Origin of the sequence: Acidiphilium multivorum AIU301 (genome assembly GCF_000202835.1) — a bacterium.
In the GTDB taxonomy this organism is placed as follows: Bacteria; Pseudomonadota; Alphaproteobacteria; order Acetobacterales; family Acetobacteraceae; genus Acidiphilium; species Acidiphilium multivorum.
This window is the reverse complement of the sequence record NC_015186.1, coordinates 2,858,558-2,915,428: the sequence shown is the minus strand read 5'-3', so window position 1 is coordinate 2,915,428 and position 56,871 is coordinate 2,858,558. Positions and strand designations below refer to the sequence as shown.

Here is a 56,871-nt window from a genome sequence, read left to right as displayed (position 1 = left end):
CTGCTGACGTATCGGCTCGACCCGGTCTGGCACCGTGGCAAAGAGGCGGTGCGGATCGGTCGATATGCCGTGCCCATCCACAGTGCCATATTGGTGCCTGGGGATAACCCGGGGTTTTTGTTCCCAAACCGGGGGGACCCAGTGTGAACGACCACGGCCTATCACCCGACGGTCCACGGCCGATCAAACGTAATTGCGCGGCCTATCAAACGGACGCCAGAAAAAATCGGCAAAGTAAATCAACCAGTTGCCGGCGATTTTCACGCCCCTACTTTCTTACTGAATCTAGTACTGAGTCTTACCTTGTTATAGTAGGCGGCCGAGGGCCAAAAATCGGCGTTCGGATCGTCCCAGATGACCGGGATTGGTCGACCCGCTCAGCTCCACCATCGCGCCGCCGAGCGCGCTTCAAGCAAGCGGCATTGAGGAGCAGGCTGTGGGGAGGGCAGCGCCACCTTGACCGCGTCTGTGCCGCGTTGTTGGACGAGTTCAGATCCCACCTTCCACCGGACGATGGGAGGCAACGGCGATGAGCCAGCACGAACCTCTGAACAGCGTGATGCTGGTGTTAATCCGTCGTTGTGTTGAGCACTGGCTGCGCTTTGGTCATGATGTGCGTGAGCAGATTCTTGATCGGCGCCGACGTCTGAACTGGTTCGCCCTCGGTGCGGAGTTTGCTTCGTTCCGCTGGTGGCTAAATGACTTCGGAACGGTTGTGTCGCTTGTCGATATCCTCCGCGCCTGCACGCCTGCCGAGCCATGCTCGACCGTCTCTGGCGTCGATTCCGGCGGCGAGATTTTGCTCCGCCAGTCGGGTTGGTCGCGCGTTCAGCATGTGTTCGCCACGATCGGGGTGATCGAGACCGTCGGCTTCGATCCGGCGGACATCGCGCCGCATTATTGGCGGCATGCCCACAACCGACCGACCTGCGACGCGGCGCCGCGGCCGTATCAGGACGATCAACACCGAGCCTGGCAGCGCTGCCGCCGGATGGGCGTATCATGACGCGCCGCTTAAATTCGATGCCCAGACTCTTGTTCGTTATCATTACCGGCCTGAGCTTGATGGCAGCATCCTCGCTGCACGGGCGACCGCTGATCGTCTGGAATGCCACAGCCAGCACACCGATCGGTCTGTGGCATGTGCTGCCCAGATCGAGCCGCGATCACTTGCGGGTCGGTGACTATGTGTTGTTCTGGCCGGACCGGCGAAGCGCGATTCTGTTCGCGAAGCGCGATTATCTGCCGCTTGGCGTGCCGCTGCTCAAGCGCGTCGCCGCCATCGCTGGGCAAATCGTTTGTGAGCGCGGCGGACAGGTCTCGATCGACGGCCGCCACGTCGCCGAGGCGCTCAAACGCGACGGGCGTGGGCGCAAACTTGTTGCCTGGAGCGGCTGCGGACCGCTCCGCTCCGATTCCATCTTCGTGCTGATCCCCAACGTGCCGACATCGCTCGACGGACGCTATTTCGGGCCGACGCCGATCAGCAGCATCATTGGCCGGGTGATCCCGCTCTGGACGCCCGGAAGCCATCTGCCATGACCGGCAAGCATCCTTTCCCAACCATCCTGTTGTTTGGCCAAGGGACGGTCATCCTGCCGTCCCGGCTGATTTCCGCATCGCCGGCACGCACAGCGAAGGTCAAGGGCGGCGCGGTTCAGGCGGCGCGCCCGGGCGCGCTTTACCCTTGACCGCGGCGAGCACGCTGGCAGCGCTTTTCCCTGCGGCGTCATCGGACATTTTCATCACCTGGAGATGCGAACCATGGGCCTCGTAACCTTGGTCGCGACGTGCGGTCTTGCTGCCAAAGCAGCGCTGTTCATCCCGCTCCATGGATCGCCCCATTGCCAGATCCCGAGGGCAAGCGTGGTCGGCCATAGCCGCGCCAGTAGCGCCGTTTGGCAGCCCGACATCGCGGCTGCATCGCGTCGATTTGGTGTGCCGGAACGTTGGATCACAGCCGTGATGCGCGTCGAAAGTGGCGGTCATTTGATGCTGGACGGCCAGCCAATCCGATCATCTGCGGGCGCCATGGGCCTGATGCAGGTGATGCCACAGACCTACGCCGCACTGCGCGCCCGCTACGATCTCGGCGCCAATCCCTATGCGCCGCGCAACAACATCATGGCCGGCACGGCGTATCTCCGCGAGATGTTCGATCGATTTGGCGCGCCGTGGTTCCTGGCGGCCTATAACGCTGGTCCGGCTCGGCTTGAGCGAGCGCTGCTCACCGATCGCGCACTACCGGCGCAAACGCAGCGCTATCTTGCGGCAGTCGCGCAGGAGATCAATGCATCGATGGAGACGCCGCAGATCAGCGAAAGTCGCGCGCCGGTTTCGATATTCAGCTACCAATCCGCGACTGATTTGCGGACGATCCTACATCCTGCACCAAGCGCCGATAGTGGTCTGTTCGTGGCAAGAGTTGACTCGGTCAGACAGCAAGAATCGTTTGCTGCGACACCATGAAAGCGGCAAAATTGCCCGCATTTGCGCCGGCAGACTGCGTGTTCTTTGCATCGACTTTGCGCACCGACTATTGTTTAAGCGGGGCCAGCAATATGGCGCGCTCTGACGGCTGAAATAGTGACCGAGCGCATCAGAAACGTCATTTGGCAAGAATCGGCGACTGACAAAGTTCCCGGGATTCAGAAGAGATTTTGCAGTTTAACGGAGGGCAAGATAAAGGTGCATGGCACCACACGGCCCTGACCGCTGCGATTTTCGTGTCTGCACATTGGGTTATCGAGACTACGCACCGTGCCAAATGTTCGCGGGAGAGTACGGCCATCTTGGCGATTCGGGTGTTCTCGCCTCAGATTCTGCCGTGCTATCGAGGCACCTTCTCGATTTCCGAGGTCATCGGCATGATCAGGCAATGGCTCACAATGAAGATGATTTACCCCTTCGCCCCCGGTTTGGACGGAAGCGTAGCCGAGATGACCGCCGGGCTCTGGCATCGGCGCAAATCAAACGCGCGATCTCCCGCGCGGGATCGCTCACCCGATCAACTGCAGCTCCATCAACGGACGCCGGTCGTCATATTGCCAGCCTTCCCGCGAAGCGCGGCCGTGGCGCCACTTTCACGCGCGGACGGGCAGCATCCCCCCATGGTTGGTCGAACATCAGACCAGGTGCCCGCAGGGTCGTGGTCAAGGCGCGCTACGTCCCGATGCGCGCCGGCAGCCGCGCCGCCGCGGTGCATCTTCGCTATCTCCAGCGCGATGGCGTGACCCGCGATGGTGCTTGGGGCCGCCTCTACTCGGCGACGTCCGATCGCGCCGATGGTTCTGCCTTTCTGGATCGGGCAGAGGGAGATCCGCGCCAGTTCCGGCTGATCGTGGCGCCCGAGGATGGACCGCAGCTATCGGATCTCCGATCCTTCACGCGCGACCTGATGCATCAGGTTGAGCAGGATCTTGCGACAAAGCTCGACTGGGTTGCCGTCGATCACTTCAACACTGGCCATCCACATACGCACATCGTAATCCGCGGCGTCGATGAACTGGGCGAGAACCTGATAATCGCCGGAGCCTATCTCGCGCACGGCATCCGCGAACGCGCGTCGGAACTTGCGACAATCGAACTTGGTCCAGAAACCATGCTCGAGCGGCAGCAGAAACTCTCTCGCGAAATCGATCGGGAAAAACTGACCCGGATCGACCGTGCCCTGCTGCGGGAAGCCGGCCAGATGGCGGACGGTATCGTCGACACGCGAGCCACCGGAAATAATCGTCATGCCGATTCTGATCGACACCTCCGGATAGCGCGATTGCAAGTGCTGCAACGGCTTGGTCTTGCCCAGGAGATCGATACTGGCCGCTGGTTGCTGAAGCCTCAGATGGAGCAGACCCTCCGCCAGCTCAATGAGCAGGGCGACATTATCAAAACCATGCATCGCGCGATGGCGAGCCAAAAGGTTCAGCGCGGTGCGGAACAGATCGTCATTCATGGCAAGGATGAGGCGATCGAAACCCCGATCACCGGCCGCCTTCTTGGTCGTGGGCTTGGTGCCGACGAATTGGGTGATCGCGTTCATCTGATCATCGACGGTATCGACGGCCGCACCCATTATATCGAGCTTCCGACTGGAGTGATGATCATCGAGACCACACCGATCGGCGCCATCCTCGAGGTTGGCGCCGCAGGTCGCGAACCGCGCGCGGCCGATCAAAATATCGCGCACCTCGCGAGAGAGAACGACGGCATATATCGGACCGCAGATCACTTCGCAGTAGTGCGCGCGGATCGGGGGATCGTCGATCCAGACGCCTATGTTGAGGCGCATATCCGCCGGCTGGAAGCGCTGCGGCGCGCGGGACTTGTCGAGCGGGTGGATGCCGATCATTGGCGCATTCCAACCGGGTTCGAACAAAGTGCCACTCTCCATGATGCCGGACGATCGCCAGGCGGCAGCCTGCGCGTGTTATCGACGCTTGACCTTGAGGCGCAGATCGCCAGCGACGGTGCCGTCTGGCTGGATCGCCAACTCATCGGCAGGGACCGCCTGCCGGTTACCATGGCCGGCTTCGGCGCGGAAATTGAAACGGCGCTGGAGCAACGCCGGCAACATCACATTGCGCACGGCGATGCGCGCCGGGACGGGAAGGGAAGGGTGTTCTACCGGCGAGATTTGTTGGCAACGCTCGAAGGCCGAGAGTTGGCGCGAGTTGGCGCGGAGATTGCCACAACGCGGGACCAGCCGTTCCGGTTGGCGACGCGAGGCGAGACGATCCGCGGCATCTATCGCGAGACGGTGCAGCTTGCTTCGGGCCGCTATGCGCTGATCGAAAACGCCAAGGAGTTCCTCCTCGTGCCTTGGCGGCCGGTCATCGAGCGTAGTCTTGGCCGAGACGTTGTCGGACTCGTCACCGAGGGCGGGATTTCCTGGCAGCTCGGTCGGGACCGTGGATTGGGCCTTTGATGGCGATCAGCCCTCTCCGACCCGAAGCTGCCCAGTCTGGGTCATCTGGCTCATCGTCAAGGTGCCCAGCATGCGGTCGGGTAGATCAGTCAAATCGATTAATTTCAGGGCTCGGTTGCATCTATGCATAGAAAGCGCGACCGGCTTTACGCCATCAGGTTCGCTGACGTAATAGGGCTTCGAGGAGCGCACAATCGGTTCCGTCGCCGGCGTCGCATTGCGTGACCAAAGTGGTCAGCGCCTTTTGCATGGCGCGCAGATCGGTGATTTTGATCCGCACTTCCGCGAGATGAGCCTCGGCGACCAATTTTACCTCGCCGCAGGGGCGATCGCGCTCGTCTGCCAGGCGCAGCAAAGCGCGCACCTCGTCGAGCGTGAAGCCGAGTTCACGCGCGCGGCGGATGAAGCTGAGGCGCTTGACGTGGGCGGGGCCATACATTCGATGGCCGCCCTCGGTGCGCGCCGGTTTTGGCAACACGCCAATCTTCTCGTAGAACCGGATCGTCTCGATATTGCACCGCGTTTGCGTGGCTAGCGCGCCAATCAGGATCATCGGTTCCAACGCGTCTCGCACCTTTGTGAGCGCGCGGGCATTTTTTTCGCTTGCACCTGAACCTACTACAGATCCCATACATCGTCGCCTAGGCCCATCCAGATCTCACCACAAGGACCAACGGCATGGACGCTGTGACGACACATGATTGCTGCGCATCCTCCCGCGCCACGACCCCCGATCTGGTGGTGATCGGTGCTGGATCGGCGGGGTTTTCCGCCGCGATCCGGGCGAGCGAACTCGGCGCGAACGTGGCCTTGATCGGTCATGGCACGATCGGTGGCACCTGCGTGAATATCGGTTGCGTGCCGTCGAAAACCCTGATCCGCGCGGCCGAGGCGTTGCATCATGCCAAATCTTCCAGCCGCTTCGCCGGCATCGCGGGTGCTGCGCGGATCAATGATTGGTCGGCCCTGATGGCACAGAAGGACCAGCTCGTCGCCGATCTGCGCGGGGCCAAATACCAGGCGCTGCTCCCGGAATACGAGACCATCCGCTATGTTCAGGGCCGCGCGCGGTTTACCGATGCGGGGATTGAGGCGGGCGGTGCAATTTTCCCAGCCGATCGTGTGGTGATCGCCACCGGCGCCTCGGCCGCCGTGCCCGCGATTCCCGGAATGGACGAGGTTCCCTATCTCACCAGCACCACAGCGCTCGCGCTGGACCGTTTGCCCAAATCCCTCCTGATCATCGGCGGCGGGGTGATCGGCTGTGAACTGGGTCAGATGTTCGCACGGTTTGGCGTTGCCGTCACCATCGTCTGCCGCTCGCGCTTGTTGCCGGGATTTGAGCCGGAGATCAGTGATGCACTTGCCGGCTATTTGCGTGACGAGGGCGTCACGATCGAATGCGGCGTAACATATCGGCAAATCAGACAGACGGAAGCAGGTGTCGCACTCGACCTCTTGGCGGGTGAAACCGCCCAGACCATCGAAGCTGAACAAGTTCTGATCGCCACCGGGCGGCGCGCGAACACAAGCGGTATGGGTCTAGGCACCGCCGGAATCGCGCTCGATCGGAACGGCGCGATCACGACCGATGAGCATCTCGCCACCAACCGGCCCGGAATCTATGCGGCGGGCGATGTTACCGGGCGGGACCAGTATGTCTACATGGCAGCCTATGGCGCGAAGCTCGCGACCGAGAATGCCCTGAATGGTGACATCCTCCGGTACGACTCGCGGGCGATGCCCGAGGTGGTGTTCACCGATCCGCAGGTTGCCAGCGTCGGCCTTACCGAGACCGAAGCACGCCGTCAGGGCCAGGATATCCGCACCGTCAGGCTTGATCTTGTCCAGGTACCACGCGCGCTCGCGGCACGTGATACACGTGGGCTGATCAAACTCGTCGCCGAGGCGGGCAGCCTGCGGCTGCTCGGCGCGCATATTCTGGCACCCGAGAGCGCCGACAGCATCCAGACCGCCGTGCTCGCGATCAAGCATGACCTCACGGTCACCGATCTGGCGGATACATTGTTCCCGTATCTGACCACGGTCGAGGGGCTGAAGCTCGCGTCGCTGGGATTCCAGAAGGATGTCGCCAAACTCTCCTGCTGCGCCGGATGACCACCATCAACCCGAAGGCAACCAACGCCATGAAACGCTTACGTCATCTCACCCCGAAATCTACAATTTTTGTCCTGGCGTTTGCCGCCGCCGCTCTGGTTCCGGCCTACGCACATGCGACGCCTTCCCCGATGATGGCACCTGAGAATCCGCCGGTCACATCGGCCAAGACAGCTCCGGACGCGTCGTTCCGGTCGGGGGGGCATCTGGTGAGACTGGCGACCTATCACGGTCAGAAGCTGATCATTTGGGAAGTCGCGACCTGGTGCGGCAGTTGCAAAGCAGGTCTGAAAGCATTCGCGCATCATCAAGCACTGATCGACCGGTCGAACCTGAAGATCATTGTGCTGCGCGACTACAAGAACGGCGGTTATCCGGGGATCACGATCGAAAAATTTGCCGCACAGGTCGCGCCCACGTTGCTCAAAGACCCGCATTTCGTGTTCGGCGATGCGACAAAAGAACTGGCAGCCGCGTATGATCCACACCATTACGTGGACATCTATCAGCTGATCGACGCCCAGAACCAGATCGTCGCCACGTCCTCGGCACCTTCGGTGACATTCGGAAAGATCGAGCATTTCATTGCGTCGGATTCAAAATGAGTGCGACTGCGGTTATCCGCGCCCGATCGATGGTCATACCCCGGGCGTTGCGGCTGGTGTTTGGGCACCCCGGCTATCGCATGTGGGCGGCGATCAGTTTTATCGTCCTGCTCACTTTCTACCTCATGCTGCTGCCGGCAAGCGAAACCGGGGGCGCCGTCGGTCTGGTTGCGCTGCCGTTTCTGACCGTCCAGGACGTGTTCCTGGCGATCGTGATGGCTGGCCTGCTGGCGCTGACCCTACCGCTCGGCGTCTATGGCTGGCGCATGGGCTCAGGCGGCGGTGTCGTCGGCAGTGCGTCGGGCTCGATCGTCGCCCTGATTGCGCCGTTGCTGTGCTGCTCGCCGATTCTGCCGATCACGATCGCCGCGATCGCGGCAAGCCTGCCGGCGGTCGGCGCTGCCGCCACGCCGTTGCAAGGCTTCATTGCCACGCATGAGCTCGAATTTTATGCAGCAGCCATCGTGCTGATGGCCTGGGGGCTTCAGGGCAACGCGAGGCGCGTTCTCTATTGCGAGTGCAGGCCAGTAAAATGAACCGCCGATGGGCTCCGATGCTGAGCCGCACGGGCGTGCAGCGTGTTGCCGCCCTTGCTGGCAGGCACCGGTTTATGCATCATCGATACATGCGCCACCTCGTCCACCTCCCTGGGTCCGCCGTCGGAGTGGCGGATCAGATTATCGGAACTGATGCTCGACCTTGACATAGCAACGAAGACCATGGCCCACGCGGCTGCATGAGTGGTGGTCTTAAGCGTGACGCGGGTGTCCTTGGTCTGATCCTCGCCAGTCTGGGCGGCATCGTGGGCTCAGGCTGGTTGTTCGGCCCGTTGAATGCCGCGAAATCGGCCGGGCCGGCATCGCTGATCGCCTGGGCGATCGGCGGGTTCGCCATCCTGCTGCTCGCGTTCGTTTATGCCGAACTCACCACCGCATTTCCGCGTGCGGGCGCGGTGATCGCGCTGCCCAAGCTCAGTCACGGCAAGCTGCTCGCCACCGTGATGAGTTGGGTGGTGCTGTTGGGCTACCTGACCTCGGCGCCGGCCGAAGCCACGGCCGTGGTCACCTATGCGAACAATTATTATCACGGCTTGGTGTCGCCGGGCGGCGTGCTGAGCCAGTCGGGTTTTCTGGCCGCGGTCGCTCTGCTGGCGATGTTCGCCCTGATCAACACGCTGGCGATAAGGCTGGTTCTGCGGATCAACGGGATCGTCACGATTTGGAAACTGGCAATTCCGGCGCTGACCGCCATCGCCCTTCTGCTCGCACGCTTTCACCCCAGAAATTTCACCGCGCACGGTTTTGCCCCGCACGGGGTCGCGGGCATTTTTTCGGCCGTCGCCACCTCTGGCGTGATCTACGCCTATACTGGGTTTCGTCAGGCGGTCGAGCTCGCGGGCGAATCCCGCCATCCGAAGCGCGATCTGCCGATCGCGATCATCGGCTCGGTGGTGATCGGCTGTCTGCTCTACGCGGCGTTGCAGACCGTCTTCATCGGCGCCTTGTCGCCGCACGCGCTGGCGCAGGGCTGGGGCAAACTGCATTTCACCGGCCTGTCCGGCCCGTTCGCGGGCCTCGCGACCTTGATGGGCATGAGCTGGCTGGCAGTTCTGCTGTATATCGACTCCGCCGTGTCACCGGCCGGCACCGGCATCATCGCTTATACCTCGACACCGCGCCTGTTCTACGCCGCCGGCCGCGAGGGCCTGGTTCGCGGACCATTCGCCCGGCTTTCGGGCGCCGGTGTGCCGATCGTCGGTGTGCTTGCCGCTTTTGCGATCGGGGTGATTTTTCTGCTGCCTTTGCCGTCCTGGCGGGCGATCATCAAGGTGGTATCGGCGGCAGCCCTGCTGTCCTACGGCATGGCCTCGGTTTCGTTGATCACGCTGCGCCGCACCATGCCGGTCGCGCGCTATCCGCGCCCGTTCCAACTGCCGCTCGCAATACCGGTCGCGGGATTAGCGTTCATCGTGGCCAATTTCATCATCGTGTGGACCGGCGCGCACACTGCCAACGTGATCATGCTGTACGTGCTGATCGTCGCGGCGCTTTACGCGATTACACAGCGCGTGATGTATGGCGGGTTCGGGCATCTGGAAATCGCGGGCGCGTGGTGGATCGCGCCATATTTCGCGGGGCTATGGGCGCTGGCTAATTTGGGGCCGAAGAACCTAACCGCAGGAACCGGCGCGCTGTCGGATGCTGCCCTGTCGGTGGTGCTGGTGCTGTTCAGTGTCGCGATTTTAATTATTGCCGCGCGCGCCGGCCTTCCCGATCCGGCGGAAGCGAAGGCGTCGATCGCCACATCGCAAGTACAAATCCCGACAGCCACCAAAATCTGAAACATTTCTCTCGATCTGGTATAATCCGTGAAATGGCACCCAACGGTCATCCGACTCAAACCAAACCGAGGTACATTCTCTATTGCAATTACGGGTTTCCCGAATGACGCGCCGATGGTCCCCGACGCTGAGCCTCACGGGTCTGGTCTCATCGTTCGGCTGTGCGGCGTGCTGCGCGCTGCCGATCATGCTGGCCGGCACCGGCCTTGCCGGCGCGTGGACGCTGCACCTGCAATTGCTCGTCGGTCCCTATGAGCGTTGGTGGTTGTGGGGATCGATAATTCTGCTGGCCTTTGGGGCGGTTTCTTGGGGATGCGAGATGCGACGGCTCGCCGCGCGCGGCCATTTTCAGTTTTCGGTCAAGACCTATGCCGTTACACCGCTGATCCTGATGCTCGGCGTGATCCTACTTGCCGGCACCTTGATGGTCGAACACGCAAATTTCACCGATTTCCTGTGATCGTGAGGTGTCGTGGTTCTACCTGCAGGTCACGCCGCCAAGTTCTCCCCCTTGCCAGACTGTCGCGCGAGACATATGCATAATCCGTGTTCCGAACCATGACACACTTCCTGATCGCCCTTGCTCTCGTGCTCGCCACGAGCGTGCCGGCGTTCGCGCGCGCGATGCCGATGACACAGGCGGTCGCGACGGCACCTGTCTGCATTGGTCATGATTGCTCGGGTCATCACAGTCCGGGCCAGGCGCACCATCGTCCCATGGGCGCGCGCTGCATCGCCCCGACCTGCACCAGTGCGGTGGCATTACCGATAAGCGGGGCAAGCGCTGTCGCGCTCATCGACACTGTGTTGACGACGTATCACCCGCTAGCCGCGTCATCCCATCTCGGTCTGCGTCCCATACCGGACGCGCCGCCACCTCGATCCCTCGCGCTGAGCTGACCGCCTTCCGGTTTTCCCGGACCGGCGGCTAGCATTGGTTGTGTGCGCAAATCTCCGGTGGTTTGCGTAGCCGCTTTGTTCGGGCGCTGACGCGCCCAACCTGACCGTGATCCGGCCTGCCAAATGCCCGATCCACGGTCTGCGTGGGATCAGATTTTATGACGATCGAATATCCGTCCGTCGTGCGACGACGGACTCTGCTGAAGCTGGGCGGCGCTGCCGCCTCGGCTGCCGTGCTACCCTGGGCGGCGCCTGCCGACGCGGCAACCAGCCGTGCCATCACCGCCGATCTGCGGCCAGCTCCTGCCAAGGCCGCGATCCTGGGTGCAAACCGCCCCAAAACCGATGTTCTCGCCTATAACGGAACGGTGTCCGGCCCGGTGGTGACCATGCACCAGGCCGTCCCATTCCAATCCACAGTGACCAACGGCCTCGACCAGGGCACCACGGTGCACTGGCACGGCATCCGGCTGCCGAACGATATGGACGGCGTGCCGTTCCTGACCCAGAAGCCAATCCGGCCGGGTGCCGATTTCCACTACGCGTTTACCCCACCCGATGCCGGCACCTTCTGGTATCACCCGCACGAACATACGGCGCACCAGATGGGTCGCGGCATGGCCGGGGCCTTGATCGTCAAAGAGCCGGAACCGCCACCGTTCGACCGCGAATTGCTCTGGGTGCTCCAGGACTGGGCGTTCGAGCCGAACGATCAGTTCGTGCCGGGTTTCGACACGCCGATGGAAGCGGCGATGAGTGGGCGGATCGGCAGCGTAGTGACCATCAACGGTGTCGTCCCCGGACCGATCAAGCTGCGTGCCGGGGAACGGCTCCGCATCCGAATGGTCAATGCCTGCCTCGCCCGGTTCATGGCACTGCGGTTCACGGGGCATCGGGTCACGGTGATCGCGCTCGACGGTCAGCCTTGTCATCCTTTCCAGCCCGCCAACGGACAGGTCATCATTGCACCGGCCCAGCGGGTCGATCTGCAGCTCGATACGACCGGCCAGCCCGGCCGCGATTATCCCGTCATCGACGATTTCTACGGCCGGCATGCGACCTATCGGCTGGTGACGCTGGCTTACACGAAGCAGCAACCGCGCCGGCGCTCCTTGCCGGCACAGCCGATCATCCTGCCGCCAAATCCAGTGCCCAAGCCCGATCTCAGCAACCCGATCCGCCACCATCTGGATATCGTTGGCGGCATGATGGGCGGCATGGGCATGACAGCCGACGGCAAGCCCGCTCCCATCTGGGGTATCAAGGACGGCAGCCGGACGAGTGACGGCATGGCGCCGATCTTCACGATTCCGCTCGGCCGGACCGCGCTGCTGACGCTGGTGAACCACACCGCGTTCTGGCACCCGATGCATCTGCACGGCTACAGTTTCTCGGTGCTGTCGCGCAACGGTGTGAAAGAGCCTTATCCGCACCTGCGCGACACCGTGATCCTGCGCCCGAAGGATACGGTCGAAATCGCCTTCGCCGCCACCAATCCGGGCGACTGGATGTTCCATTGTCACGTCATCGAGCACCAGGCGAACGGGCTGATGACGGTGATCCGCGTGGCATGACCCTCAAACCAAAGATGAAAGTCAAACCGATGAACCGACGCACCCTGCTCAATGCCACCGTAGCCTTGGCCGCCTTGGCGCCGGTCTCGGCGCTTGCCGCCGCGCCGATCAAGGCAACGCTCTACAAGGATCCGTCCTGCTCGTGCTGCGAAGCCTATGCCAAATATCTCGACAAGAACGGCTTCAAGGTGACGGTGATTCCAACACCCAATCTCGAGCAGGTCACTTTGGCAGCCGGCGTTCCTAAGTCGCTGGTCGGTTGTCATTTGACCAAGCTCGCCGGCCATGTCTTCGAAGGCCACATTCCGGCCCCGCTCATCAAGAAATTCCTGGCCGAACCGTCCTCGGCCAAAGGGCTGGCGATTCCGGGAATGCCGGTCGGTCTGCCGGGAATGCCGGCGATGGCAGGCATGAAAGCCGAGCCGATCGCGGTCTATCTGGTCGGCACGCCGAAACCGGTCGTGTTCGCAACCGTCAATTGAGCATTGTGCTCGGCAATCACAGAAAGAACTCACAAATGCTGAAATTCAGGACTTCACTCATCGCGGCCACAATGTCCGTCGCGGTCTTCGCCGCGCCGATGATCGCCAATGCCGCGACCACACCCGCGCCACAGGCCAAAACCACGAACAGCGGCGGCATGATGTCGGGGGGCAAGATGACCGGTAAGGGCAAGACCGGTGCCGGCATGGCGGGCGGTGGTATGGCTGGCATGATGGGCATGATGGCGATGATGAACGCCTGCACCCGCGTGATGAACAAGATGGCCGACAACATGGGTCATGGCACGATGGGCGCTCATCATGGCACCATGATGGGCAAAGCCGCCCCGAAAAAGTCGTAACGGATCGGCGCCCGGGGACGCGCTGCTCTCCGCGTCACCGGGCCGTCTACCTTCTGGACAAACGACATGCGCATCAATTGCCGTCTCGCGATGTTAGGGTTGCCAACGCAGTTGACCACCGTGGCTGGCCGCACCGTGCTGCGCCGGTATTTCGTCACCATGGCGATCGGCAATCTTGTCTGGGAAACGATGCAACTGCCGTTTTACACGATCTGGCGGACGGCACGCTTCGCCTATCTTGCTTTTGCCGTGCTGCATTGCTGGATCGGCGATCTGCTGATCGGCTCCGTCACGATGCTGTTCGGGATCATTGCGGCCGGGCGGCAATGGCCGTTTGCAAATGGCGGGCGTGCCGTTCTCGTCACGCTCACGAGCGGTGTCGCCTATACAATGTTCAGCGAGTGGCTCAACGTCGTGGTGCGCGGCGCGTGGGCCTATAGCCCGGCGATGCCGGTTCTGCCGGTGCTCGGCACCGGTCTATCGCCTTTCCTGCAATGGGTCGTCGTGCCGGGAGTGGCGCTTTGGTTCGCGTATCGCCGCCCTTGCGCATTGTCCGTCGAGACCTGCCGATGATCATCCGGTCGCAGCCGCGTCTTGCCGCCATTCTGATACTCATCCTGACATTCATGCTGGGGGTGTTTTCGATAACATCTGCTTTAGCCGCAAGCACCCAATGGGTCGGCAACCGGCACGCGGCGGCGCGGTTGATCACCGCGACCGAGGCTGTGGGCAACGCACCGCAGATCGACGCAGGTTTGCAGATCAGGCTCGAGCGTGGCTGGCACGCCTATTGGCGCAATCCGGGTGCCGCGGGCATTCCGCCCTCGATCGACTGGGCGGGATCGACCAACGTCAAATCGACCAAAATGTACTGGCCTGCACCGCACCGCTATCTGCTCTATGGCCTGGTTACCCAGGGCTACGAGCACGGCGTTGTCCTGCCGCTATCGATCGTGCCGAAACACCCCGGCGCGCCGATGGTTCTGCACGCGCTCGTGCATTATTCGGCGTGCAAGACGATCTGCATCCCCTACACCGCCAAGCTTGTGCTTCCCCTGCCTGCGGGCCTCGCGAGCCCCGGACCGCAAGCGCCCCTGATCGCCAAGGCCTGGACACGCGTGCCAGGCACGCTGGCTCAAGCGGGGTTGAGCCTGTTGCAAGTGGTGGTGTCCAAATCGCCTGGACACAAGAATACGACGATATTGTCCCTTGTTGTCGATGCGCATGGCGCCCGCCTGTCGCGCCCCGATCTGTTCATCCAGAACCATTTTTCGACCGCAACGCCGGGTGCCCCAAAAATCTGGCTCGATACCGGACATCGGCGCGGCGTGCTGAGTGTGACCCTCAAGGGCGAAAAAGCGGCCGCCATCGCCGGAAGAAAACTGCGATTCACGCTGGAAAACGGATTGGGTGCGGCGGCGTTTTCGGCAACCCCGGTGTTCGGCCCCGTGCCCGCACATGGCACCGGTGTGAGCATCATGCTGATCCTCGCGATCGCGCTGCTCGGCGGTCTGATCCTGAACGTGATGCCTTGCACGCTCCCGGTCCTGTCGCTCAAACTCATGAGCTTCGCCGGAGCATCGGGCGGCGCGCGGCGGGATTTACGGATCACGCTACTGGCAACCGCGCTGGGGATCATTGTTTCCTACGCGGCTCTCGCCTTCATTATCATCGTGTTGAAGGCGGTGGGTGCCACAATCGGCTGGGGCATCCAGTTCCAGCAACCCTGGTTTCTCGGCGCGATGGCGGCGATCACCACGCTGTTCGCCGCAAGCCTGTGGGAGTGGCTGCCGATCCCGCTCCCCGGGCTTGCGGCACGAACCGCGACCATGGGCAGCGAAGCCAGTGCCAGAACCGCAGCGTTTCTGACCGGCGTCTTTGCGACGCTTCTTGCCACATCCTGCACCGCACCTTTTATCGGCGTCGCGGTCGGTTTCGCGCTCGCTCGCGCGCCACTGGTCATTCTGGGCATTTTCGCAGCCCTCGGGATCGGCATGGCGCTGCCCTACCTGCTGGTCGCGGCTTTCCCCGGCCTGGTGCGCTGGATGCCAAAGCCCGGGCGCTGGATGGTTGTGCTCCGCGTTCTTCTCGGTTTTGCCCTGCTGGGCACGGCGATCTGGCTGGTCTGGATCATCGAAGCGGTCGTCTCGCCCATGGCCGCACTGGTCATCGGCGCTACAATTCTCGTCATGCTTGCGCTGCTGTTCTGGCGTCATCGTCTCGGGAATAGCCAGGGCCGATTGCGCCGCATCGGAGCCTTCGCGGTGATTGCTGCCGTCGCCCTTGCCATTATCGAACCGTCGGTCACCCCGGCCAGCTTGGCACCCACCAGACAACGCGCCGACAACACGATCTGGCAGACATTCGACCAGGCCCGCATCGTCACGTTGATTGGCGAAAACAAGATTGTCTTCGTTGATGTCACCGCCGCATGGTGCCTGATCTGCAAGGTCAATGCGCTCACGGTGTTGGACCGTAACCCGGTGGCGCGGCAGTTGCGCGCGCCCGGCGTGGTCGCGATGCGCGCCGACTGGACCCGCCCCAGTGCGCCGATCACCGCCTATTTGCGCAGCTTCGGACGGTATGGAGTGCCGCTCGACGTGGTCTACGGCCCCGGCGCACCATCCGGCATCATGCTGCCGTCTCTGCTGACACCGGGCGTCGTCATGCAGGCATTCCGGCGCGCGGCCGGACCACCACCCCGTACGGAGGCCGCACGATGAATTTCTACGACCGAAGGATTCTTCCTCATGTTCTGAATTTTATGATGCGGCAGCAGGCGCTGGTGCCATTCCGCACGCGCGTCATCGGCGCGGCACAGGGACGCGTGTTGGAATTCGGCGTCGGCTCCGGCCTCAACCTGCCGCTTTATGGCGCCGGTGTGACATCGGTCACCGGCGTCGATCCTTCGTCCGCCTTGTTGGGCATGGCGCAGGATCGTGTCACGAGCGCCATCGTGCCAGTCGAACTGATCGAGGCTTCGGCGGAGACTTTGCCGATCGACACTGCAAGCATTGATAGTGTCGTCACCACCTGGACGCTCTGCACCATCCCGAACGCGGTGCAGGCGCTGCGCGAGGCGCGGCGGGTGCTCAAGCCTGGCGGCACGCTTCTGTTCATCGAGCATGGCCGCGCGCCGGAACCCGGCATTGCGCGCTGGCAGGATCGGCTCGATCGCCCCTGGGGACTGATCGCCGGCGGCTGCCATATCAACCGCAAGATCGACGCGTTGATTATGGAGGCCGGGTTTCACATGGAGCGCCTGTCGCATGACCGGATGCCGGGTCCGCGGACGCATAATTATCTCTATGAAGGCAAGGCCCATCCCGTATGACCGACCGGAGCGAATATTCAGATTATCAGCCCCGGCGTGGTCACCGGATCGGGCGGCGGATCGCGATCGGCGGGGCGATTGGCCTCGGTGCGGCACTGACCGCCATCGCCATCGATCCCGGCATTATCGGGGTGACGGAACACAATACGCTCGAGACTCTGGCGCATCTGCTCGGCTGGAGCAGGCCGCATGGCCGGCTGGCAACCACCACCGACTCGGCGATCTCTCCCGGCGCGCCGATCGGCGGCCCGTTCACCCTGACAAACCAGTTCGGCCAGGCGATGACACCGGCAAGTTTTCGCGGGCGCTGGATGCTGGTCTATTTTGGTTACTCGCGCTGCCCGGACGACTGCCCTCTGACACTCGAAAAAATGGCGATCATGATGAACGCGCTGGGGAAGCTCGCCAAACATGTTGCTCCCGTCTTTATCACCGTCGATCCCACCCATGATACGCCGGCGGTGCTTAGGACATATCTGCCCAAGTTCAGCAACAAGATCATCGGTCTCACCGGGCCGGTACCGGAGATCGCCAAGGTCGCCCGCGAATACGACGCCTATTTCAACACGACCGATCACGAAGCCTCCGGCCAGAGCCTGATCAGTCATTCAACCTTCATTTATTTGATGGCGCCGAACGGAAAGTTCGAGAATCTGTTCCCGGTGTCCATCACGGTACCGCAACTCGTCCACATCATGAAAAAGGCGATCGCCCAATGACCCTGTCGCCATCCTCACGGCGTGATTTTCTTGCCCTCGCAGCTTCCGGCGCGGCGCTTGGCCTGCCGCGATCCGGGGCAGCCGCCATCCCGAACGCCCCGCCGCTTTATATCACCACACCAAAGCCGTTGCCGACATTCAAATTCTCCGACGCATCCGGTCATCCCCTCACGCTCGCCGATTTCCACGGCAAACTTTTACTCCTCAACATCTGGGCGACCTGGTGCATCCCCTGCCGCAAGGAAATGCCGACTTTGGACCGGCTCCAAGCCCGACTTGGCGGTCCGCATTTCGAAGTGGTGCCGGTCTCGATCGATTCCGGTGGGCTGAAAGCGGTCAGGAAATTCTATGCCGAGATCAAGATCAAACATCTCGGCATCTTTCTCGACCCGAGCGGCAGCGCCATGCAGGTCCTCAATCTAGAGGGTGTCCCGACCAGTTTTCTGATCGACCCGAACGGCAGGCAGATCGGCCGCGAAACCGGCGCCGTGGTCTGGGACAGTCCTTCGGTGGTCAGATTTATGACCCATCAGATAGCCGGGCTTTCCCATGAATAACCAAAGACGGAACACCAGGACTGCGTGTCGGCCAGAAGACGGGATTTGGTCTCGATTGCCCGCCTCGCGGCGTGAATTGCTCGGACTGTCCCTTCTGGTGACCGGCGATGCGATCGTGACGTCTGGCTCGGCATCCGCCGCGGTCCCCGCACATCCGCCACTCCAGCTTTTTGCACCAAAAACATTTCCGGCACTCAGGTTCCTGGATGAAGCCGGTCAGCACATCTCGCTGGCATCCTTTCACGGCAAGTTCGTGCTGCTCAGCATCTGGGCGACCTGGTACATCCCCTGCCAAAAGGAGATGGCCACGCTGGATCGGCTACAGGCCAAACTCGGCGGTCCGCACTTCCAGATCGTTCCCGTGTCGATCGATACCGGCGGATTGGCTCCGGTCAAGGAATTCTACACCCGATTCAAGATCCAGCATCTTGGCATTTTTCTCGATCCGAGCGGCAGCGCCATGGAAATCCTCAATCTTCAGGAAATTCCGGTCAGCTTTCTGATCAACTCGGATGGCGAGGCGATCGGTCTCCGATCCGGCACCGCCGTCTGGGACAGCCCGCGCATGGTCAGATTCCTGACCCATGTGATCTCGTCGAAATCACCCACCTGAACCAAGGAGTTTTCAACCATGAATGCATGTTGCGATAACACCGGCACTACGCGCCGATCCGGCTGGCGGCGCTTCTTGACCGGACGGATTGCGATCGTCGTCGGCCTTGTTGTCATCGCCGGCGGTGGTCTTGCCGTTGGCGGCTGGGGCTGGCTGGTTGCCGCCGGTTTGGCGCCGATCATCCTGTCGCTGCTGCCCTGTCTTGTCATGTGCGGCCTCGGGCTCTGCATGATGGGCATGAACAAATCGAAATCGAACGCCGCACCAGCCATCGACGCAGCGATCCAGAATGGTGATGGCACAGTCCGCCGGGGTGACTCGATGCCGTCGTCCGCTGTCCCGTCGATCGCCCACCGTCAAAGTCAGAATGTCACTTGAAATCAGCTTCATTCAGTCAAATCAAAATGAAAGGAATACGCGCATGAGTATCCAACTTGGTCAGATCGCACCCGACTTCGAGCAAGTCAGCACCCAAGGCACGATCAAATTCCACCAATGGCTCGGCGACTCCTGGGGTGTGCTGTTCAGCCACCCGAAGGATTATACACCGGTCTGCACCACCGAACTTGCCGAAGTCGCGCGGTTGAAGCCCGAATGGGACAAACGACACGCCAAGCCGATCGGGCTTTCGGTCGATCCTGCCGACAGCCATAAGGGCTGGGAAGACGACATCAAGGAAACCCAAGGTCAATCACTCAATTTTCCGCTTCTGGCCGATGCCGATCGCAAGGTCTCCCATCTCTACGGCATGATCCACCCGGAAGCCGACCCCACGGTCACGGTGCGCAGCGTGTTCATCATCGATCCCAACAAAAAGGTTCGGCTCATCATCACCTATCCGCCCAGCACCGGCCGAAACTTCGACGAAATCATCCGGGTCATCGACAGCCTGCAACTCACCGATGCGCACAAGGTGGCGACGCCGGTGAACTGGAATGATGGCGATGAGGTCATCATCCTCCCAAGCCTCTCCGACGATGACGCAAAGACCCGCTTCCCGGAGGGCTGGAGAACCCTGCGGCCCTATCTTCGCATGGTCGCCCAACCCAGACTACCGCATCGGCAGTGATCGCGCCGACATGACGCCAAACCGGCCCCACATATGCCTAATTTTTGTGGGGCCGTATAGCTCTTCACACAATCCATCGAGGATCCCCGATGGTAGGGACCCGGATCATAGCGATGAGTACAGTGACGAAGCGCATGATAGGTTGGATAGGCGGATTTATCTCGATTGCTTTGATGCTGTCCTTCCGGGACGCCGCGGCGGCGGAATTCGTAAAAAATGCTGCCGGGTTTCCGATCCATGCGCCGCGCCCGTGGGAGTGGTGGTTCCAGCCGCCTTCAAGTCCGAACGCGAAGGCGATCGACTGGATGATGCAGTTCGTGCTGTGGATCATGTTCGCCGTGGTCGCGCTGGTCGGCGTGCTGCTCGGCATCGTGATGGTGCGGTTCCACGCGTCCCGGCACCCGGTGCCGACCACCACCACGCACAATACGGTGATCGAGGTGCTGTGGACGGTGGTGCCCGCGCTGCTGCTGATCGTGATTTTCGTGCCCTCGCTCAACATGATCTATCAGCAATCCAACTATAAGCACCGCTACATGACGGTGCGGGTGATCGGCCATCAATGGTTCTGGGAATACGACTATCTCGGTGCCAAGGGAGTCGATTTCACCTCCTATGTGATTCCGCCGAACCAGTTGAAACCGGGCGAGATCCGCCAGCTTTCCGTCAACCATCCGCTGGTGCTGCCGGCCGGCAAGAAAGTGGTGTTCCAGATCACCAGCAAGGACGTAATACACAGTTTCTTCGTCCCCTCGCTCGGCGTGCAGCGCTATGCGATTCCCGGTCAGTACTGGCGCCAATGGACGCAAATCGACGCGCCGGGGGTTTATTATGGCGAATGCAACCAGATTTGCGGCTTGAACCATGATAACATGCCGATCGAGATCGTCGCCCTGCCGATGAAGCAGTTCCAGGCCTGGCTCGTCGAGGCCAAGAAGGACGCGGCGCAAGGCAACGTGCCGAAGGTGCATAAATATGAAGTGCTGGCGGAAGCAGCCGCCAAGGCCGCCTCGCTCTCGCATCCGGGTGTCGCGCTCGCCAGCGCGGCGCCGATAGCCGCATCGCAATGACGGTGCCGGCGATCATCAGGAGACCATGACCATGTCCACCGCCGCCTCGGACGATCACGCCCACGCCGCCCATGCGCATGACGCCCATTATCCGGGGTTCGTCCGCCGCTGGCTGATGAGCACGAACCACAAGGATATCGGCACGCTCTACATCACCTGGGCGATCATCGCCGGGATCGAAGGCGGGGTGCTGTCGGAAATCATGCGGATGCAGTTGATGCATCCGAACAACACGCTGATCACCTCGGGCCAGACCTGGAACGCGATCGTCACCGCGCACGGGCTGCTGATGATCTTCTTCATGGTGATGCCGGCGCTGATCGGCGGGTTCGGCAACTGGTTCGTGCCCATGATGATCGGCGCGCCGGACATGGCGTTCCCGCGGCTCAACAACATGAGCTTCTGGTTCCTGTTCATGGGCTTCATTTTCGTCAATCTCGGCCTGATGGTGGGCGCGGGTTCGGGGATCGGCTGGACGCTGTATCCGCCGCTGTCCGACATCACCTACCAGCCTGGGCCGGCGGTCGATTTCACCCTGTTCTCGCTGCATCTGGCCGGGATTTCCTCGCTGCTCGGCGCGATCAACTTCATCGCGACCATCCTGAACATGCGCGCCCCCGGCATGACGATGCACAAGATGCCGCTGTTCGTCTGGGGCATCCTGGTGACCGCGTTCCTGCTGCTGCTGGCGATTCCGGTGCTCGCGGGCGCGATCACCATGCTGATCATGGACCGCAATTTCGGCACCTCGTTCTTCGAGCCGGGCGGCGGCGGCGATCCGGTGCTGTTCCAGCATCTGTTCTGGTTCTTCGGCCACCCCGAGGTCTACATCATGATTCTGCCGGCGTTCGGCATTGTCAGCCACGTGGTCTCGACCTTCTCGAAAAAGCCGATCTTCGGCTATCTCGGCATGGTCTATGCGATGGTCGCGATCGGCTTCGTCGGCTTCGTGGTCTGGGCGCATCACATGTTCGTCTCGGGCATTTCGGTGGACTCGAAAGTGTATTTCGAGGCGGCAACGCTCGTCATCGCGGTGCCGACCGGGGTAAAAGTGTTTTCCTGGATCGCGACGATGTGGGGCGGGTCGATCGAGCTGAAGACGCCGATGCTCTGGGCGATCGGCATGATTTTCATGTTCGTGGTCGGCGGTGCGACCGGCGTGGTGATCGCCAATGCCGGGCTCGATACCGAATTGCACAACACCTATTTCATCATCGCGCATTTCCACTACGTGCTGTCGATGGGGTCGGTATTCGCGATCTTCGCCGGGTTCTATTACTGGATCGGCAAGATGTACGGCCGGCAATATCCCGAATGGGCCGGCAAGCTGCATTTCTGGACCTTCTTCATCGGCGTGAACCTGACCTTCTTCCCGCAGCATTTCCTCGGCCTCGCCGGGATGCCGCGCCGCTACCCCGACTACCCGACCGCGTTCGCAGGCTGGAACTACGTCTCGTCGGTGGGAACGATCATCTCCGGGATCAGCACGCTGATCTTTTTCTACGTGCTGTTCCGTATTTTCACCGGCAAGCAGGCTCTGGCCGACAATTACTGGGGCGAGGGTGCGACGACGCTGGAATGGACCGTGCCGTCCCCCGCGCCGCACCACACCTTCGAGGATGTGCCGGTGATCCGATGAGGTCATCGCCAGCCATCCTGGAAGTCAAGGCAATATGCAAAGCGAGGTAATATGAGAAAATCCCTGAAGTCAGCTCCCGTCGTCGCGGCTCTTCTTGCGGTACCGGTATTGGCAATGGCCCATGCCTATCCTGCTCACGAAACGCCACCGTCGGGTGCTGTGCTGAAACTGCTTCCCGGCGAGGTCTCAATCAACTTCACCGAGACCGTCAACCGGCATTTCAGCGGTATCGTGGTCCAAGGACCGAATGGCAAACAAGTCAGTCACGGCGAGGCGACGTTAGAACGCAACGACCCCAAGACACTGGTCATCCATCTGCGTCGATCAAATCGAGCCGGGCGCTATACTGTTCTTTGGCATGCGCTCGCATCCGACGGGCATCGAACGCATGGACGTTACAGTTTTCAAGTGACGCCGTGAGCGTCTCCACCGATCTGCTCGTTCGAGGTGCCGCCCGCGGCATTCATGTCGCGGCTTCGCTCGCCATTCTCGGCACCACCGCAGGTTATCGCCTATTTGCTCAGGCCGGCTTGCAGCGTGACAAATCATCGGCCGCACGCAACGCTCAGAACGCAATCGTCAAGTTTCTACGTGCAAGTTTCGCTGTGGCGGTCATCGCTGGTTTGATCTGGCTCCTCTGCGAAGCCATCTATGCCTCGGGATCAAACCAGATCACCTCTGGTTTTGATGCCATTCTGCCGTTGCTGCGCGACACGAACTTTGGTCACCTTCTCATTATCCGGATGATCTTGATGGCTGGTGCCGTGTTGGTATTCGGCCACGGACAGAGTAACCGTCGCGTCCTGTTGGCCGGAAGCTTTGCCGCCGTCGCCGTCGCGTTGCAGGCCGGGCTTGGGCACGGTGCCGCCATGGGCGGGGCGGAGGGACATCTGCTGCTCGCGACCCTGATCCTGCATCTGCTCGCCGCGGGACTGTGGCTCGGCGGCCTGGTTTCCCTTCTCATCGTCGTCAAAGCCGTCACGCCCGAAGCGGCCTTTCGCGCGGCGACGTGGTTTTCCCGCCTGGGCATCGCCTGCGTGATCACCATCGCCGTGACGGCGGCGATTCAGGGCTGGTATCTGATCGGCAGCATCCCCGCCTTGACCGGCACGGCCTATGGATTGGTCGCGGGCGGAAAACTTGCATTATTCCTGATCCTCTTGGCGATCGCAGCGATGAACCGATGGCAGACGTCCCGCCTTACGACGTTGCGCGGTCAGCGCGCCAAGGATTTTCTATACAAATCCATTGCGATCGAAACAGCGATCGGCCTCACCGTCGTCGTGCTCGCAGGCATTCTGATGGAACTTCCGCCCGCCATGGACATCGCGAAAATGAATATGACCGGTTAGCAAACTCGTTGAGTAACGTTCTCACTAGCGCATCGCCTGTCTTGACGCCTTGTCACTCAAGCGTCGACCGGCTGGCCGGTGGCCGTCCATTGGGGATGGCTGCTTTCCGGGCAACGGATATCGTAACCTCGGGTACGGAGCACGGCAAAAATCGCGAAGGCGAGGGCGTAATCCGGTCCCTGGCAAAACGTGGGATTGACGTGGTGGAAAGATCACGATGACTCGCAACCGACCGGTAATCTTCATTTGGCTCGCCGTTACCCTCCTTGGCTGGGTAACATTGGAGGTCATCGACTCCTACTTGCCGGATGGAGCGGCGGCGCTCGCAGCGACACCTTGGCTCGTATGGCAGTTTACGCCGATTATTATCATTCCGATGGTCTATGTCGTGGTCTGGTACGTGCGCGGTCGGCGCCGGAGCGGACAAGCGATCGGAGCGCGGGACGCTTTCTTCGTAGCGGCGATACTGTTGCTGTTCCTGGTTCTACAATCGCCGATCGAAGGTTTTTCCGATCAATTCCTTACCATCCACCAAGTCGAGCACATGACGCTCGATATGATCGCACCCATGCTTCTGATGCTGGCAGCCCCGCAAGCGGCCCTGTTGCGCGGTATGCCGGGGTGGCTACGCCATAAACTTGTGCCCGGCATCATGGGTAATGGCGCGTTCCATCGCACCTTCGCCACAATCAGCCAGCCGATTCCGGCGAGCCTTGTGTTCGTCGGAACCAGTGATTTCTGGATGATCCCGCGGATTCACGATGCCTCGTTGCGCGTCCCGTTGATCCACGATCTCTGGCACGTCACGCTCTTCGCAAGCGGCTTGATCTTTTTCTTCCGTCTTCTTGATCCGCGGTCAGTCCCACTCGGCGCGCCGCTGCTCGCTCGCATACTGATGTGCTTTGTAGCCGAGATGAACTTCATTCTGTTCGGTTTCTATCTCAGCGCCAAATCCGTCGTCCTCTACGATGCCTACGGGCGTATGGCGCCTTTCTGGCATATTTCGGCGCTGGGCGACGAGCGCTTCGGCGGTCTGACCATGTGGATCGACGGTTCGACAATGATCGCACTCGGTGCCCTGATCGCGCTCTACCGAATTGCCAGCCACGAAGACCGCACCGCCGGTCGCCGCATCGCCCTTGTCGGCGCCAAGCCGGTGCGCGGCAGCGAATTCCACGTCGGGAAGCGGCGGAATAACCGCAACCTCGCTTTCGGATTGGTCGGATTTGTCGGTTTCATGTTGATCGGCACCATGATCGCTGCCGTCGTTTACGATCACATGACGAACCACCAAGCCGACGCTGCGGCTTTTAGTCAAATGAGAGCAAGGACGCTTAATGGCCCGTCTGCTCACGAGGTCAGATTGACGTCCAAGTCACCGCAGTCTGATAAGCCGTGATCTCAGCCATCGAAACCGCTCCTCGATAGATGTTGAACTCGTTCCAACTGGCCGGTCTTCTGACCCACCTATTCGTTCTTGCGCTTGGCCTCGGGGGACTGATCGGTATCATCCCGCTTGCGCGTGGCCGTCGCGCCGGATCCGGTTTGGTTCTGATGGCCATCTCGATGGGTATAGTGATTTTGGCGCCCCGCTGGAATTTTGGCATCGCGGGCGTGAGCGCTTATGTCGTGGGCTTCCTGGCCGGGCTATGGCTTCTCCTTGGGCCAGAACACGGGTAACCGGGGCAAAATCCTGGGCGGGGGATGATTTTTTGCTTGCACGGTCACGGTTCTGGCTGATTCAAACTTCGGGTGACCGAGCCGTCCGACTTTGACGATCTGCCTGCGAGTGAGCTGAAGCATCTGGTGCTTCAGCTGCTGGCGGAGAACGCGGAGCAGAAGCGTCAGATTGCGGCGTTGCGCGAGGAGATCGCGCGTCTGAAGGGGCTGAAGGGCCCTCCCGACATCAAGCCGCCGAGCCGGCCGAGCGGGATGGAGCGCGGGACATCGCCGCAAGGGCGACGGGACCAAGGGCGCGGCAAATTCACGCCCCGGATCGACATCGAGGAACGGACCATCGCAGCGGATGCACCGGCGGGCTCGCGCTTCAAGGGGTATGAGAGTTTTCTGGTTCAGGATCTGGTTCTGCGGGCGCGAGCGATCCACTACCGGCGGGAACGCTGGGTGACGCCGGAGGGATGGACGATCCTCGCGCCGCTGCCGGCGGGGGTGGTGGGCCATTTCGGCGCGGAACTACGACGTTTCGCACTGATGCTGCATCACCAGGGCCAGGTGACGGTGGAGCGGTTGACCGCGCAGTTGCGGGCCTTTGGGGTGGCGATTTCGAAGCGGCAGGTGATGCGGCTGCTGATCGAGGGGCAGGACGGTTTCCTTGCGGAGAACCGCGACGTCCTGCGGGCGGGGCTTGCGACGGCGGCCTGGGTGACTGTGGACGACACCGGCGCGCGGCATGCCGGCCTGAACGGGTTCTGTACCCATATCGGCAATGACGATTTCGCTTGGTTCGGCACGAGGGAGAGCAAGAGCCGGCTGAACTTCCTCGACCTGCTGCGCGCCGGGTACACCGATTATGTCGTCAACGACATGGCGCTTGATTACATGCGCGGGCGCGCGCTCGCCGGCCCGGTGATCCGCGCTCTCGCCGACGCCACGGAGAAGGCGTTCACCGATCGTGGAGCCTGGCAGGCGCATCTGGACCGGCTCGGCATCAGCGCGCTCAAGATCCATCCCGACCCGGTCCGGATCGCCACCGAAGGCGCGCTCTGGGGCAGCGTCCGGGCCCATGGGTTCCTGCACGACACCGTTATCGTCAGCGACGATGCCGGCCAGTTCGTGGTCGGCAGACACGCGCTGTGCTGGGTGCATGCTGAGCGGCTGGTGCACAGGCTCGACACCTTCACCGACTGGCATAGAGCCGCGCAGGCGCATATCCGCAATTTGATCTGGTGGTACTACAGCGACCTCAAGGCCTACTGTGCCGATCCCAGTCCGCGGCGACGAAGCGAGCTGCGCGCCCGCTTCGATCGCATCTTCCGAAGGCGCACCGGCTTCGCCACCCTCGACCGCCTGCTTGCGCGCCTGCACGCCAACAAGGCGGAACTGCTGGCCGTGCTCGACCGCCCGGAGATCCCGCTCCATACCAACGGCTCCGAGCGCGACATCCGCCTGCACGTCACAAGGCGCAAGATCAGCGGTGGCACCCAGGTGACCCTCGGCCGCGACTGCCGCGACGCCTTTCTCGGCCTCATGCGCACCGCCGCCAAGCTCGGCTGCTCGTTCTGGGATTACCTCGGCGATCGTCTCCACGTCCCCGATCAGGCCGCCGTTCCCTACCTGCCGGATCTACTCAGAGCTCGCGCCCCCCAAGCTTGAAACAAAATTGCCCGGAGTTTTGCCCCAGTTACGAACACGGGAAATAAGTCCTTGGATCTACAGCTTTATCAGGTGACCAGAACTGCTCGCGGCGGGATGACTCCGTCCCGGACTCCCGGAAAATCCTGGAAAATCCTGCATCGACCCAACAAAGCAGACCAAAGCAACGTCGAAGCATTCTGTCGAAGCTTGTTAGTGCGACGCCAAATAAGAGATCAAAGTCATTGCACTCGGAGAATCCCAAGGCGCCGCACCCGGTATATATCCGACAATCAAACCGCCCGGATCGATGACATAAGTGATCGGTAGAGCATAGAGCGGGAAAATCCCACGTCCCGGATTGGCGGCATAGAAATAACCAACCTGTTGGTCGGGGTCGACGATCACCTTCAGATGAGTCAGATCGTGCTGTTTGTAGAAGGCTTCCACATTGGCCTTGCCACCGTCATCGACTGCAATCGGCAGGATCGTGGCCTTCGTCCCTTTCAGTTTCGCTTGTAGCCGATCCAGCAACGGCATCTCATAGACCTACGGCATTCACGGATTTTACTTGCGCAGGTAGCTTGCGCCTGATTCTCCATGATTTTGAGGCTGATGGAGAAGATGGTGGCGTTACGTGCTGGAGATTTGGGTTACTTCGGAGATGCGCGACGTGCGGCGATGGGCAGCACGCTGGTTGAACGGGTGGTGGAGACCGGGTCTCTGGTCATCCGCAAGCTTGGTGGCACACGAGCGCGGGAGATTGCGATCCATCGCTTCCTGTCAGCCCCGTCGGTCACGTGTGCGGAGATGGTGGAGACGCTGGCGGATCGCACGGCCGCTGCCTGCCGGGGGCGTCGGATTGTGGCCGCGCAGGACACGACGGAGATCAATTTTTCCGGCCGTGAGGCGCGTCGCCGTGGGCTTGGACCGGCCGGTGATGGGGTATCGGCGGGATTTTTCCTGCATCCGGTGATCGCCATCGACAGTGAGACGGAGGCGGTGCTCGGCCTGGTGGACGCGAAGATCTGGACCCGTTCGGATGAGTTCGATGCGACCCCTGCACGCGAGCGGGCGCTGGAAGACAAGGAGAGCATGCGGTGGCTGGACGGTGCTGCGCGCGCCGCCGGGCGTCTGAGCGGTGCCGCCTCGGTCGTGGTCGTGGCCGACCGCGAGAGTGACATCTATGCGGGCTTTGCCAGGCGTCCGGCATCGGTCGACCTGATCGTCCGTGCCGCCCAGGATCGTGTTCTGGATGACGGTCGCCGCCTGTTCACCGCCCCGGCAGCCTGGCCCGAACTGACCCGGACCTCGGTTCGTGTCGCCCCCTCGCGCACCGGCGTCGCCGCACGGATCGCAACCGTGGCGCTGCGGGCTGGAACAGTGACGATCCGCAGGCCGCGCCATGCCAGCGACACGGAAGGGCCAGAGCATCTGTCCCTGACCATGGTCGAGGCGCGCGAGGTTGACGGGAATGGCGAAAGCGTCCCGCTCTTGTGGCGCCTGCTGACCACGATCGAGACCATCGACGCAGACGGTGCCGCCGAAATCGTACGCCTCTACCGGCTGAGATGGAGAATCGAGGAAGTGTTCCGGTCTTTGAAAAGTGACGGTCTCAGGCTTGAAGAAACCCAGATGCAAGATGCCGGACGGCTGTTCAAGCTGGCCCTGATCGGCCTCGCCGCTGCGACCCGCACCGTACAACTCGTCGATGCCCGCGACGGCAGCAACCGGCCGGCAACCGATGTCATCGATCCCGGATTACTCCCGGCCGCCGATGCCATTGCCCCCACTCTCGAAGGCAAGACGCCGCGACAGAAAAACCCCCATCCACCCCGATCCCTCGCATGGCTCGCCTGGATCATCGCCCGCCTCGGCGGCTGGAATTGCTACTACAAGCCGCCAGGACCAAAGACCATGCGCGCAGGGTGGGCACGCTTCGCTTCTATGGCCACAGGCTTCTTCATCGCAGCTCAGTCAAATCCGTGAATCCCGTAGCTCATAGACGCAGGGTACACACCAGGTTGCCCAGAAATTGACGAGAACGACGCTGCCGCGCAGGCGCTGGAAGTCGATGGTACTGCCGCCGGTGGTCACGATCGGCTTGGTCGGCACCGGCCGTTCCGGGACAATTTGAGTGTACTGACCATCGTAGCTGTAGAACGCTGGAGGTAGCGCGCTCTGGGCGGCCTGCGCACTCGGCGTCATCCAGCCGACAGCCGGCATACCTACCAAGCCGAATAATGATCGTCGCGAGACCGGCTTCATGGCCGAGCCGTTTTCTTCATGGCATTACCCATCATGGCGCGGCACTTACGACAAGAGGCGCAAGGCGGGTTTAAGCTGATTTTCGATGATCTCTGGGAACAGAGGCCCGGCAGTATGCCAGCGCACCATGCCACCAGGAGTGACCAGGAAACTTTCCGGCACGCCATAGACCCCCCAGTTGATCGCGACCCGTCCGCTCAGATCGGACGCAATCCGCCGATACGGGTTGCCGTATTCTGCGAGATACAGTGCGAGCGGTTTCGGTTTGTCCTGGTAGGCGATGCCCCAGATATCCAGCCCCGATTTCGCGATGCCGACGAGATACGGCGCCTCCGCCTTACAGGCGACGCACCAGGACGCAAAGAAATTGACCAGCACCGGGCGCTTCTGGGCAACCAGCGCAGCCTGGTCGAACCCTTTGTTGCCATCGACCCCCGGCAGAGTGAAAGGAGGCACTTTGTGACCGACCAGCGGATTGTTGAACGCCTGCGGGTTGTAAGTGCCGGTGCGCATCCGTTCCAAGAGCGCGTAGAACCCGATCCCGCCCACCGCCACGGTGGCGAGCGGAATACCGAGCATCAATCGGCGGGAGATTTGTGATGTCGCCATGAAACCGCCTCAGACCGTTGCCGAACGGGTCGGCAGGGTCCGACGGGATAACGGGCTAATCATGGCAATCTCCCAAGGATGATTAAACGTTTCCGGTTCTTCATCGGGCAGGCTCCCATCGTCGCGGCAGTCACCACCGATTCGCGAAAGTCGTGCTTTGTCATTAAAGTTCTATTGACGCACCCTATCGAGTACCCGCTCCGATAAACGGCGGGAAAAGCGGAGAACCACGCTGATCCTTGACGCGTCACGTGGAAACGCCGCGCCGTTGGGTGGTTTTGGTGTGGCGGGGGCGTGTTTCTCGTGCCTCATGCTCGGAGCGCGCGACGTGATCCGCGAGGTCATCCATGATCGGACAATCTGGCCGATGGTCGCCTTGGCAATGATCGGCCAGATATTCAATCGGACCTAGCATGGCCTCGAGATCCGCGATTTTGCTCCGCAACGCGGCGGCGTGGTCGAGAGCAATCCGCTTGACGTCGGCACTCGCACGGTGGTGGTCTCGCCAGAGGGCCAGTAGCCGCATGATAGCGTCGATCGAAAATCCGAGATCGCGGCCACGGCGAATGAAGCGGAGCGTGTGGACATCGGTAATCGCGTAGTAGCGATAGCCACTATCGTTTCGAACGGCTTTCGGGATAAGACCGATGCTTTCGTAGTAACGGATCATTTTGGCAGGAACGCCGGAGGCTTTCGCGGCGTCGCCGATCGTCATAGAGGTCATTCTGCTGCTTTCTCGATCAGACGGCCTCGCGGGAGGGCCGAGGCACCGGTGATTCGCGAAACCGTGCTGCCTCTCGGGTGCCAGCGGCGCAGCAGGAGCGCATTTGATACGACGCTGACGCTCGAAAACGCCATGGCGGCGCCAGCAACCACCGGGCTGAGATAACCGAGCGCCGCAAGCGGAAGACCAACGACATTGTAGATGAATGCCCAGAACAGTCCCTGACGAATCTTGCTGAAAGTCGCGCGTGATATATCAAGCGCGGCCGCCACCAGGGCCGGATCGCCGCGCATCAGCGTGATCCCCGCCGTGTGGATAGCGACGTCGGAGCCGGTCGACATGGCGATGCCGACGTGGGCGGCGGCAAGCGCCGGTGCATCGTTGACGCCATCTCCGACCATCGCAACCTTGCGGCCGGCACGCCGGAGTTCATTCACGACATCCGTTTTGTGCTCGGGCAGGATCTCGGCAATCGCCTCGTCGATACCGAGAATTCGGGCTGCGGCGTCGGCGCTGCCCTGGTTGTCCCCGGTCAGCATTATGACGCGCAAGCCCATGGCACGCAGAGAGCCGACGGCGTCATGCGCCGTCGGCTTCAGCGCGTCGCCGAAGCCGATCAGGCCAAGGACGCGCGGGGTCGTTGTGCTAACATCAAGCAACCAGGACACAGTGCGACCCTCACGTTGCAGGGCTTCGGCACGCCCGGCAAGTGCGTCGGCATCGATGCCGTGCTCGGACAGCAACCGGCTGCTTCCGAGCACGAGGTTGCGGCCCTCGACCATGGCGGTAATGCCGCGACCCGGCAGAGCTTTTACAGCGGTTGCCGTAGGCGCCCGTACACCTTCGGCTTCCGCCCTTGTGGGCACGGCCTTGGCGAGAGGATGTTCGCTGCCATGCTGTACGGCTGCGGCGAGACGCAGCAATTCGAAGCCGTTGAGCCCGTCGGCGGGCTCGAGAGCGATTATAGATGGGTTGCCTTCGGTCAAGGTGCCGGTCTTATCGAAGGCCACGGTGTCAATGCCGTGTGCTTCCTCCAGCGTTTCGGCATCCTTGATCAAGATTCCGTATCGGGCCGCAACCCCGGTTCCCGCCATGACTGCGGTCGGGGTAGCGAGGCCAAGGGAACACGGGCAAGCAATGACGAGGACAGCAACTGCGCTCAAGATTGCCTGCTCGATATCGCCGGTGACGAGCCACCACCCCACAAAAGCGATCCAGGCGATAACGAGCACGACCGGTACGAAAACGGCGGCAACCCGATCGACCTGCTTCTGGATCGGCGCCTTGGCCGCCTGCGCATTCTCCACCAATCGGACGATGCGCGCGAGCGTTGATTCGGCGCCTACCGCCGTGGTTTCGATGAGCAAGAGACCGTCGCCATTGATTGCGCCGCCAGTGACCTTGTGACCCACACACTTGGTCACCGGCAAGCTTTCCCCCGTCAGCATCGATTCGTCGGCCGAACTCTCACCCTCACGGATCAGGCCATCGACGGGAATCCGCTCGCCTGGCCATACCACTACAAGATTCCCCACGGCGACCCTGTCAATCGACACCTCCCGCTCTGAACCGTCGGTGGCACGCAGCCGCGCGCGCTCTGGCCGTAGCGCGGACAGTGCTCGCAGAGCTGCGCCAGTCTGCCGCTTGGCGCGAGCCTCCAGCCACTTGCCGAACAGAATAAGCGTAATGACGATCGCGGACGAATCGAAATAGAGCGTCGGCGTGCCGCCATAAGTCCAGGATCTCAGGAGCATGTAGAGGCTGAGAAGATAAGCCGCTGAAGTGCCAAGCGCGACCAGCAGGTCCATGTTGCCGGTATGAGCCCGCACTGCCGTCCAGCCTGCGCGGTAGAATCGCGCGCCGAGCCAGAACTGCACCGGAGTAGCAAGGACAAGCTCCACCCAGCCTGGAAGTGCTATGCTCACCCCTGCAACGTGGAGGATCATTGCAACGAGAAGTGGTGCAGTCAACGCGGCGGCGATGCCGGCATGAATCAGTTCGCGCTGCGTCTCTTGCCGTTTCGCTGCTTCCGCATCCGCATCGCCACCCTCCGGGATCGCGTGCGCACCATAGCCCGCCTTTTCGATGGCAGCGATCAATGTCGACGCATCGACGTCCGCACCCGTTACCCGCACCCGTTCAGTGCCGAGATTGACCGCCACGGTGGCAACGCCCGGCAGTCTGCGGATCGCCTTTTCGACTCGCCCCACGCAGGAGGCGCAGGTCATGCCCTCAATGCCGAGATCGAGGACATCCATTTGGCGGCGGCTGGGATGGCGGCTGGGCAGAGCCGTTTCAAGCATCGTAAGAATCTTTCAACTGAATCGACACCGGATCTGATCACCGGTAGCAAATCCATGGTTACAGGTTCCTACAATAGGAAGGTCAAGCCTTAAACTCACCGCACGGAGCTCAGCGGGAAATCTCGGGTTCTTCAGGGGAAGGAACAGGTCTTGACCCTTCCTGCGTTGGAAGCCCCACATTTGTTTGCGTGCCCACATGCTCGAACATATCTTACTCCGGCATCGCCCCCGAACGTCCCGCAGGTTAGGACTGCTACACACTGGATTCAAAACACGTCAACCGAACAAGAGGAACGCAGTGCATACGGTGAATGAGACCACGATCGCCGACGGACTGGTCGGCGCGATCGGCAACACGCCGCTGATCCGGCTGAAGCGGGCTTCCGCCGCGACCGGCTGCGACATTCTTGGCAAGGCGGAATTCATGAATCCCGGCGGCTCGGTGAAGGACCGTGCCGCCATCGCCATCATCGAGGACGCGGAGCGGACGGGCGCGCTGCGGCCGGGCGGTACCATCGTCGAAGGGACCGCCGGCAACACCGGAATCGGGCTGACCCTCGTCGCCAATGCGCGCGGCTACCGGTCGGTCGTCGTGATGCCGGAGACCCAGAGCAGGGAAAAGATCGACTTCCTGCGGATGATCGGTGCCGATCTCCGGCTGGTGCCCGCGAAACCCTACCGCGATCCGGGCAATTACGTGCATGTCTCGCGACGGATCGCCGAGGAAATCGGCGGTTTCTGGGCCAATCAGTTCGACAACATCGCGAACCGGGAAGGTCATCGTCTGACCACCGGCGCCGAAATCTGGGCGCAAACCGGCGGCCGCGTCGACGCGTTTACCTGCTCCTGCGGCACCGGCGGAACGCTGGCCGGTGTCGGCATGGCCCTGAAGGCGTGCCGCAAGGAGGTGCGGATCGTGCTGGCGGACCCGGAGGGCAGCGGACTGCACGGGTGGGTGAAATCTGGCGATCTCACGCCGAGCGGTTCATCGATCACCGAGGGAATTGGCCAGTCGCGCGTCACCGCCAATCTGGACGGCGCGCCGATCGACGATGCGTTGAAAATTCCCGACGCGGAGGCACTGGAACAGGTCTTCGATCTCATGATCCACGAGGGGCTTTCGGTTGGCGGATCGACGGGGGTCAACGTCGCCGCGGCGATTCGCATCGCCCGCGATCTTGGCTCCGGGCATACAGTGGTCACGATCCTATGCGACGGTGGCGCGCGTTATCAGACCAAACTGTTCAACCCCGAATTCCTGCGCGGTAAGAACCTGCCCGTTACTCCGTGGCTTTGATTCGCTATCCACAGGTACTACTGATGATCGGAGCACAACGTTAAAGGACATTCCCCATGATGCCGCCCGTGCCTCACATTGATATGACCGTCACTGCGGGGCCAATCTTCGCCTTGTATCTGGACTGGCGGCGACCTTCAGACCGGATCACGCTGTTAGGGCTGTCTGAGTTCGGGCAGCACGGCGCGCCCGCCAGATCATGACCGCGCCGATCGCGATCATCGGAATCGACAGCAATTGGCCCATAGTCAAGCCGAACATCAGGTAGCCGAGAAACCAGTCTGGCTGGCGGAAAAACTCCGCCGTGGTCCGCGCAATCCCGTAGCCCATTACGAATATCCCTGCGAGATAGCCGGGTTGGCTGCGTATCCGCTCGCTGCGTGATACCGTATAAAGTACGATGAATAGAACCAGTCCTTCCAAAGTCGCTTCGATCAGTTCCGACGGATAGCGCGGCACGTCAGACCCGGATTGCGGGTAGATCATGCGAAACGGAAACCAAGCGGGCGCTGGGCGTCCCCATAACTCGCCATTGATGAAATTGGCGATCCGACCTAAAAACAGCCCGATTGGCACCGGTACGGCAACCCGATCGGCGAACTGCCACGGATCGAGACCCCGCCGGTGGCAATAAATCAGGATCGCGACCGCAACGCCGATCAGCCCGCCATGAAAGCTCATTCCCCCGTCCCATACGGCGTAAGTGCGGTCGAGATGGTGGAGAAAATAGACCGGCTGATAGAACAGAATATAGCCGATCCGTCCGCCGAGAACGACGCCCAGCGTTGCCCATGACAGAAAATCGTCAACCTGCTCATGAGTCGCGACCGTCGGCTTTTCGCGTACCAGGCGGCGCATCAGCCGCCAGCCGACGACCAGCGCCGTGATGTAGGCAAGCGCATAATAATGAATGGCAAACGGGCCGAATTTCACCAGGATAGGATCGAAATGCGGCCAGACATACACATGATTCATCGATAGCTCCATAGCTCCGGAGAATATTCCATCCGATGTCGGATCTCGAGAGTGCCGAGTTCTCGGCTACTTTCTGGCGGCTCGTGACGTGCGCTCATAGTCGTCGAGCCAGGGTTCGATGATCCGGTCGAGTTCCTCGATCTGGCGTTCCGAGTAGGTTGCCGGCGCACAGCTTTCCAGCCAACCCAGTACGTGAGTTTCGATCAGGTCGCGAGACACGTCCGGATGCTCGGCGTGAATACGCTCCGCCGACTGCTCGATCGATAGCCGTTTTCCGTCGGCCCAGACGATCTTGCGCTGCCCGGCGTCGACGCCGGCATGTTCCAATGCATCGAACACCAGATCCAATGCCTCGATCGACTGTTGTCCCTCGGGTGCGTCCATCCATGCGAGAAAGCCGTCGATGCCGGGGTTATCCTCGAACGGGTGTTTCGCGCGCCGCTTGCCCATGGGGTCAGGATAGCATCGCCGGCCATTGTGGCGAGACTCACGATAGAGTCAACATTGTTACAGTGATTCCCGGGGTACGCACACTGTTCATCAACAACAGCAGCGAGGCGGCCCCGATGTCACTGTGGATACCCTGGTGGAACGCGATCTGGCGGCTGCGCCCGGCGTTCTCCCGCCTGCGCACCTTCCTTTGGTTCGCCACCGCCGTCGCAGGCTTCACCGTGCGTACCGAATTGCTCGGCGTGACCAGCCTGGTGCGCGCGCTGAAGCTCGACGCCCGCTTCTACAACAAGCTGGTCGATCACTTTCACAGCCCCGCGGTGAAGCTCGACCGTCTTACCGCGCTGTGGACCCAGGCGGTGCTGCGGCTGTTCCCGCAGCCGCTGCGCATCAACGGCCGGTATGTCGTGGTCGGCGACGGCATCAAGGTACCGAAGCGCGGCCGCAAGATGCCGGGGGTCAAACTCCTGCATCAGCAGTCCGAGTCGAACACCAAGCCCGAATACATCATGGGACACTCCCTCCAGGCCGTCAGCCTGCTGGTTCACGCCGCCGCCAGCGTCTTCGCCGTGCCGCTCGCCGTTCGAATCCACGAGGGCGTGCTGTGGTCCAATCGCGACCGCCGCACCTTGCTCGACAAGATGCTCGCCCTGCTCGGCATCGTCGCCATCGCTCAACCCTGCTACTTCGTCGCCGACGCCTACTACGCCGCGGGCAAGATCGTCGCCGGCTTGCTCGAGCAGGACAATCATTTGGTCACCCGGGTGAAGTCCAACGCCGTCGCCTACACCGTCCATCAGCAGCCCGGCCCGCGAAAGAGGGGCAGGCCCAAGGTCTATGGCCGCAAGGTCAGGCTCAGGTCGCTGCTGGAAGAGTCCAAGGGCCGCCAACAGGCCAAAAGTCCCGTCTACGGCGAGCACCAGGTGGTCATCCAATATAAGGTCCGCGACCTGCTGTGGCGCCCGGCTGGCCGGCTCGTGCGTTTCGTCGCGGTGATCCATCCCACCAGAGGCTCGTGCCTCCTGATGTGCACCGACACGTCCTTGGCGGCCATCGAGATCATTCGTCTCTACGGCCTGCGCTTCAAGATCGAGCATACGTTCAAGCAGGCGGTGCGGCTGATCGGCTCGTTCAGCTACCACTTCTGGATGTCCGACATGAAGCCGGTGCGCCGCCGCAGCGGCAACCAGCACCTCCATCGCGCGTCGCCCGAATACCGCGACGCCGTCAGGCGCAAGCTGCATGCCTACCACGTCTTCATCCAGGCGGCTGTCGTCTGCCAGGGGCTGCTTCAGTACCTGGCCGTCGCCTTCCCGCAGCGCGTCTGGGCCTCCTTCGGCTCCTGGCTGGGCCCGGCATCCCGCCCTCGGAGTTGGTCGTGGCCAATGCCCTGCGCCACAGCATGCCGGAATTTCTCATGAATGCCGCCTCAGGCAACAACTTCGCAAAATTCGTCGTCGAACGACAGGATCCCGATAAAATGGAGGTATTCCGGTTAGCCTCCTGAGCCGGAGCCCCCGCAGAACCTTGGACTCTCGAGTCGGATTTAAGCCTTAATTCGCCGATCACATGCCGATGGCAATCGAAATGGCGACAGAAGTGATCTTGTGATTAGTAATGGGTTTCTTCCTTTCTGAGCGATGCGAGCTGATTCGATTCACAGGTAATCACCAATACTATTGTTGCTGACGCGAGCCAAATTAAGCCGGTGTTCTCGGCCATCCCTTCTTTTGCGTCGTCCTGCCTATCAACAATCTGACGCTCCCTGATCGCTACATCCTGTTACCCATCATACCGCGCATCATGGCGGGCATGCCCTCTTTGGCAAAACGATCAAGCTCTTTGGCATGAGCGTAGATCACCTTGACCATTTCCGGATCATCCGAGGTCTCGGTCACTTCGATGCCGGTCGGCAACAGGCGGTATGAGCGCTGATATTTATCGGCGTTCTGCAACATCGTGCTGGCACTGGGGCTCATCATGTAATTGAACGGCCGGTTGGCCGCCATGCGATTATACATTTCGATCACATGCGCCTGGATGATGCCAGCGGTTTTGGGGTTGCTCGAAGCCGTGGCATCGATGATGCCGTTCGGCAGATATTCGGTGGCGCGCTGGATTTCCGCATGGCGTTCGAACAGTTGCATGCCGAGCTTCATCGGCCCCATCATGTTGCCGCGCGACATCATGTCCTGCATGCCATTGCCGGACATCATTCCACCCATCATGCCTCCGGTGGCGTCTCCAGATGAGTCGGCAAGAGCCTCTTTGCGACCGAACCCGACAAGCGCGAGCCAGCCAGAAATAAGCCCGCCGAGTCCAGCGGCAACGGTACGACGTTTCATAGCATCCATCCTTAATGGTAACGGTACAAGTTTTGGATTTTTCCGCTTCGACCGAGTTTCTAGCGGCAGGTTAGTAACTTTTTATTTAAAGCAGCCTTCGCTGCCATAGATCGGCCGAACCGGTCAGAAAGTCGTAACCGCTTCACCCTTGGATTTCACAGGGATGAGCAGGTAGCGCACGCCGTTGGACTCAGCGGGCGGAAAGCGACCGGCGCGGATATTGACCTGGATTGACGGCAGCAAAAGCGCTGGAGCGGCGAGGGTCGCGTCACGCGCTTCTCGCATCGCGACGAACTCGTCTTCGGTGACGCCGTCATGGACGTGCTTGTTGCCGGCGCGCTGCTCGGCCACCGTGGTCTCCCAGGCGTAGTGATCGCGTCCAGGCGCCTTGTAGTCGTGGCACATGAACAGCCGCGTTTTCAGGGGTAGTGCGAGCAGGCGGTGGATTGAACGGTAGAGCTGATGCGCGTCACCACCAGGAAAATCGGCGCGCGCCGTGCCGTAATCGGGCATGAACAGACTGTCGCCCACGAACACCGCATCGCCGATTTTATACGCGATATCGGCAGGCGTGTGGCCCGGAACGTGCAGCACTTCCACCTCCAGACCGCCGATGCGGAAGCGTTCACCATCGCGAAACAGGCAATCGAAATCGCCGCCATCGGCCTTCACGTCGGTCGCATTGAAAACCGGCCGGAAAATACGCTGCACATCACGAATATGCTCGCCGATTCCGATCTGCGCGCCGGTATGCATTTTGATGAACGGAGCGCCCGACAAATGATCGGCGTGGGCGTGGGTTTCCAACGCGTGCTCGATGACGAGCCCATCCGCCTCGGCGGCGCGCAGGATTGCCTCGACGGGGCGCGTGTCTACCTCGCCTGACCCTGCGTCGTAATCGAGCACGGGATCGATTACCGCGGCACGGCGGGTGGCAGGGTCGGCCACGAGATAGCTCACCGTATGGGTGGCTTCGTCGAAGAATGCTTGGAGCCGGGGAGCGTTTTCGGTCATGGTGCTTCCATCGAGTTTCGATCTGGCAAAGACGTGCTATCCTACGGAGAATCTCCGTGTGCTGCCGCGGCAGAGCTTTGGCCGCCGAAAGCAAGATATAGGGACTATGTGTCACCAGAATTTGTCAGCGGGACGGGAAACTGTGCCAATTTGTGCCACGCGCATCTGGAGCGGGGCATTGCGGTTGCGCGTTCGAATCGTCCATCGAGCGACGTCTGCCGATCCCCCTTGACTCCGTACTATGGTACGGATGCCATAGTGGGCACGAGGTGGAAAGATGAGAGCAGATTTGACCATTGGGATGGCCGCGCGTGAGGCGGGCGTCGGCGTCGAGACGATCCGCTTCTATGAGCGGCAGCATCTGGTCCGACAGCCGCCGAAGCCGGACGGTTCGGGCGCGCGGCGCTATTCCGCCGATACGGTCGGGCGCATCCGGTTCATCAAGGAAGCCCAGGAGCTCGGCTTCTCGCTGCGCGAGATCCACGAACTGCTGGCCCTGCGGGCCGATCCCGCTGCCGACTGCTCGGAAGTCCGGGAGCAGGCCACCACGAAACTTGCTGACGTGCGGCGGAAGATCCAGCGGCTCCAGGATATCGGCGCCGCGCTGGAGCGGCTGATTGCGGCCTGCCCTGGCCAAGGCGCCTTACAGGCGTGCTCGATCATGGACGCCCTGACGCCTCGCTCCGGCGGGTGCGCCGAGAATGGGAGGCGCCAGCACACCAACCCGAGAAAATCGTCCTGCACAAAGCATAAAAAAGAGAACACGCGATGAAGAACACGATTTTCAGGATCGAGGGTCTGCGCTGCGACGGGTGCGCCAGCACCATCAAGGTATTGCTGGACAAGGAGCCGGGCGTGAAGGCGGTTTCGGTCTCGTTCGCAAGCGGCGAGGCTCGCGTTTTGTATGATCCAGGAATCGTCACGGAAGATCGTCTCGCAGCGACCATCGAACGCCCAGGCTACCGGGTCACGGCCCGACAATGACGTCGAATGTCGCTGTCACGACCGTTCTGCTGCCGATCGGGCTCGGTCTGCTGGGTTTCGTCGAACCCTGCACGCTGGGCACTACGTTGGTGTTCGTCGGATTTCTCGAAAGCAAAAGTGCCCGACGCAAGCTGGTCGAGACGATCGGGTTCACTTTGTCCCGCGCCGGGACGATCGGCTTGTTCGGCCTGCTCGCGGCGTTTCTGGGCAGCCAGTTTCTGGGGATGCAGAAGGATGTCTGGATCGCCCTGGGCAGCCTTTATGCCATTCTCGGCCTACTTGTTCTTACTGGCCAGGCAGGACGTCTGATGGTCGCGCTCGGTCCCAGCCTCGCCCGTCTGTCGAACCTGCGTGGATCGCTCGGCCTGGGCGTGCTGTTCGGCTTTAACATTCCTTCCTGCGCCGCGCCTCTTGTCGTTGCCCTGCTTGGCACGGCCGCGGCGGGTGGTGCGGACGGCAGGCCGCTCGCCGCGGGATTTCTTTCGCTCGCGCTGTTCGGCCTGGCGCTGTCGCTGCCGCTCGTCGTCGCTGTTCTGTTCGCGCCGGCGCGCCGGGTGATCGATTGGCTGGGCGGCCTGTCGCGCCGCATGCCGATCATCACGGGGCTGGTCCTGATTGCCGTTGGCCTCTGGTCGATCTGGTTCGGATTGTTCGTCTCGATCCGCCACCCGATGCCCGGAATGGCAATGCCGGGAATGAGAGGATAGAAAATGTCAGAAACAATTTCTACTGAAGCGTTCTGGACCGAAGAACCGTCAAACCGGCCCAACCGGCGCAAGATCCGCGCCCGGATCGGTGGCTTGCACTGCTCGCTCTGCACCGGAACCATCGAGAAGGCGCTCGGGCGCCAGCCGGGTGTCGATAAGGTGTCGGTCAGCCTCACCCATGAGCAGGCTCTCGTCGAATACGATCCGGGTGTCGCGCGCCCTGACCAACTGCTCCAGATATTGCGCGAGATCGGCTATACCGTCTCGGACCCGCGCAAGCTGCGCCCCTTCGAGGACGAGGAGCGCGACCTGGTCCGCGAGGGGCGGCGCTTTCTCACCGCGACGGCGTTCAGCCTGCTGGCGATCGCGTTGATCGCGAACCCGGCCAACGTTTCCGCCGCGATCACGCTCAGTGTTGCCGTGTTCGCGAGTCTGTTTGGTTTGGTCTTCCTCGTATTGCGCGCTCGCGGCCTCGCCACGGCGGTTTTTGGCACTGCGGTGCTGGCCGGTGCGGTGGTCGCGCTGCTCCTCGCGCGGCAGCTTGGTTGGGTTGTCGGAGCAACGCCCTGGATTGTCGCCGCGCTGGCCCTGGTCCTGGTCTTCGGCATCGGTCAGCACATCCTGGTGATGGCGTATCAGGCACTGCGGCGCGGCATCCTCAACCAGCATGTGCTGCTCGAAATCGGTGCTTTTGCGGGCATGGCCGGCGGCATCATCGGACTCGTGCTGAAGCAGCCGGGTTACCCGACCGCGCCGTTCTTCGCCGTCTCGGTGATGGTCATGACCTATCACATCTTCTCGGAGTGGCTGTCGCTCATCGTCAAGACGCGCAGCTCGCAGGCGGTGAAGAAGCTGCTCGACCTGCAGCCGGAGACGGCCCGCATCCTGCGGGGTGAGATCGAAATCGAGGTGCCGCTCGCGGAGGTGAAAGTTGGCGATCTGGTGCGGGTTCGCCCCGGCGAGCGCGTGCCCGTGGACGGCGTTGTCGTGAGCGGTCGCTCCGGTGTTGACCAATCCCTCGTGACCGGGGAACCAATCCCGGTCGAGAAAGCGGAAGGCGCCGCCGTCATCGGCGGCTCGATCAACGGCACCGGCACGCTGCTGGTGCAGGTCACGGCGGTCGGCGAGGCCAGCTTCCTGAACAAGGTCATCCGCGAGGTCGAGGATTCGCGGGCACTCAAGCCGGGTCTGCTGCACCTGGTTGACCGCGTGTTGCGCGTCTATACCCCGACGGTGCTGCTCGTCGCGATGACGGCCTTCGTGGGCTGGCTCATCGGCTCCTGGCTCGGCACTGGGCACATTGATGTGGAGCGGGCGGTATTCGCCGGCTTGAGCGTGCTGGTCATGGGCTATCCGTGCGCCGTCGGCATCTCCGCGCCGCTCTCCATCGTGCGCGGCGCCGGCGAGGCCGCCGAACAGGGCATCCTGATGCGCACCGGCGAGGCATTCCAAGGCTTCCGCCTGGTCCGCAAGATCGTCCTCGACAAGACTGGTACCCTCACCGAGGGCCGTCCTGTCCTGCACGAGGTCGAGACACTCGATGGGATCGGGGCGGACGAGCTTCTCGCTTTTACCGCCGCTGCCGAGGCGTCCTCGGAACATCCGCTCGCGCAGGCGGTGGTCAAGGCGGCGTTCGAGCGCGGCGCCGTCCCGCCCGAGGTTGACTCCTTCGAGGCGATGCCCGGCAAGGGCGTGGTCGCGCGCATTGAAGGATACGACGTGCTGGTTGGCAATCCGCGCTTTCTGACGGAGCGCGGCGTTGACCTGACAGCGCTGGCCGAGCGTATCCGTTCGCTTGAAGAGGCCGGGCGGACGGTGATCGCGGTGGCGCGCAACGGGCGTGCTCTCGGCTGCCTGGCTTTGGGCGACACCATCCGGTCCGAGGCTAGCGGGGCGATCCAGGCGCTGCGCAAGGCGGGAATGGTGCCGATCATGGTCACCGGCGACAATGCGCGCGCGGCTCGCCGCGTCGCCAGCGATCTCGGCATTGACGAGGTGCATGCGGGAATACTGCCCGACGGCAAGGCGGAAATCGTGCGCCGCCTGCAGGCCGACCGGAGCAGGGTTGCGATGGTGGGCGACGGCATCAACGATGCGCCGGCACTGATGCAGGCGGATGTCGGGATCGCGATGGGCGGCGGCACCGACATCGCCATCGAGGCCGCCGACATCATCATCCTCTCCAATCGGATCGACGCGCTTCCGGTCGCCCGGATGATCAGCCGGAACAGCTACCGCAAGATGCTGCAGAACATCTCCCTGGCCTTTCTGTTCAACGTGATCGGCATCCCGGTCGCGGCGACCGGGATGATCTACCCGGTCTGGGCAATGGTCGCGATGGCGGTCAGCGTCACGGCGATTTTCCTCAACTCGCTCTGGGGACGGCCGCGCCTGTTCTTCAACGCGGTCATGAGCGTCGGACATTCGGCGGAGACCGCAGTCACGCTGAGCGCGGCGTGAAGAGAATAGTATGAACGGGATGCTAGCGGGCGCGGCGGCAGAAGGCCAATCAGGTGCCCGCACCGAGCGCGAGCGTCTCCTGCTGGTGCTCGCGCTGGCAACCTTCGTCATCTTCTTTCAGGCGTTCATGGTGGCGCCGATCATCCCGCAGCTCTCCGCGGCCTTCGGTGTGTCTCCAGAAGCCGTCGGTCTGATCGTTCCCGCCTATCTGATTCCCTATGGGATCGCGACGTTGGCCTACGGTCTGCTCGCGGACCGACTCGGCATCCGTTCTCTCATCTTCGCCTCGCTCGCCGCCTTCGCGGTGCTCACGGTTCTGACCGCGACGGCGCATTCCGTCGCGGCGCTGGCGGCATGGCGCGTGCTGACCGGTCTCGGCGCGAGTGGGGTTGTGCCGCTCGCACTCGTGCTGGTCGGTGGCATGTTCCCCTACGAGCAAAGAGGTCGGCCGCTTGGCTGGCTGTTCGGCGCCATGGCTGGCGGCATGGCGTTCGGCTCGACCTTCGGTGCCGTGCTGGAGCCTTATGTCGGCTGGCGGGGCTTGTTTCTCCTCGTCGGTATCGTCGGCGCGGGCGTCCTACTTCTGCTGCTGCCCTACCGCAGTTTCATCGATGCACGCCCGTGCCAAGCGGCCGCGACCTTGGGCGATCTGTTCCGGGGCTACCGGAATCTGCTCGGTACGCCACGAGGACGGCGCACCTACGGCTATGTTTTGCTCAATTCCGTGTTCCAGTCCGGCGTGTTCACCTGGCTCGGTGTCTACTTCGAGCGCCGCTACAACCTCGGCCCGATTGGTATTGGCCTAGCGCTGCTGGGCTATGGCGTTCCGGGCTTTCTGTTCGGTCCGGCGATCGGGCGAGCAGCGGACCGGCTGGGCCGGGGCCGGCTCCTTCCGATCGGACTTGGGCTTGGTGCCCTCGCCACGGCGGCACTGATCCTCGGCCTGCCACTACTTGCCGCCGCGATCGCGGTCACGATCCTGTCGCTCGGCTACGACATGACACAGCCGCTGTTTGCCGGAATCGTCACGTCGCTTGGCGGCAAGCGGCCGGGGCAGGCCATGGGCCTCAACGTGTTCTTTTTGTTTACCGGTTTCGGTTTTGGAAGCCTCGTTTTTGGCGAAGTGCTCCGCCTCGGCTTCGGGCCTGCGCTTGGGGCTTTTGCCGCGGTAGAGGCCGCCGCAGCCCTGGCGGCGGTCGCGCTCTTCCGGTCAGAGATTCCGTCCGGCGCGGTCGAGAAAGCAAGCACGACGCGGCAAGACTTGCAGTGAGGCAGAGAAGGCTGCATTTTCATGCTTATTCATAACGATTAGGGAGATGAGCGACGTCCCGCATATCCTGATCGTGGGGGCCATCACGAGATTCGCGATTTGGTCTCTTGGTATCTTTGGACCACAGTGCAACCGGCATTCGAGAGAGTGACATCGGCGGTCAGTCGCGTCGTCCCGAAAAGACGTATTTAGCCAACGCGACGATTGCGAGAATGACGAGGATCACGATCAGGAGCCAAACCAGGCTGGCACCTCCCATCATGCCCCATCCCCAACCATTCATCATGCCGGCGCCCATCATTGTCTTACTTTCCCATGGTTCGTTGCAGGCTCCTCGGACTGGCCTGACCACCTGTGGTCAAGCCAGTCGAGGACTCTCCGCAGCGTTTGACCACCATTTCGGGTCGTTAATGCGACTGGGACTGCGTCCCGGCCGGTCTGGCCGGCGGTCTGCCCATCATCGAATAGCCCGGCATAGAACCCGCCCGGTTCGAGGTTCCGCGCACCGTGGTCATCATCCGCATCATGACCATCATGGGACCCATTATCCCGCTCTGGCCACCCCGATAGGACATCATCCTGCCTCCCATCATCCAGCCACCCGACATGCCATTCCACCGCGGCATGGTCCCGGCGCGGTTGGACTGGGATGCAGACACGGGCGGTGTCGGGGGCGTGGTTGCGGCCAGAGCCGGGACCGCCGTCGCGACCACAGCCACCGAGAGCAGCATAGCGGACAGAATCTTCATGGCATTTTTCCTTCTTCCTGGCGCAGGCAAAGGGGCTCGTCGCGATCCAACGGATATCCCCCGTCTGCCGCAACGGCAGAACCTTGCCCGCCGAGAAGCAATATACGGATCATTTGTCACCGAAGATTGTCAGCGGGAGGCAAAGCTGTGACAATTCCTGCCACGCCGGGCATCCGACACAACCTGACACATATTTGTTGAGGCATGTTCTGCTGTGCCCGGCTAGATCACGAACATGAACGAAGCCCCACATATCCTGCTCGTCGAAGACCATCGCGAAATTCGCGATCTGGTGCAGCGGGTGCTGCAACGCGAAGGGTTCCGGGTCAGTCTGGCGGCCGACGGCCGCGCCATGCGCAAACTGCTGGCCGACAACCGGATCGACCTGATCCTGCTCGACCTCATGCTGCCGGGCGAGGATGGGCTGTCGCTCTGTCGCTCGGTGCGCACGGAAAGCCGCGTGCCGATCATCATGCTGACGGCCAAGGGCGAAGAGGTCGATCGGGTCATCGGCTTAGAGATGGGCGCTGATGACTATCTGCCGAAGCCGTTTGGCAGCCGTGAGCTGATCGCCCGGATCCGGGCGGTCTTGCGTCGCGCCCCGTTTGTCAGCGAGCCTGGGCGGCAAGCCGGGCGATACCGCTTCGATCGTTGGGTGCTGGATGTCGAACGCCGGGAATTATTGGGCGAGGACGGTGTAAGCGTGCCCCTGAGTTCCGGCGAGTTCGACCTGCTTCTGGTGTTGGTCGAACGGCCCCAGCGTGTCCTGAGCCGCGAACAATTGCTCGATCTGGCGCGTGGGCGCAATGCTGCCCCGCTCGATCGCAGCATCGATACCCAAATCAGCCGGTTGCGCCGCAAGATCGAGCGGGACGTCTCCGAGCCGCAACTGATCAAGACGATCTGGGGCAGCGGCTACATGTTCACACCCGCGGCCGAGCCGCTCCGGCGGGGCGATTGATGTCGCGGATGCCCCGTTTGGCTCCAGCCACGTTGTTCGGCCAGACCGTACTGATCCTGCTGGCCGGGCTGGTGTTCTCGGCCCTGCTCGGGATCTCGATCCTTGCCTTCAACCAAGCGACGGTCGTGCGCGAAATGGGTGCCTTCGCGGCCACCCAGCGGATCGTTAATCTGGCGCGCCTGATCGATGACGTGCCGGCCGATTGGGGCGGCCGGCTCGTCAGGGCGGCAAGTGGCGAGACGCTACAGATCACGTTATCGACCCACCGCCCATCCTGGGCGAAGATTCGGGCAACGGGCGCGGGGGCGCGGACGATTCACGCGTTCCTGGCCCGCCAGTTGCCGCCGAACCTGACGAACAGCTTGCACGTCACCGTTGGAACCGCGTCGCTTCGGGCGCTGACCGCGCCGCATGGCATGATGGCGATGATGCACCAGCCATCGTTGCGGGGCATGCCGATGATGGATCGTTCAGGGATGCCGGGCATGATGGCTGGGCGTCGCATGCGGGCGGCGGTGAGGCTTCCCAGCGGACCGTGGGTCACTTTCGCCGTTGTGCTCCCCCCAAGCGGGTTTGGGCTCTCCTGGCCATTCCTGATCGCTTTGGTAGCGATGGGCATGATCGTCGTCCCGGCTTCCGTATGGGCGGTGCGGCGGGTCACCGCGCCACTCAGGACGCTGGCCGAGGCGGCCGAGCGGCTGGGTCGCGATGTTGCAGCACCGCCACTTGCCGAGATCGGCAGTACGGAGACGCGCCAGGCGGCGCATGCGTTCAACTTGATGCAGGCCCGTCTGCGGCAATTGGTGGAAAGCCGCACCCGCATGCTGGCGGCGCTCTCACACGATCTCCGCACCCCGCTCACCTTGCTGCAGTTGCGCGTTGAGGATGTGCAGGAAGTCGAGGAACGCGAACGCATGGTGGCGGCCATCGCGTCGATGAACCAGATGATTGAAGCGACACTCGCTTTCGCCCGCGATGACGCAGCAGTCGAACCGCTCCGGCGCATCGATCTGGCAGCACTGCTGGTTGCGATCGTCGATGATCTGGCCGATGCCGGTTTGAACGTGGCAATAGCACCGGCCGCACCGGTCACGATGAGCTGCCAGCCAGTCGCGCTGCGTCGTGCGTTTGTTAACCTGCTTGATAATGCCGTCAAATATGGTGGGTCGGCGGATGTGGCAATCGCGTCCGATCGGCATACGGTGACGGTCACGATCGATGATCATGGACCGGGCATTCCCGCTGCCGAGCTTTCCAAGGTCTTCGAGCCGTTCTACCGGATCGAGGAATCGCGCAGCCGAGAGACCGGCGGCAGTGGCCTCGGTCTCGCCATCGCGTTGGCCGTTGTCGAGGCGCATGGTGGCACGATCCAACTCGCGAACCGCTCCAGCGGCGGCCTCTCGGTCCGAGTAACCCTGCCGCGATAAGCATGGGATGTGTGGGAATTCTCCCCGGCCGCGGATTCTTCGCGCGACCCCAACATGTGACATAACGTAGTTATCAAGCACGCCGCCGTCCGTTTCTATTTCTTCGATCTTTTACGACAAAGAGTTTTTCCTGTTGCGCGGCTGATTTTCTGGCTCTCTATCTATGCCCGTTCTTATCCATGAGCGGGTTGATGAGCGGAACGAAAATTCTCTGGGGCCAGATGCTGGGAGCGCTGGCGATCGTGCTGCTCGGCTGTTGGGTGGCGACGGAGTGGACCGCCTGGCGGCTTGGCTTTCAGCCTGCGCTCGGGGTGCCCTGGCTCCGCCTTGGATCTACCAGGCTCTACCAGCCGCAACTGTTCTTCGCCTGGTGGTACCATTTTGATGTCTATGCGCCCGGAGTTTTTGCCAAGGGAGCGGTGATCGCGTCCGCTGGCGGTCTTGGCGCGGCGCTGCTGGCGATTGCGGCTTCGGTGCTCCGCGCGCGGCACGCCCGCCACGTCACCACCTACGGCTCCGCCCGCTGGGCGGATAAGCGCGATATCGAAACAGCGGGCTTGTTCCGTGGCACCGGTGTCCATCTCGGGCGGATGAGCGCGCACACGCTCCATCACGACGGGCCGGAGCACGTGCTGTGCTTCGCCCCCACCCGTTCGGGCAAGGGCGTCGGCCTAGTCGTGCCGACATTGCTGTCATGGACCGGCAGCGTGATCGTCCACGACATCAAAGGCGAGAACTGGACCCTGACCGCCGGCTGGCGTGCCCAGTTCAGCCACTGTCTGTTGTTCGACCCGACCAACCCGCGCTCCGCCGCCTACAACCCGCTGCTCGAAGTTCGCCGCGGCGAATCGGAGGTGCGGGATGTGCAGAACATCGCCGATGTGCTGGTCGATCCCGAGGGCGCGCTGGAGCGGCGCAACCATTGGGAGAAAACCAGCCACTCGCTGCTGGTCGGCGCGATCCTGCACGTGCTCTACGCCGAGCCGGACAAGACCCTGGCCGGTGTCGCCACCTTCCTCTCCGACCCGACGCGGCCGATCGAGCGGACGCTGCGCGCGATGATGACCACACGGCATCTGGGTGCGGGCGGCGTGCATCCGGTCATCGCGCAGTCGGCACGCGAACTCCTGAACAAATCGGAGAACGAGCGTTCCGGCGTGCTCAGCACGGCGATGTCGTTCCTCGGTCTCTATCGCGACCCGGTGGTGGCGAAGGTCACCTCCCACTCCGATTGGCGAATCGCCGATCTGGCGTCGGTGGAACGCCCGGTCTCGCTCTATCTCGTCGTGCCACCCTCGGATATCTCGCGCACCAAGCCGTTGATCCGCCTGGTGCTCAACCAGATCGGCCGGCGTCTTACCGAGACGCTGGACGACCCCATGCGGCGCGCCGCCAGGGCAAATTCATCGCGGTTGCTCTTGATGCTCGATGAATTCCCGGCATTGGGAAGGCTGGACTTCTTCGAGTCCACGCTCGCCTTCATGGCTGGCTATGGCATTCGCGCCTTTCTGATCGCGCAGTCGCTTAACCAGATCCAGAAAGCCTATGGCGAGCACGACGCGATCCTGGATAATTGCCATGTCCGGGTCTGCTTCGCGACCAACGACGAACGGACCGCCAAGCGTGTGTCCGACGCGCTCGGCACCGCGACCGAACTCCGCGCCATGAAGAATTACGCCGGCCATCGGCTGGCACCATGGCTGTCGCATCTGATGGTCAGTCGCCAGGAGACGGCGCGACCGCTGCTGACGCCTGGCGAGGTGATGCAGCTGCCGCCGACCGACGAGATCATCATGATCGCCGGCCTGCCGCCGATCCGGGCCAAGAAGCTGCGATACTATGAGGAACCAGCGTTCCGGGACCGGATGCTGCCTGCGCCAGTGCTGTCGGAACACGGCTATGGTGATCGCCCGCCATCGCGCGGCGATGACTGGACCGGAATAGCCGCGATCGGAACCCGCGGCTTCGAATTCAGCAAGGCAGACGAAGCACCTGCCGATCCGGCCAATGGCGGCATTCGTCAGGAGCCGGAACTCCCGGAGCACGAGGCCATCGTGCCGGTGCGCGAGCCGGCTCATGAATTCGATTTCCCGGAAGATGATCCGGACGACGAGCCGCAGCGCCAGCGGACAATCGCGGCGATGCAGCGCCAAGCCGTGCGCGCCGTCGCGATGGATCATGACGACGGCATGGGACTGGGGATGTAGATCATGAAGAGCCGACTGAATTGCTACTTCGAACCCAAACTAGCCGACCAGCTCACCACCTTTGCGCTGCGCCAGGGCATCCATCGGTCGCAATTGGTCGAGGCGGCGGTGATGGCGTTCCTCTCGCCCGACGCGCTGGATCGCCGCGAAGCCGCCTTCATCCGTCGGCTCGATCGCCTGTCGCGGCAGATGGAGCGGATCGAGCGCGATCTGGCCATCGCCATCGAGGTGCAGGCCCAGTTCGTGCGGTTCTGGCTATCGGCCTCGCCGCCGATCCCGCCCGACCATCAGGAGGCCGCCAAGGCGCGCGGCGCCAGCCGCTACCAGAGTTTCATCGAGACACTTGGCAGACGGCTGCAGCGCGGTGACTCCCTGGTCCGCGAGATCAGCCGAGAGATCTGGCCAGAGCGATACGACAGTGCTGACGCTGTTCCAACCGCCAGAGATCCGGATCGATACGACATGCCCGATCCGGATCAGGCAGATCCTTCGACCAGCATGACGACAAACTGGGCAGGGAGCGCAGCTCCAAATGCCGCAGGGACCGACTTTGCACGCGCCGGTGAGGATTTGGCCGGGACGGAGGGTAGCCATGTCGATCTCTGACGGGGCAGGGGTCCTGCTGACCCGCTCGGTGCGCATGCTGCGCACAGCATTGGGTCCGGCAATCGCGGCGCTGCTGGCAGACCCGGAGATCGTCGAGGTGATGCTCAATCCGGACGGTAAGCTCTGGGTGGACCGGCTCGGCACAGGCCTCGCCAATACCGGCCTGATCATGCAGCCCGCCAATGGCGAACGGATCATCCGCCTGGTTGCCCATCATGTCGGGCTCGAGGCCCATGCCCGTAACCCGCGCATCTCGGCTGAGCTGCCCGAGACCGGCGAACGCTTCGAGGGTCTGCTGCCACCGGTCGTGGCAGGCCCGACGTTCGCCATCCGCAAACCCGCCATCGCGGTGTTCTCGCTGGACGATTACGCCGCGGCCGGGATCATGCTGCCGGGTCAGGCAGCCCTGCTGCGCACCGCCATCACCGAACGCTGGAACATTCTGGTCGCCGGGGGCACCTCGACCGGCAAGACCACGCTCGCCAATGCGCTGCTCAAGGAGGTCACCGACACCGGCGATCGCGTCGTGGTGATCGAGGATACCCGTGAACTCCAGGTCGAAGCACCGAACCTTGTTGCACTCCGCACCAAGGATGGCGTCTGTTCGCTCGCCGATCTGGTCCGCTCCAGCCTGCGCCTGCGGCCCGATCGGATTCCGATCGGCGAAGTCCGCGGAGCAGAGGCGCTCGACCTGCTGAAGGCCTGGGGCACCGGCCATCCCGGCGGGATCGGTACGATCCATGCGGGCTCTGCCCTCGGCGCGCTGCGCCGGCTGGAGCAGCTGATCCAGGAGACGGTGGTCAACGTGCCGCGCCCGCTGATCGCCGAGACCATCGACCTGATCGCCGTTCTGCACGGCCGCGGCCGGCACCGCCGCCTCGCTGGACTCTGGCAGGTCGCCAAGACGCTGACCGCCGGCGACTACGCTCTCGCCGAGATCGGGTCGGCCCCAGATTCCAATGTTTTTCTCCTCCAGCCCGGGAGCCATCCATGACACTCAAATCGCTCCAGAAACTTAAAACGTCCGATGCACTCAAGGCGCCCCAAACGCCCGGACCTTCCAAGCATTTGACGACCCCGGTCCATCCTTGGCAGCCGAACCTGATCGCCATTCTGGCCGGCGCGATGTTGTGGCCGGCCTCCGCCCTGGCGGCTGGATCAAATATGCCGTGGGAGCAGCCGCTCCAACAAATCCTGAATTCGATCGAGGGGCCGGTGGCAAAAATCATCGCCGTGCTGATCATTATCGGCACCGGCCTTGGTCTCGCCTTTGGCGAAAGCTCCGGTGGCATGCGCCGTCTGATCCAGATCGTCTTCGGCCTGTCGATCGCCTTCGCCGCTGCGAGTTTCTTCCTGACCTTCTTCAATTTCTCCGGCGGGGCGTTGGTCGGATGAGCAACCCGGCAGACATCCCCGGCTGGTCGGTGCCGCTGCATCGCAGCCTGACCGAGCCGATCCTGCTCGCGGGCATCCCGCGCGGCATGGCGATCGCGATCGGCACGCTGGCGGCGGCGATCGGACTCGGACTGCAGCTCTGGCTGGCGGGGATCGCGATCTATCTGATCGGCCATACCGCAGCGTTGTTCCTGACCCGCCAGGACCCGCAATTCGGGCCGGTCTTCGCGCGGCATCTGCGCGCCGCGCGGCATCATCTCGACACCTGACCAGGAGCGGAACGGGAGATGCTCGACCTTCGGGAATATCAAACCAGACGCAGGGAACTCGCCGACTTTCTGCCTTGGGCGGGGCTGGTCGGTCCGGGCTTCGTGCTGAACAAGGACGGTGCCTTCCAGCGTACCGCGCAATTCCGCGGTCCTGATCTCGATTCCAGCACCGCAGCCGAATTGATCGCGGTGACCGCGCGGGTAAATAACGCGCTCAAGCGGCTCGGTGAAGGCTGGGCGATCTTTGTCGAGGCCGCACGATCCGCCGCTCCGGGCTATCCGGCGAGCCCATTCCCCGATCCGGTGTCGTGGCTGGTCGACGAGGAACGCCGGCACGGCTTCGAGGAGGAGGGGGCGCATTTCGAGAGCCGGTATTATCTGACGTTCTGCTATCTCGCGCCACCGGAACGCGCCGAGCAAACCAATCGCCTGCTCTACGAGCGGGGCCATCAACCGGATCAGCGCCAACCCCGCCGCCAGGGGCAGATGCGCGGCCAACATGAAAACCAGCACCAACACCAACACCAATGCCAACCCGCCGCACGAAGCGGCGGGAGATGGCAGGGCGATTCAAACAATATCGACTGGCGCGGCATTCTGGACGGCTTCATCGCCGAGACCGACCGGGTGCTCGACCTGCTCGCCTCCCTCATGCCGGATTGCGCGTGGCTCGATGACGCCGAGACATTGACCTATCTCCATGCCACGATCTCGACCAATGGGTATCATCCGGTCGCCGTGCCGGAGGTGCCATTCTATCTCGATGGGCTTTTGCCCGACTGCGATCTGACGCCCGGCGTCGCGCCGATGCTCGGGCGCTGCCATCTGCGCACCATCACGCTTCGTGGCTTGCCAGACCGGACCTGGCCGGGATTGCTGGACGAACTCAACCGCGTGCCGATCGAATACCGCTGGGTCGCGCGCTGGTTGCCTCTGGAAAAACCCGAGGCGCAAAAGGAACTTGGCCGCAAGCGCCGGCATTGGTGGGCCAAGCGCAAAGGCATCGCCGCCCTGCTGCGCGAGGTGATCTGGCAGCAGGAGACACGGCTCGTCGATACCGACGCGGAGAACCAGTCGCTCGACGCCGATATTGCGCTCCAGGAACTCGGCTCCGATGCCGTCAGCTTCGGCTATTTCACCGCGACGGTGACGGTCTGGGATACCGACGAAGCAGCGGTCGCCGAAAAGATCCGCCAGGTCGGTCGCGCGATGCGCGCGCAGGGTTTCGTCGCCGTCGAAGAAACCCTGAACGCGGTGGAAGCCTGGCTCGGCAGCCTGCCCGGCCAGTGCTACGCCAATATCCGCCAGCCGCTGGTCTCCTCGCTCAACCTCGTCCACCTGCTGCCGCTCTCGGCGGTCTGGGCGGGACCGGAGCGCAACACGCATCTCGACGGTCCGCCGCTGCTGATCGCCCATACCGCCGGATCGACGCCGTTCCGCTTGGTGTTGCACCAGGGGGACGTGGGGCACACGCTGATCGTCGGCCCCACCGGCGCCGGCAAGAGCGTACTTCTGGCGCTGATCGCGCTGCAGTTCCGCCACTATCCCGGCGCGCGCGTGGTGATCTTCGACAAGGGACGATCCTCCAAGGCGACCGTGCTTGGCATGGGCGGGGCATTCCACGATCTCGCGCTTGGCGGTGATGTCTCGCACCAGCATGATCACGCCGTCGCCTTCCAGCCGCTGGCGCGGATCGATGATGCCGCCGAGCGGGCCTGGGCAGCGGACTGGATCGCCACCCTGTTCGTCCAGGAGAGCATCGAACTCACGCCCGAGGTTCGCGGTGCCATCTGGTCAGCGCTCGGTTCGCTGGCGACGGCGCCATGGCCGGAGCGCACACTATCGGGTTTTGCCGCGTTGTTGCAGGCCAACCGGCTCAAGGCGGCGCTGGAGCCCTATACGATCGCCGGACCGTTCGGCCGGCTGCTCGATGCCGAGCAGGAGAGCATCGGCACCACCGACGTACTCGCCTTCGAGACCGAGGATCTGCTCGGCTCGAAACACGCGGCGCGCGCCGTGCTGACCTATCTATTTCACCGGATTGAAGCCGGGCTCGACGGCCGGCCGACCCTGATCGCGGTCGACGAGGCGTGGTTCGCCCTGGATGATCCGGTCTTTGCGCCAAAACTGCGTGAATGGCTCAAGACGCTCCGGCGCAAGAATGCCTCGGTGCTGTTTTCGACCCAGAGCCTCGCCGATGTCACCCGCTCGCCAGTCGCCCCTGCGGTGATCGAAAGCTGCCTGTCGCGCATTTTCCTGCCAAATGCACGCGCGATCGAACCGGAGAGCCGGGACGCCTATGCGCGTCTCGGCCTCAATGACCGGCAGATCGAGACCATCGCGCGCGCGGTCCCCAAACGCGAATACTGGTTCCAGTCGGCCGCCGGTTGCCGGCTATTCGAACTCGGCCTCGGCGACATCGCGCTGGCGTTCTGCGGTGCCAGCCGGGCGGAAGACCTCGCCGCGATCGACCGGGTAATGGCCACCCACGGACCTGATGATTTTCCGAGGGCTTGGCTGCGTGAGCGCGGTCTCGCTTGGGCGGCGGAGCTTCTACCACCCTCACACGCCGTGGCTTCGGATCATTCGAATGACGGCGCAAAAACTCGTTATCGATTGCAGCTTGATGCCGGCGTCGAGCCTCCCCTGCAGCACCCGCATCTCCCTTTCGACGATGATGTCGAAGCGCAACACGAATCCAACATGCGCACCACTCCCCCGATGGAGGTCCCATCATGAATCGCCCCGCCCGGTCTAGGCACCGACAGAAGAAGATCGTCAGCATGGGGTTGATCGCCGTGTTAGCGATCGCCGTCCCGATCGCGACGCAAGCCGCCATCCCGGTAATCGATTTTTCGAACCTGACCCAGAACGTGCTGACAGCCGCGCGGACGCTGGACGAGGTCAACAACCAGATCGCCCAGCTCCAGCAAGGCATCTCCATGCTGGAGAATCAGGCGCGTAATTTGACCGCATTGCCGTTCTCGGTTCTGTCCCAGTTGCAATCCTCGATGGGGCAGATCAACCAGCTGATGGGGCAGGCACAAAGCCTTGCCTATAGCGTCCAGCAGGTGCAGCAACAGTTCCGCACCCTCTATCCGAACTACCAATCGGCAGGATTCCAGGGCAATGTCACCCAGGCCAGCCTGCTGGCCGATGCCAATGCGCGCTGGCAGGCCTCGATCAACACCTTCCAACAGACGATGGACGTACAAAGCCAGATCGTCGCCGCGATCCCCGCCGATCAGGCCGATCTTTCATCCTTGGTCACCGCGAGCCAGGGCGCGGTGGGTGCGCTGCAGGCGATCCAGTCCAGCAATCAGCTGCTCGCCCTGCAATCGCGCCAGCTTTCCGCGACCCAGGACCTGATCGCCGCGGATGCCCGTGCCCAGGCCGCGAATGCCATGCAAAATGCCGAGGTCCGATCGGCCGCGCAAGCCGAATGGCAACGCTTCTACGGCAACGGCGTCGGCTATACTTTTGCTCCGGTCAATCTGTTCGGAGGATCAGCACCATGAACGTCAAAACCCTTGTCGCTATTTCATTTGTTGTTGTCGGTCTGCCCAGTCTGTCTGCGCCGGCATGGGCGAACGCCCCGACGATCGATCAACTCGTCGCCAACCCCAAAATGCTTACCGCCGAACTCGATCGCTGCAAGCAGCTCGGCATGGCGGCCAATACCGATGCGCGCTGCCACACCGCGTGGCAGGCCGAGAACAAGCGGTTCTTCGGTCATACCCCGACCTATACGCAGAAGCCGGTCAATCTCTTCAAAAATACCCCAAACAAGTTCGTTCCATCTGAACATGAACATGCAATTTCACCACTAGCGGCTGGAGCGCCGCATGGGTAGTAATCCGTCCATCATCGACCACTTTCTGAATGTTTTCAGTCAGTACATCAATTCTGGGTTTGGGCTCATCTCGCCCGATGTCGGCTTCCTGGTCGTTGTTCTGATCGGTATCGATGCGACACTGGCTGGGCTTGCCTGGGCTCTCGGCGAGGACAACGTCATCCAAGCCTTCGCTAAGAAAGTCCTGTATGTCGGCTTTTTTGCATTCATCCTGAACAACTGGCAGCTTCTGGCAGAGATCGTCTTCAACAGCTTTGCCGGGCTCGGTCTGAAGGCAACCGGATCGTCCCTTACCTATGCCCAATTCCTCCATCCCGGCCTGCTCGCCCAAGCCGGGGTGCAAGGCGCCGATGTCCTGCTCTCGCAAATCCAGCGCCTCGCCGGGTTTCCGAACATCTTCTGGAACCTCGGCGAGATCCTGGTCATGGGTCTGTCCTGGATCGTCACGCTGCTCGGCTTCTTCGTGCTGGCGATCCTGCTGTTCCTGGCCATTATCGAATTCAAGCTCACGACCCTCAAAGGCTTCATCCTCGTTCCTTTCGCCCTCTGGCGCGGCACCGCCTTCATCGCCGAGCCGGTGCTCGGCCAGATCGTCACCTCTGGGGTCCGTGTTCTGGTGTTTGCCGTGGTGACCGGCATCGGCACCCAGTTGTTCAGTCAGATCCTGCCGAGCAACCCGTCGGCGGTACTGTCGCTGCAGGACGCGCTCACCATCCTGCTGGCATCCATGACCATCGCCGGTCTCGCCTTCTCGGCGAACCGCCTCGCGGCCGGTATCACCTCCGGCGCGCCGCAGCTTGGCCTTGGCAGTACTGCTGCAGCGGGCGGGGCCGCTGCCGGTGTTGTCACATTGGCCGGGACGGGCGGGATCGCGGCGGCCCGCGCTGCGGCCTCCGGCGTCGGTGCCGGAACCTCGCTCGCGGGCGGTGCCAGCGGTGCCTACGCCGCGGGCAGCGTCGCTGGTGGCGGCTCCGTCTCGGCCGGCCTCGGCGGTGTCGCCCGTGGTGCCGCCGGTGCGGCTGGCAGC

The 56,871-nt window shown here is 62.4% G+C and carries 57 protein-coding genes and 1 pseudogene (2 of these 58 only partly in view); 47 read left to right on the top strand and 11 right to left on the bottom strand.

The window, feature by feature from the left end:
- The 6 genes from ACMV_RS13155 to ACMV_RS13135 all read left to right on the top strand — a co-directional run.
- A protein-coding gene (locus ACMV_RS13155) for a replication initiator protein A (protein WP_013640749.1) crosses the window boundary here: on the top strand, window positions 1-147 show its 3' end. The gene continues 699 nt to the left of window position 1, outside the view; the window shows 147 of its 846 coding nt (coding positions 700-846); its start codon lies off the left edge, out of view; the stop codon is at window positions 145-147.
- A gap of 382 nt (window positions 148-529) precedes the next feature.
- Window positions 530-1,006, top strand: coding sequence for a DUF2840 domain-containing protein (locus tag ACMV_RS13150; protein WP_013640748.1), 477 nt, complete (start codon window positions 530-532; stop codon window positions 1,004-1,006).
- The gene (locus ACMV_RS13145; protein WP_013640747.1) at window positions 1,003-1,542 is read left to right on the top strand and encodes a S26 family signal peptidase; all 540 of its coding nucleotides are present in this window, start codon (window positions 1,003-1,005) and stop codon (window positions 1,540-1,542) included. The genes ACMV_RS13150 and ACMV_RS13145 overlap by 4 nt, the downstream gene beginning before the upstream one ends.
- Window positions 1,539-1,691: a hypothetical protein gene (locus ACMV_RS20880; protein ID WP_154653545.1), complete on the top strand. Its 153-nt coding sequence runs from the start codon at window positions 1,539-1,541 to the stop codon at window positions 1,689-1,691. Before ACMV_RS13145 ends, ACMV_RS20880 begins: the two co-directional genes overlap by 4 nt.
- Before the next feature lie 73 nt (window positions 1,692-1,764).
- The gene (locus ACMV_RS19385) at window positions 1,765-2,469 is read left to right on the top strand and encodes a lytic transglycosylase domain-containing protein (protein ID WP_197535786.1); all 705 of its coding nucleotides are present in this window, start codon (window positions 1,765-1,767) and stop codon (window positions 2,467-2,469) included.
- Between the two features lie 679 nt (window positions 2,470-3,148).
- Window positions 3,149-4,924, top strand: coding sequence for a DUF3363 domain-containing protein (locus ACMV_RS13135; protein ID WP_231844417.1), 1,776 nt, complete (start codon window positions 3,149-3,151; stop codon window positions 4,922-4,924).
- Between the two features lie 154 nt (window positions 4,925-5,078).
- On the opposite strand, the gene ACMV_RS13130 is transcribed toward ACMV_RS13135, so the two are convergent.
- Complete coding sequence (locus ACMV_RS13130) at window positions 5,079-5,477, bottom strand: MerR family transcriptional regulator (protein ID WP_013640744.1); 399 nt, start codon at window positions 5,475-5,477, stop codon at window positions 5,079-5,081.
- A 125-nt stretch (window positions 5,478-5,602) separates the two neighbouring features.
- Here ACMV_RS13130 and merA point away from each other — a divergent pair, with 125 nt between their 5' ends.
- The 22 genes from merA (at window position 5,603) to ACMV_RS13020 (ending at window position 26,992) form a co-directional block, all read left to right on the top strand.
- On the top strand, window positions 5,603-7,042 hold the full coding sequence (gene merA, locus ACMV_RS13125; protein ID WP_013640743.1) for a mercury(II) reductase: 1,440 nt from the start codon (window positions 5,603-5,605) through the stop codon (window positions 7,040-7,042).
- The gene (locus ACMV_RS13120; RefSeq protein WP_013640742.1) at window positions 7,039-7,647 is read left to right on the top strand and encodes a TlpA family protein disulfide reductase; all 609 of its coding nucleotides are present in this window, start codon (window positions 7,039-7,041) and stop codon (window positions 7,645-7,647) included. The genes merA and ACMV_RS13120 overlap by 4 nt, the downstream gene beginning before the upstream one ends.
- On the top strand, window positions 7,644-8,183 hold the full coding sequence (locus tag ACMV_RS13115) for a hypothetical protein (protein ID WP_013640741.1): 540 nt from the start codon (window positions 7,644-7,646) through the stop codon (window positions 8,181-8,183). The genes ACMV_RS13120 and ACMV_RS13115 overlap by 4 nt, the downstream gene beginning before the upstream one ends.
- A gap of 200 nt (window positions 8,184-8,383) precedes the next feature.
- Window positions 8,384-9,988, top strand: a complete 1,605-nt coding sequence (locus tag ACMV_RS13110; RefSeq protein WP_013640740.1) for an APC family permease — start codon at window positions 8,384-8,386, stop codon at window positions 9,986-9,988.
- A gap of 103 nt (window positions 9,989-10,091) precedes the next feature.
- Window positions 10,092-10,448 (top strand): hypothetical protein, encoded by a 357-nt coding sequence (locus ACMV_RS19380; RefSeq protein WP_048857996.1) that lies wholly within the window; start codon window positions 10,092-10,094, stop codon window positions 10,446-10,448.
- Window positions 10,449-11,046: 598 nt separating this feature from the next.
- Entirely contained in the window at window positions 11,047-12,462 is a 1,416-nt protein-coding gene (locus ACMV_RS13100; RefSeq protein ID WP_013640738.1) for a multicopper oxidase family protein, read from the top strand.
- Window positions 12,459-12,944 (top strand): DUF411 domain-containing protein, encoded by a 486-nt coding sequence (locus ACMV_RS13095; RefSeq protein WP_231844416.1) that lies wholly within the window; start codon window positions 12,459-12,461, stop codon window positions 12,942-12,944. The genes ACMV_RS13100 and ACMV_RS13095 overlap by 4 nt, the downstream gene beginning before the upstream one ends.
- 35 nt (window positions 12,945-12,979) lie before the next feature.
- Window positions 12,980-13,306, top strand: a complete 327-nt coding sequence (locus ACMV_RS13090; RefSeq protein ID WP_013640736.1) for a hypothetical protein — start codon at window positions 12,980-12,982, stop codon at window positions 13,304-13,306.
- 66 nt (window positions 13,307-13,372) lie between these two features.
- Window positions 13,373-13,879 (top strand): hypothetical protein, encoded by a 507-nt coding sequence (locus ACMV_RS13085; RefSeq protein ID WP_013640735.1) that lies wholly within the window; start codon window positions 13,373-13,375, stop codon window positions 13,877-13,879.
- A complete protein-coding gene (locus ACMV_RS13080) occupies window positions 13,876-16,029 on the top strand; it encodes a protein-disulfide reductase DsbD family protein (RefSeq protein ID WP_013640734.1) in 2,154 nt (717 codons plus the stop codon). Before ACMV_RS13085 ends, ACMV_RS13080 begins: the two co-directional genes overlap by 4 nt.
- Window positions 16,030-16,073: 44 nt before the next feature.
- On the top strand, window positions 16,074-16,640 hold the full coding sequence (locus ACMV_RS13075) for a class I SAM-dependent methyltransferase (protein ID WP_231844415.1): 567 nt from the start codon (window positions 16,074-16,076) through the stop codon (window positions 16,638-16,640).
- Complete coding sequence (locus tag ACMV_RS13070) at window positions 16,637-17,359, top strand: SCO family protein (RefSeq protein WP_013640732.1); 723 nt, start codon at window positions 16,637-16,639, stop codon at window positions 17,357-17,359. Before ACMV_RS13075 ends, ACMV_RS13070 begins: the two co-directional genes overlap by 4 nt.
- Window positions 17,356-17,916, top strand: coding sequence for a TlpA family protein disulfide reductase (locus tag ACMV_RS13065; RefSeq protein ID WP_013640731.1), 561 nt, complete (start codon window positions 17,356-17,358; stop codon window positions 17,914-17,916). Before ACMV_RS13070 ends, ACMV_RS13065 begins: the two co-directional genes overlap by 4 nt.
- A gap of 55 nt (window positions 17,917-17,971) precedes the next feature.
- Entirely contained in the window at window positions 17,972-18,529 is a 558-nt protein-coding gene (locus ACMV_RS13060) for a TlpA disulfide reductase family protein (RefSeq protein ID WP_013640730.1), read from the top strand.
- Between the two features lie 75 nt (window positions 18,530-18,604).
- Window positions 18,605-18,907 carry a hypothetical protein gene (locus ACMV_RS13055; RefSeq protein ID WP_231844414.1) on the top strand — a complete coding sequence of 101 codons (303 nt, stop codon included), beginning with the start codon at window positions 18,605-18,607 and terminating at the stop codon, window positions 18,905-18,907.
- Window positions 18,908-18,950: 43 nt separating this feature from the next.
- Window positions 18,951-19,598, top strand: a complete 648-nt coding sequence (locus ACMV_RS13050) for a peroxiredoxin (protein ID WP_013640728.1) — start codon at window positions 18,951-18,953, stop codon at window positions 19,596-19,598.
- A gap of 89 nt (window positions 19,599-19,687) precedes the next feature.
- Entirely contained in the window at window positions 19,688-20,668 is a 981-nt protein-coding gene (gene coxB / locus ACMV_RS13045) for a cytochrome c oxidase subunit II (RefSeq protein ID WP_231844413.1), read from the top strand.
- A gap of 25 nt (window positions 20,669-20,693) precedes the next feature.
- Window positions 20,694-22,307: a cytochrome c oxidase subunit I gene (gene ctaD / locus ACMV_RS13040; protein WP_013640726.1), complete on the top strand. Its 1,614-nt coding sequence runs from the start codon at window positions 20,694-20,696 to the stop codon at window positions 22,305-22,307.
- Between the two features lie 51 nt (window positions 22,308-22,358).
- A complete protein-coding gene (locus tag ACMV_RS19980; protein WP_013640725.1) occupies window positions 22,359-22,727 on the top strand; it encodes a copper resistance CopC family protein in 369 nt (122 codons plus the stop codon).
- On the top strand, window positions 22,724-23,659 hold the full coding sequence (locus ACMV_RS13035) for a copper resistance D family protein (RefSeq protein WP_013640724.1): 936 nt from the start codon (window positions 22,724-22,726) through the stop codon (window positions 23,657-23,659). The genes ACMV_RS19980 and ACMV_RS13035 overlap by 4 nt, the downstream gene beginning before the upstream one ends.
- A 217-nt stretch (window positions 23,660-23,876) precedes the next feature.
- Window positions 23,877-25,058, top strand: a complete 1,182-nt coding sequence (locus ACMV_RS13030; protein WP_231844412.1) for a cytochrome c oxidase assembly protein — start codon at window positions 23,877-23,879, stop codon at window positions 25,056-25,058.
- Window positions 25,059-25,411: 353 nt separating this feature from the next.
- Window positions 25,412-26,992 (top strand): IS66 family transposase, encoded by a 1,581-nt coding sequence (locus tag ACMV_RS13020; RefSeq protein ID WP_013640721.1) that lies wholly within the window; start codon window positions 25,412-25,414, stop codon window positions 26,990-26,992.
- Between the two features lie 192 nt (window positions 26,993-27,184).
- On the opposite strand, the gene ACMV_RS13015 is transcribed toward ACMV_RS13020, so the two are convergent.
- Window positions 27,185-27,511 (bottom strand): TlpA disulfide reductase family protein, encoded by a 327-nt coding sequence (locus ACMV_RS13015; protein WP_148361013.1) that lies wholly within the window; start codon window positions 27,509-27,511, stop codon window positions 27,185-27,187.
- A gap of 60 nt (window positions 27,512-27,571) precedes the next feature.
- Here ACMV_RS13015 and ACMV_RS13010 point away from each other — a divergent pair, with 60 nt between their 5' ends.
- A complete protein-coding gene (locus ACMV_RS13010) occupies window positions 27,572-28,960 on the top strand; it encodes an IS4 family transposase (protein WP_013639304.1) in 1,389 nt (462 codons plus the stop codon).
- On the opposite strand, the gene ACMV_RS21555 is transcribed toward ACMV_RS13010, so the two are convergent.
- The 4 genes from ACMV_RS21555 to ACMV_RS12995 form a co-directional block, all read right to left on the bottom strand.
- Window positions 28,949-29,239, bottom strand: a complete 291-nt coding sequence (locus ACMV_RS21555) for a TlpA family protein disulfide reductase (RefSeq protein WP_231844411.1) — start codon at window positions 29,237-29,239, stop codon at window positions 28,949-28,951. The genes ACMV_RS13010 and ACMV_RS21555 overlap by 12 nt on opposite strands.
- A gap of 45 nt (window positions 29,240-29,284) precedes the next feature.
- Window positions 29,285-29,848 carry a DsbE family thiol:disulfide interchange protein gene (locus ACMV_RS13005; protein ID WP_013640718.1) on the bottom strand — a complete coding sequence of 188 codons (564 nt, stop codon included), beginning with the start codon at window positions 29,846-29,848 and terminating at the stop codon, window positions 29,285-29,287.
- A 247-nt stretch (window positions 29,849-30,095) separates the two neighbouring features.
- The gene (gene cueR / locus ACMV_RS13000; protein ID WP_013640717.1) at window positions 30,096-30,563 is read right to left on the bottom strand and encodes a Cu(I)-responsive transcriptional regulator; all 468 of its coding nucleotides are present in this window, start codon (window positions 30,561-30,563) and stop codon (window positions 30,096-30,098) included.
- Window positions 30,564-30,568: 5 nt separating this feature from the next.
- Complete coding sequence (locus tag ACMV_RS12995; protein WP_013640716.1) at window positions 30,569-32,830, bottom strand: heavy metal translocating P-type ATPase; 2,262 nt, start codon at window positions 32,828-32,830, stop codon at window positions 30,569-30,571.
- A gap of 343 nt (window positions 32,831-33,173) precedes the next feature.
- Between ACMV_RS12995 and ACMV_RS12990 the strand changes: the two genes are divergently transcribed.
- Complete coding sequence (locus tag ACMV_RS12990; RefSeq protein WP_013640715.1) at window positions 33,174-34,172, top strand: cysteine synthase A; 999 nt, start codon at window positions 33,174-33,176, stop codon at window positions 34,170-34,172.
- Window positions 34,173-34,319: 147 nt separating this feature from the next.
- Here the strand turns inward: ACMV_RS12990 and lgt are convergent, their stop codons facing one another.
- Both lgt and ACMV_RS12980 read right to left on the bottom strand, forming a co-directional pair.
- On the bottom strand, window positions 34,320-35,147 hold the full coding sequence (gene lgt / locus ACMV_RS12985; RefSeq protein WP_013640714.1) for a prolipoprotein diacylglyceryl transferase: 828 nt from the start codon (window positions 35,145-35,147) through the stop codon (window positions 34,320-34,322).
- Between the two features lie 66 nt (window positions 35,148-35,213).
- On the bottom strand, window positions 35,214-35,597 hold the full coding sequence (locus tag ACMV_RS12980) for a hypothetical protein (protein ID WP_013640713.1): 384 nt from the start codon (window positions 35,595-35,597) through the stop codon (window positions 35,214-35,216).
- Between the two features lie 116 nt (window positions 35,598-35,713).
- Between ACMV_RS12980 and ACMV_RS12975 the strand changes: the two are divergent.
- Window positions 35,714-37,104, top strand: a pseudogene (locus ACMV_RS12975) (transposase).
- Between the two features lie 265 nt (window positions 37,105-37,369).
- On the opposite strand, the gene ACMV_RS12970 reads toward ACMV_RS12975, so the two are convergent.
- Together ACMV_RS12970 and ACMV_RS12965 are read right to left on the bottom strand one after the other, a co-directional pair.
- A complete protein-coding gene (locus ACMV_RS12970) occupies window positions 37,370-37,942 on the bottom strand; it encodes a hypothetical protein (RefSeq protein ID WP_048857907.1) in 573 nt (190 codons plus the stop codon).
- A 123-nt stretch (window positions 37,943-38,065) separates the two neighbouring features.
- Window positions 38,066-38,956, bottom strand: a complete 891-nt coding sequence (locus ACMV_RS12965; protein WP_013640710.1) for an MBL fold metallo-hydrolase — start codon at window positions 38,954-38,956, stop codon at window positions 38,066-38,068.
- 289 nt (window positions 38,957-39,245) lie between these two features.
- On the opposite strand from ACMV_RS12965, the gene ACMV_RS12960 reads away from it, so the two are divergent.
- The 5 genes from ACMV_RS12960 to ACMV_RS12940 are packed head-to-tail and all read left to right on the top strand — an operon-like array spanning window position 39,246 to window position 44,377.
- Window positions 39,246-39,728: a MerR family transcriptional regulator gene (locus ACMV_RS12960; RefSeq protein WP_305790325.1), complete on the top strand. Its 483-nt coding sequence runs from the start codon at window positions 39,246-39,248 to the stop codon at window positions 39,726-39,728.
- Window positions 39,725-39,940, top strand: a complete 216-nt coding sequence (locus tag ACMV_RS12955) for a heavy-metal-associated domain-containing protein (protein ID WP_013640708.1) — start codon at window positions 39,725-39,727, stop codon at window positions 39,938-39,940. The genes ACMV_RS12960 and ACMV_RS12955 overlap by 4 nt, the downstream gene beginning before the upstream one ends.
- Window positions 39,937-40,647: a cytochrome c biogenesis protein CcdA gene (locus ACMV_RS12950; protein ID WP_013640707.1), complete on the top strand. Its 711-nt coding sequence runs from the start codon at window positions 39,937-39,939 to the stop codon at window positions 40,645-40,647. Before ACMV_RS12955 ends, ACMV_RS12950 begins: the two co-directional genes overlap by 4 nt.
- A 3-nt stretch (window positions 40,648-40,650) precedes the next feature.
- A complete protein-coding gene (locus ACMV_RS12945) occupies window positions 40,651-43,107 on the top strand; it encodes a heavy metal translocating P-type ATPase (protein WP_041665088.1) in 2,457 nt (818 codons plus the stop codon).
- A gap of 10 nt (window positions 43,108-43,117) precedes the next feature.
- Window positions 43,118-44,377 carry an MFS transporter gene (locus tag ACMV_RS12940; RefSeq protein ID WP_013640705.1) on the top strand — a complete coding sequence of 420 codons (1,260 nt, stop codon included), beginning with the start codon at window positions 43,118-43,120 and terminating at the stop codon, window positions 44,375-44,377.
- A gap of 160 nt (window positions 44,378-44,537) precedes the next feature.
- Here the strand turns inward: ACMV_RS12940 and ACMV_RS21230 are convergent, their stop codons facing one another.
- Entirely contained in the window at window positions 44,538-44,678 is a 141-nt protein-coding gene (locus ACMV_RS21230) for a hypothetical protein (RefSeq protein ID WP_172637315.1), read from the bottom strand.
- 683 nt (window positions 44,679-45,361) lie between these two features.
- Between ACMV_RS21230 and ACMV_RS12930 the strand changes: the two genes are divergently transcribed.
- From ACMV_RS12930 to trbL, 11 genes are all read left to right on the top strand, one after another.
- Entirely contained in the window at window positions 45,362-46,087 is a 726-nt protein-coding gene (locus ACMV_RS12930) for a response regulator (protein WP_013640703.1), read from the top strand.
- Window positions 46,087-47,514, top strand: a complete 1,428-nt coding sequence (locus ACMV_RS12925) for an ATP-binding protein (RefSeq protein WP_231844410.1) — start codon at window positions 46,087-46,089, stop codon at window positions 47,512-47,514. Before ACMV_RS12930 ends, ACMV_RS12925 begins: the two co-directional genes overlap by 1 nt.
- A 191-nt stretch (window positions 47,515-47,705) precedes the next feature.
- The gene (locus ACMV_RS12920; protein ID WP_013640701.1) at window positions 47,706-49,721 is read left to right on the top strand and encodes a conjugal transfer protein TraG; all 2,016 of its coding nucleotides are present in this window, start codon (window positions 47,706-47,708) and stop codon (window positions 49,719-49,721) included.
- 3 nt (window positions 49,722-49,724) lie between these two features.
- Window positions 49,725-50,327, top strand: coding sequence for a hypothetical protein (locus ACMV_RS12915; protein WP_013640700.1), 603 nt, complete (start codon window positions 49,725-49,727; stop codon window positions 50,325-50,327).
- Entirely contained in the window at window positions 50,314-51,321 is a 1,008-nt protein-coding gene (gene trbB / locus ACMV_RS12910) for a P-type conjugative transfer ATPase TrbB (protein ID WP_041665084.1), read from the top strand. The genes ACMV_RS12915 and trbB overlap by 14 nt, the downstream gene beginning before the upstream one ends.
- Complete coding sequence (locus ACMV_RS12905) at window positions 51,318-51,722, top strand: TrbC/VirB2 family protein (RefSeq protein ID WP_081479254.1); 405 nt, start codon at window positions 51,318-51,320, stop codon at window positions 51,720-51,722. Before trbB ends, ACMV_RS12905 begins: the two co-directional genes overlap by 4 nt.
- Entirely contained in the window at window positions 51,719-51,991 is a 273-nt protein-coding gene (locus ACMV_RS12900) for a VirB3 family type IV secretion system protein (RefSeq protein ID WP_013640697.1), read from the top strand. Before ACMV_RS12905 ends, ACMV_RS12900 begins: the two co-directional genes overlap by 4 nt.
- A gap of 18 nt (window positions 51,992-52,009) precedes the next feature.
- The gene (trbE, locus tag ACMV_RS12895) at window positions 52,010-54,730 is read left to right on the top strand and encodes a conjugal transfer protein TrbE (RefSeq protein ID WP_013640696.1); all 2,721 of its coding nucleotides are present in this window, start codon (window positions 52,010-52,012) and stop codon (window positions 54,728-54,730) included.
- Window positions 54,727-55,509, top strand: a complete 783-nt coding sequence (gene trbJ / locus ACMV_RS12890) for a P-type conjugative transfer protein TrbJ (protein WP_013640695.1) — start codon at window positions 54,727-54,729, stop codon at window positions 55,507-55,509. Before trbE ends, trbJ begins: the two co-directional genes overlap by 4 nt.
- Window positions 55,506-55,844 carry a putative entry exclusion protein TrbK-alt gene (trbK-alt, locus tag ACMV_RS12885; RefSeq protein WP_013640694.1) on the top strand — a complete coding sequence of 113 codons (339 nt, stop codon included), beginning with the start codon at window positions 55,506-55,508 and terminating at the stop codon, window positions 55,842-55,844. The genes trbJ and trbK-alt overlap by 4 nt, the downstream gene beginning before the upstream one ends.
- Window positions 55,837-56,871, top strand: the 5' portion of a protein-coding gene (gene trbL, locus ACMV_RS12880) for a P-type conjugative transfer protein TrbL (RefSeq protein WP_013640693.1). It continues 315 nt past the right edge of the window; 1,035 of the gene's 1,350 nt are visible here — the first part of the coding sequence; it begins with the start codon at window positions 55,837-55,839; the stop codon falls past the right edge of the window. The genes trbK-alt and trbL overlap by 8 nt, the downstream gene beginning before the upstream one ends.

Coding starts and splice junctions, on each gene's coding strand:
- ACMV_RS13150 (WP_013640748.1), top strand. CDS start 530: ATGAGCCAGCACGAACCTCTGAACAGCGTGATGCTGGTGTTAATCCGT.
- ACMV_RS13145 (WP_013640747.1), top strand. CDS start 1,003: ATGACGCGCCGCTTAAATTCGATGCCCAGACTCTTGTTCGTTATCATT.
- ACMV_RS20880 (WP_154653545.1), top strand. CDS start 1,539: ATGACCGGCAAGCATCCTTTCCCAACCATCCTGTTGTTTGGCCAAGGG.
- ACMV_RS19385 (WP_197535786.1), top strand. CDS start 1,765: ATGGGCCTCGTAACCTTGGTCGCGACGTGCGGTCTTGCTGCCAAAGCA.
- ACMV_RS13130 (WP_013640744.1), bottom strand. CDS start 5,477: ATGATCCTGATTGGCGCGCTAGCCACGCAAACGCGGTGCAATATCGAG.
- merA (WP_013640743.1), top strand. CDS start 5,603: ATGGACGCTGTGACGACACATGATTGCTGCGCATCCTCCCGCGCCACG.
- ACMV_RS13120 (WP_013640742.1), top strand. CDS start 7,039: ATGACCACCATCAACCCGAAGGCAACCAACGCCATGAAACGCTTACGT.
- ACMV_RS13115 (WP_013640741.1), top strand. CDS start 7,644: ATGAGTGCGACTGCGGTTATCCGCGCCCGATCGATGGTCATACCCCGG.
- ACMV_RS13110 (WP_013640740.1), top strand. CDS start 8,384: ATGAGTGGTGGTCTTAAGCGTGACGCGGGTGTCCTTGGTCTGATCCTC.
- ACMV_RS19380 (WP_048857996.1), top strand. CDS start 10,092: ATGACGCGCCGATGGTCCCCGACGCTGAGCCTCACGGGTCTGGTCTCA.
- ACMV_RS13100 (WP_013640738.1), top strand. CDS start 11,047: ATGACGATCGAATATCCGTCCGTCGTGCGACGACGGACTCTGCTGAAG.
- ACMV_RS13095 (WP_231844416.1), top strand. CDS start 12,459: ATGACCCTCAAACCAAAGATGAAAGTCAAACCGATGAACCGACGCACC.
- ACMV_RS13090 (WP_013640736.1), top strand. CDS start 12,980: ATGCTGAAATTCAGGACTTCACTCATCGCGGCCACAATGTCCGTCGCG.
- ACMV_RS13085 (WP_013640735.1), top strand. CDS start 13,373: ATGCGCATCAATTGCCGTCTCGCGATGTTAGGGTTGCCAACGCAGTTG.
- ACMV_RS13080 (WP_013640734.1), top strand. CDS start 13,876: ATGATCATCCGGTCGCAGCCGCGTCTTGCCGCCATTCTGATACTCATC.
- ACMV_RS13075 (WP_231844415.1), top strand. CDS start 16,074: ATGCGGCAGCAGGCGCTGGTGCCATTCCGCACGCGCGTCATCGGCGCG.
- ACMV_RS13070 (WP_013640732.1), top strand. CDS start 16,637: ATGACCGACCGGAGCGAATATTCAGATTATCAGCCCCGGCGTGGTCAC.
- ACMV_RS13065 (WP_013640731.1), top strand. CDS start 17,356: ATGACCCTGTCGCCATCCTCACGGCGTGATTTTCTTGCCCTCGCAGCT.
- ACMV_RS13050 (WP_013640728.1), top strand. CDS start 18,951: ATGAGTATCCAACTTGGTCAGATCGCACCCGACTTCGAGCAAGTCAGC.
- coxB (WP_231844413.1), top strand. CDS start 19,688: ATGGTAGGGACCCGGATCATAGCGATGAGTACAGTGACGAAGCGCATG.
- ctaD (WP_013640726.1), top strand. CDS start 20,694: ATGACCATGTCCACCGCCGCCTCGGACGATCACGCCCACGCCGCCCAT.
- ACMV_RS19980 (WP_013640725.1), top strand. CDS start 22,359: ATGAGAAAATCCCTGAAGTCAGCTCCCGTCGTCGCGGCTCTTCTTGCG.
- ACMV_RS13030 (WP_231844412.1), top strand. CDS start 23,877: ATGACTCGCAACCGACCGGTAATCTTCATTTGGCTCGCCGTTACCCTC.
- ACMV_RS13015 (WP_148361013.1), bottom strand. CDS start 27,511: ATGCCGTTGCTGGATCGGCTACAAGCGAAACTGAAAGGGACGAAGGCC.
- ACMV_RS13010 (WP_013639304.1), top strand. CDS start 27,572: ATGATTTTGAGGCTGATGGAGAAGATGGTGGCGTTACGTGCTGGAGAT.
- ACMV_RS21555 (WP_231844411.1), bottom strand. CDS start 29,239: ATGAAGCCGGTCTCGCGACGATCATTATTCGGCTTGGTAGGTATGCCG.
- ACMV_RS13005 (WP_013640718.1), bottom strand. CDS start 29,848: ATGGCGACATCACAAATCTCCCGCCGATTGATGCTCGGTATTCCGCTC.
- cueR (WP_013640717.1), bottom strand. CDS start 30,563: ATGACGATCGGCGACGCCGCGAAAGCCTCCGGCGTTCCTGCCAAAATG.
- ACMV_RS12995 (WP_013640716.1), bottom strand. CDS start 32,830: ATGGATGTCCTCGATCTCGGCATTGAGGGCATGACCTGCGCCTCCTGC.
- lgt (WP_013640714.1), bottom strand. CDS start 35,147: ATGAATCATGTGTATGTCTGGCCGCATTTCGATCCTATCCTGGTGAAA.
- ACMV_RS12980 (WP_013640713.1), bottom strand. CDS start 35,597: ATGGGCAAGCGGCGCGCGAAACACCCGTTCGAGGATAACCCCGGCATC.
- ACMV_RS12970 (WP_048857907.1), bottom strand. CDS start 37,942: ATGAAACGTCGTACCGTTGCCGCTGGACTCGGCGGGCTTATTTCTGGC.
- ACMV_RS12965 (WP_013640710.1), bottom strand. CDS start 38,956: ATGACCGAAAACGCTCCCCGGCTCCAAGCATTCTTCGACGAAGCCACC.
- ACMV_RS12955 (WP_013640708.1), top strand. CDS start 39,725: ATGAAGAACACGATTTTCAGGATCGAGGGTCTGCGCTGCGACGGGTGC.
- ACMV_RS12950 (WP_013640707.1), top strand. CDS start 39,937: ATGACGTCGAATGTCGCTGTCACGACCGTTCTGCTGCCGATCGGGCTC.
- ACMV_RS12945 (WP_041665088.1), top strand. CDS start 40,651: ATGTCAGAAACAATTTCTACTGAAGCGTTCTGGACCGAAGAACCGTCA.
- ACMV_RS12940 (WP_013640705.1), top strand. CDS start 43,118: ATGAACGGGATGCTAGCGGGCGCGGCGGCAGAAGGCCAATCAGGTGCC.
- ACMV_RS21230 (WP_172637315.1), bottom strand. CDS start 44,678: ATGATGGGCGCCGGCATGATGAATGGTTGGGGATGGGGCATGATGGGA.
- ACMV_RS12930 (WP_013640703.1), top strand. CDS start 45,362: ATGAACGAAGCCCCACATATCCTGCTCGTCGAAGACCATCGCGAAATT.
- ACMV_RS12925 (WP_231844410.1), top strand. CDS start 46,087: ATGTCGCGGATGCCCCGTTTGGCTCCAGCCACGTTGTTCGGCCAGACC.
- ACMV_RS12920 (WP_013640701.1), top strand. CDS start 47,706: ATGAGCGGAACGAAAATTCTCTGGGGCCAGATGCTGGGAGCGCTGGCG.
- ACMV_RS12915 (WP_013640700.1), top strand. CDS start 49,725: ATGAAGAGCCGACTGAATTGCTACTTCGAACCCAAACTAGCCGACCAG.
- trbB (WP_041665084.1), top strand. CDS start 50,314: ATGTCGATCTCTGACGGGGCAGGGGTCCTGCTGACCCGCTCGGTGCGC.
- ACMV_RS12905 (WP_081479254.1), top strand. CDS start 51,318: ATGACACTCAAATCGCTCCAGAAACTTAAAACGTCCGATGCACTCAAG.
- ACMV_RS12900 (WP_013640697.1), top strand. CDS start 51,719: ATGAGCAACCCGGCAGACATCCCCGGCTGGTCGGTGCCGCTGCATCGC.
- trbE (WP_013640696.1), top strand. CDS start 52,010: ATGCTCGACCTTCGGGAATATCAAACCAGACGCAGGGAACTCGCCGAC.
- trbJ (WP_013640695.1), top strand. CDS start 54,727: ATGAATCGCCCCGCCCGGTCTAGGCACCGACAGAAGAAGATCGTCAGC.
- trbK-alt (WP_013640694.1), top strand. CDS start 55,506: ATGAACGTCAAAACCCTTGTCGCTATTTCATTTGTTGTTGTCGGTCTG.